This is a genomic window from Bradyrhizobium cosmicum, assembly GCF_007290395.2.
In the GTDB taxonomy this organism is placed as follows: domain Bacteria; phylum Pseudomonadota; class Alphaproteobacteria; order Rhizobiales; family Xanthobacteraceae; genus Bradyrhizobium; species Bradyrhizobium cosmicum.
This window is the reverse complement of record NZ_CP041656.2, coordinates 3,107,083-3,163,227: the sequence shown is the minus strand read 5'-3', so window position 1 is coordinate 3,163,227 and position 56,145 is coordinate 3,107,083. Positions and strand designations below refer to the sequence as shown.

Annotated in this window: 55 protein-coding genes (2 of these 55 cut by a window edge); 31 read left to right on the top strand and 24 right to left on the bottom strand. The window is 65.0% G+C overall.

Annotated features, from left to right (window positions below):
* On the top strand, nt 1–620 hold the 3' end of the coding sequence (locus tag FNV92_RS15170) for a PAS domain-containing sensor histidine kinase (RefSeq protein WP_143845833.1). Its footprint begins 901 nt before the window's first position; 620 of the gene's 1,521 nt are visible here — the last part of the coding sequence; the start codon falls outside the window, past its left edge; its stop codon occupies nt 618–620.
* A 95-nt stretch (nt 621–715) separates the two neighbouring features.
* On the opposite strand, the gene FNV92_RS15165 is transcribed toward FNV92_RS15170, so the two are convergent.
* From FNV92_RS15165 to FNV92_RS15150, 4 genes are all read right to left on the bottom strand, one after another.
* A complete protein-coding gene (locus FNV92_RS15165) occupies nt 716–1,015 on the bottom strand; it encodes an acylphosphatase (RefSeq protein WP_015685532.1) in 300 nt (99 codons plus the stop codon).
* The gene (locus tag FNV92_RS15160; protein ID WP_015685531.1) at nt 1,012–1,878 is read right to left on the bottom strand and encodes an isocitrate lyase/PEP mutase family protein; all 867 of its coding nucleotides are present in this window, start codon (nt 1,876–1,878) and stop codon (nt 1,012–1,014) included. Before FNV92_RS15160 ends, FNV92_RS15165 begins: the two co-directional genes overlap by 4 nt.
* Before the next feature lie 154 nt (nt 1,879–2,032).
* Nucleotides 2,033–4,048, bottom strand: a complete 2,016-nt coding sequence (locus tag FNV92_RS15155) for an acetyl-CoA carboxylase biotin carboxylase subunit (protein WP_143845834.1) — start codon at nt 4,046–4,048, stop codon at nt 2,033–2,035.
* Nucleotides 4,049–4,221: 173 nt separating this feature from the next.
* Nucleotides 4,222–5,340 carry a zinc-binding metallopeptidase family protein gene (locus tag FNV92_RS15150; RefSeq protein WP_015685529.1) on the bottom strand — a complete coding sequence of 373 codons (1,119 nt, stop codon included), beginning with the start codon at nt 5,338–5,340 and terminating at the stop codon, nt 4,222–4,224.
* Nucleotides 5,341–5,563: 223 nt separating this feature from the next.
* On the opposite strand from FNV92_RS15150, the gene FNV92_RS15145 reads away from it, so the two are divergent.
* The 9 genes from FNV92_RS15145 to FNV92_RS15105 all read left to right on the top strand — a co-directional run bounded on the left by FNV92_RS15145 (nt 5,564) and on the right by FNV92_RS15105 (nt 15,925).
* Nucleotides 5,564–8,041, top strand: coding sequence for a PAS domain-containing hybrid sensor histidine kinase/response regulator (locus FNV92_RS15145; RefSeq protein ID WP_143845835.1), 2,478 nt, complete (start codon nt 5,564–5,566; stop codon nt 8,039–8,041).
* A 206-nt stretch (nt 8,042–8,247) separates the two neighbouring features.
* Nucleotides 8,248–8,688, top strand: a complete 441-nt coding sequence (locus FNV92_RS15140) for an EamA family transporter (protein WP_143845836.1) — start codon at nt 8,248–8,250, stop codon at nt 8,686–8,688.
* Nucleotides 8,689–8,721: 33 nt separating this feature from the next.
* Nucleotides 8,722–10,176, top strand: coding sequence for a sensor histidine kinase (locus FNV92_RS15135; RefSeq protein ID WP_143845837.1), 1,455 nt, complete (start codon nt 8,722–8,724; stop codon nt 10,174–10,176).
* On the top strand, nt 10,161–11,522 hold the full coding sequence (locus tag FNV92_RS15130) for a sigma-54-dependent transcriptional regulator (protein WP_143845838.1): 1,362 nt from the start codon (nt 10,161–10,163) through the stop codon (nt 11,520–11,522). The genes FNV92_RS15135 and FNV92_RS15130 overlap by 16 nt, the downstream gene beginning before the upstream one ends.
* 111 nt (nt 11,523–11,633) lie before the next feature.
* On the top strand, nt 11,634–12,374 hold the full coding sequence (locus tag FNV92_RS15125; protein WP_143845839.1) for a hypothetical protein: 741 nt from the start codon (nt 11,634–11,636) through the stop codon (nt 12,372–12,374).
* Between the two features lie 35 nt (nt 12,375–12,409).
* Nucleotides 12,410–13,015: a hypothetical protein gene (locus tag FNV92_RS15120; protein ID WP_143845840.1), complete on the top strand. Its 606-nt coding sequence runs from the start codon at nt 12,410–12,412 to the stop codon at nt 13,013–13,015.
* A gap of 31 nt (nt 13,016–13,046) precedes the next feature.
* Nucleotides 13,047–14,318, top strand: a complete 1,272-nt coding sequence (locus tag FNV92_RS15115; RefSeq protein ID WP_143845841.1) for an MFS transporter — start codon at nt 13,047–13,049, stop codon at nt 14,316–14,318.
* Between the two features lie 22 nt (nt 14,319–14,340).
* Nucleotides 14,341–15,591 (top strand): arsenic transporter, encoded by a 1,251-nt coding sequence (locus FNV92_RS15110; protein ID WP_143845842.1) that lies wholly within the window; start codon nt 14,341–14,343, stop codon nt 15,589–15,591.
* A 97-nt stretch (nt 15,592–15,688) separates the two neighbouring features.
* Nucleotides 15,689–15,925: a hypothetical protein gene (locus FNV92_RS15105; RefSeq protein ID WP_143845843.1), complete on the top strand. Its 237-nt coding sequence runs from the start codon at nt 15,689–15,691 to the stop codon at nt 15,923–15,925.
* Between the two features lie 52 nt (nt 15,926–15,977).
* Here FNV92_RS15105 and FNV92_RS15100 read toward each other — a convergent pair whose 3' ends face one another.
* Both FNV92_RS15100 and FNV92_RS15095 read right to left on the bottom strand, forming a co-directional pair.
* Nucleotides 15,978–17,342 carry an MFS transporter gene (locus FNV92_RS15100; protein ID WP_015685519.1) on the bottom strand — a complete coding sequence of 455 codons (1,365 nt, stop codon included), beginning with the start codon at nt 17,340–17,342 and terminating at the stop codon, nt 15,978–15,980.
* Between the two features lie 43 nt (nt 17,343–17,385).
* Nucleotides 17,386–18,153 carry a GntR family transcriptional regulator gene (locus FNV92_RS15095; RefSeq protein ID WP_015685518.1) on the bottom strand — a complete coding sequence of 256 codons (768 nt, stop codon included), beginning with the start codon at nt 18,151–18,153 and terminating at the stop codon, nt 17,386–17,388.
* A 177-nt stretch (nt 18,154–18,330) separates the two neighbouring features.
* On the opposite strand from FNV92_RS15095, the gene FNV92_RS15090 reads away from it, so the two are divergent.
* The 3 genes from FNV92_RS15090 to FNV92_RS15080 are packed head-to-tail and all read left to right on the top strand — an operon-like array spanning nt 18,331 to nt 21,362.
* Entirely contained in the window at nt 18,331–19,530 is a 1,200-nt protein-coding gene (locus FNV92_RS15090) for a mandelate racemase/muconate lactonizing enzyme family protein (protein ID WP_168213706.1), read from the top strand.
* Between the two features lie 12 nt (nt 19,531–19,542).
* Nucleotides 19,543–20,310, top strand: coding sequence for an SDR family oxidoreductase (locus FNV92_RS15085; protein WP_143845845.1), 768 nt, complete (start codon nt 19,543–19,545; stop codon nt 20,308–20,310).
* 20 nt (nt 20,311–20,330) lie between these two features.
* Nucleotides 20,331–21,362, top strand: a complete 1,032-nt coding sequence (locus tag FNV92_RS15080) for an L-idonate 5-dehydrogenase (protein WP_143845846.1) — start codon at nt 20,331–20,333, stop codon at nt 21,360–21,362.
* 12 nt (nt 21,363–21,374) lie between these two features.
* On the opposite strand, the gene FNV92_RS15075 is transcribed toward FNV92_RS15080, so the two are convergent.
* Entirely contained in the window at nt 21,375–22,241 is an 867-nt protein-coding gene (locus FNV92_RS15075; protein WP_143845847.1) for a DUF3280 domain-containing protein, read from the bottom strand.
* A 192-nt stretch (nt 22,242–22,433) separates the two neighbouring features.
* Here FNV92_RS15075 and FNV92_RS15070 point away from each other — a divergent pair, with 192 nt between their 5' ends.
* Both FNV92_RS15070 and FNV92_RS15065 read left to right on the top strand, forming a co-directional pair.
* Nucleotides 22,434–23,819 carry a sensor histidine kinase gene (locus tag FNV92_RS15070; protein WP_143845848.1) on the top strand — a complete coding sequence of 462 codons (1,386 nt, stop codon included), beginning with the start codon at nt 22,434–22,436 and terminating at the stop codon, nt 23,817–23,819.
* Nucleotides 23,816–24,478 (top strand): response regulator, encoded by a 663-nt coding sequence (locus tag FNV92_RS15065; RefSeq protein ID WP_143845849.1) that lies wholly within the window; start codon nt 23,816–23,818, stop codon nt 24,476–24,478. The genes FNV92_RS15070 and FNV92_RS15065 overlap by 4 nt, the downstream gene beginning before the upstream one ends.
* Nucleotides 24,479–24,490: 12 nt before the next feature.
* Here the strand turns inward: FNV92_RS15065 and FNV92_RS15060 are convergent, their stop codons facing one another.
* Nucleotides 24,491–25,453: an MBL fold metallo-hydrolase gene (locus tag FNV92_RS15060; RefSeq protein ID WP_143845850.1), complete on the bottom strand. Its 963-nt coding sequence runs from the start codon at nt 25,451–25,453 to the stop codon at nt 24,491–24,493.
* A 43-nt stretch (nt 25,454–25,496) separates the two neighbouring features.
* Entirely contained in the window at nt 25,497–26,480 is a 984-nt protein-coding gene (locus FNV92_RS15055) for a VOC family protein (RefSeq protein ID WP_168213707.1), read from the bottom strand.
* A 158-nt stretch (nt 26,481–26,638) separates the two neighbouring features.
* Between FNV92_RS15055 and FNV92_RS15050 the strand changes: the two genes are divergently transcribed.
* Nucleotides 26,639–27,430 (top strand): DNA-binding transcriptional regulator, encoded by a 792-nt coding sequence (locus FNV92_RS15050; protein ID WP_143845851.1) that lies wholly within the window; start codon nt 26,639–26,641, stop codon nt 27,428–27,430.
* Here FNV92_RS15050 and FNV92_RS15045 read toward each other — a convergent pair.
* Entirely contained in the window at nt 27,427–28,602 is a 1,176-nt protein-coding gene (locus tag FNV92_RS15045) for a cytochrome P450 (RefSeq protein ID WP_143845852.1), read from the bottom strand. The two genes, FNV92_RS15050 and FNV92_RS15045, sit on opposite strands and share 4 nt — an antisense overlap.
* Nucleotides 28,603–28,624: 22 nt before the next feature.
* Nucleotides 28,625–29,773, bottom strand: coding sequence for an ABC transporter substrate-binding protein (locus FNV92_RS15040; RefSeq protein ID WP_143845853.1), 1,149 nt, complete (start codon nt 29,771–29,773; stop codon nt 28,625–28,627).
* Nucleotides 29,774–29,984: 211 nt separating this feature from the next.
* Here FNV92_RS15040 and mhpA point away from each other — a divergent pair, with 211 nt between their 5' ends.
* Genes mhpA through FNV92_RS15025 form a run of 3 tightly spaced genes read left to right on the top strand, consistent with a single transcriptional unit; the run spans nt 29,985 to nt 33,625 of the window.
* Nucleotides 29,985–31,496 carry a bifunctional 3-(3-hydroxy-phenyl)propionate/3-hydroxycinnamic acid hydroxylase MhpA gene (gene mhpA / locus FNV92_RS15035; protein WP_143845854.1) on the top strand — a complete coding sequence of 504 codons (1,512 nt, stop codon included), beginning with the start codon at nt 29,985–29,987 and terminating at the stop codon, nt 31,494–31,496.
* A gap of 19 nt (nt 31,497–31,515) precedes the next feature.
* Nucleotides 31,516–32,367 (top strand): fumarylacetoacetate hydrolase family protein, encoded by an 852-nt coding sequence (locus FNV92_RS15030; RefSeq protein WP_143845855.1) that lies wholly within the window; start codon nt 31,516–31,518, stop codon nt 32,365–32,367.
* Nucleotides 32,368–32,413: 46 nt separating this feature from the next.
* Entirely contained in the window at nt 32,414–33,625 is a 1,212-nt protein-coding gene (locus tag FNV92_RS15025; protein WP_143845856.1) for an ABC transporter substrate-binding protein, read from the top strand.
* Between the two features lie 60 nt (nt 33,626–33,685).
* On the opposite strand, the gene FNV92_RS15020 is transcribed toward FNV92_RS15025, so the two are convergent.
* Nucleotides 33,686–34,528 (bottom strand): hypothetical protein, encoded by an 843-nt coding sequence (locus FNV92_RS15020; RefSeq protein WP_143845857.1) that lies wholly within the window; start codon nt 34,526–34,528, stop codon nt 33,686–33,688.
* 210 nt (nt 34,529–34,738) lie between these two features.
* Between FNV92_RS15020 and FNV92_RS15015 the strand changes: the two genes are divergently transcribed.
* The 4 genes from FNV92_RS15015 to FNV92_RS15000 are packed head-to-tail and all read left to right on the top strand — an operon-like array spanning nt 34,739 to nt 39,094.
* Nucleotides 34,739–35,611, top strand: a complete 873-nt coding sequence (locus FNV92_RS15015) for an IclR family transcriptional regulator (RefSeq protein WP_143845858.1) — start codon at nt 34,739–34,741, stop codon at nt 35,609–35,611.
* A 17-nt stretch (nt 35,612–35,628) separates the two neighbouring features.
* Nucleotides 35,629–36,825, top strand: coding sequence for a CaiB/BaiF CoA transferase family protein (locus tag FNV92_RS15010; RefSeq protein ID WP_143845859.1), 1,197 nt, complete (start codon nt 35,629–35,631; stop codon nt 36,823–36,825).
* A gap of 39 nt (nt 36,826–36,864) precedes the next feature.
* Complete coding sequence (locus FNV92_RS15005) at nt 36,865–37,851, top strand: Bug family tripartite tricarboxylate transporter substrate binding protein (RefSeq protein ID WP_143845860.1); 987 nt, start codon at nt 36,865–36,867, stop codon at nt 37,849–37,851.
* 22 nt (nt 37,852–37,873) lie between these two features.
* Nucleotides 37,874–39,094, top strand: a complete 1,221-nt coding sequence (locus FNV92_RS15000; RefSeq protein WP_168213708.1) for an ABC transporter substrate-binding protein — start codon at nt 37,874–37,876, stop codon at nt 39,092–39,094.
* A gap of 70 nt (nt 39,095–39,164) precedes the next feature.
* On the opposite strand, the gene FNV92_RS14995 is transcribed toward FNV92_RS15000, so the two are convergent.
* The 4 genes from FNV92_RS14995 to FNV92_RS14980 form a co-directional block, all read right to left on the bottom strand.
* Complete coding sequence (locus tag FNV92_RS14995; RefSeq protein WP_168213709.1) at nt 39,165–39,656, bottom strand: SRPBCC family protein; 492 nt, start codon at nt 39,654–39,656, stop codon at nt 39,165–39,167.
* On the bottom strand, nt 39,656–40,039 hold the full coding sequence (locus FNV92_RS14990) for an ArsR/SmtB family transcription factor (RefSeq protein WP_143845863.1): 384 nt from the start codon (nt 40,037–40,039) through the stop codon (nt 39,656–39,658). Before FNV92_RS14990 ends, FNV92_RS14995 begins: the two co-directional genes overlap by 1 nt.
* A gap of 248 nt (nt 40,040–40,287) precedes the next feature.
* Nucleotides 40,288–41,112, bottom strand: coding sequence for an outer membrane protein (locus tag FNV92_RS14985; RefSeq protein ID WP_143845864.1), 825 nt, complete (start codon nt 41,110–41,112; stop codon nt 40,288–40,290).
* 342 nt (nt 41,113–41,454) lie between these two features.
* Nucleotides 41,455–42,159, bottom strand: a complete 705-nt coding sequence (locus FNV92_RS14980; RefSeq protein ID WP_143845865.1) for an SDR family oxidoreductase — start codon at nt 42,157–42,159, stop codon at nt 41,455–41,457.
* Nucleotides 42,160–42,273: 114 nt separating this feature from the next.
* Here FNV92_RS14980 and FNV92_RS14975 point away from each other — a divergent pair, with 114 nt between their 5' ends.
* Complete coding sequence (locus FNV92_RS14975) at nt 42,274–43,116, top strand: GNAT family N-acetyltransferase (protein WP_143845866.1); 843 nt, start codon at nt 42,274–42,276, stop codon at nt 43,114–43,116.
* 6 nt (nt 43,117–43,122) lie between these two features.
* Here FNV92_RS14975 and FNV92_RS14970 read toward each other — a convergent pair whose 3' ends face one another.
* The 7 genes from FNV92_RS14970 to FNV92_RS14940 all read right to left on the bottom strand — a co-directional run bounded on the left by FNV92_RS14970 (nt 43,123) and on the right by FNV92_RS14940 (nt 46,729).
* Nucleotides 43,123–43,575, bottom strand: a complete 453-nt coding sequence (locus FNV92_RS14970) for a hypothetical protein (protein WP_015685493.1) — start codon at nt 43,573–43,575, stop codon at nt 43,123–43,125.
* Between the two features lie 145 nt (nt 43,576–43,720).
* On the bottom strand, nt 43,721–44,011 hold the full coding sequence (locus FNV92_RS14965) for a hypothetical protein (protein ID WP_015685492.1): 291 nt from the start codon (nt 44,009–44,011) through the stop codon (nt 43,721–43,723).
* 20 nt (nt 44,012–44,031) lie between these two features.
* Nucleotides 44,032–44,460, bottom strand: a complete 429-nt coding sequence (locus FNV92_RS14960; protein ID WP_283812514.1) for a curlin — start codon at nt 44,458–44,460, stop codon at nt 44,032–44,034.
* A gap of 65 nt (nt 44,461–44,525) precedes the next feature.
* Nucleotides 44,526–44,885, bottom strand: coding sequence for a curlin (locus tag FNV92_RS14955; protein ID WP_015685490.1), 360 nt, complete (start codon nt 44,883–44,885; stop codon nt 44,526–44,528).
* A 99-nt stretch (nt 44,886–44,984) separates the two neighbouring features.
* Nucleotides 44,985–45,383: a curlin gene (locus FNV92_RS14950; protein ID WP_015685489.1), complete on the bottom strand. Its 399-nt coding sequence runs from the start codon at nt 45,381–45,383 to the stop codon at nt 44,985–44,987.
* Between the two features lie 121 nt (nt 45,384–45,504).
* Nucleotides 45,505–45,903, bottom strand: a complete 399-nt coding sequence (locus FNV92_RS14945) for a hypothetical protein (RefSeq protein ID WP_015685488.1) — start codon at nt 45,901–45,903, stop codon at nt 45,505–45,507.
* 166 nt (nt 45,904–46,069) lie between these two features.
* Nucleotides 46,070–46,729: a response regulator transcription factor gene (locus FNV92_RS14940; RefSeq protein ID WP_041748852.1), complete on the bottom strand. Its 660-nt coding sequence runs from the start codon at nt 46,727–46,729 to the stop codon at nt 46,070–46,072.
* A gap of 600 nt (nt 46,730–47,329) precedes the next feature.
* Between FNV92_RS14940 and FNV92_RS14935 the strand changes: the two genes are divergently transcribed.
* From FNV92_RS14935 to FNV92_RS14915, 5 genes are all read left to right on the top strand, one after another.
* Nucleotides 47,330–48,760 (top strand): efflux RND transporter periplasmic adaptor subunit, encoded by a 1,431-nt coding sequence (locus tag FNV92_RS14935; protein WP_143845869.1) that lies wholly within the window; start codon nt 47,330–47,332, stop codon nt 48,758–48,760.
* A complete protein-coding gene (locus FNV92_RS14930) occupies nt 48,757–49,482 on the top strand; it encodes an ABC transporter ATP-binding protein (protein WP_015685485.1) in 726 nt (241 codons plus the stop codon). The genes FNV92_RS14935 and FNV92_RS14930 overlap by 4 nt, the downstream gene beginning before the upstream one ends.
* Nucleotides 49,479–50,702 carry an ABC transporter permease gene (locus FNV92_RS14925; protein WP_143845870.1) on the top strand — a complete coding sequence of 408 codons (1,224 nt, stop codon included), beginning with the start codon at nt 49,479–49,481 and terminating at the stop codon, nt 50,700–50,702. The genes FNV92_RS14930 and FNV92_RS14925 overlap by 4 nt, the downstream gene beginning before the upstream one ends.
* 50 nt (nt 50,703–50,752) lie before the next feature.
* Nucleotides 50,753–51,070, top strand: coding sequence for a response regulator transcription factor (locus tag FNV92_RS14920; protein ID WP_041748238.1), 318 nt, complete (start codon nt 50,753–50,755; stop codon nt 51,068–51,070).
* A 781-nt stretch (nt 51,071–51,851) separates the two neighbouring features.
* On the top strand, nt 51,852–53,711 hold the full coding sequence (locus tag FNV92_RS14915) for an alkaline phosphatase family protein (RefSeq protein ID WP_143845871.1): 1,860 nt from the start codon (nt 51,852–51,854) through the stop codon (nt 53,709–53,711).
* A gap of 42 nt (nt 53,712–53,753) precedes the next feature.
* On the opposite strand, the gene FNV92_RS14910 is transcribed toward FNV92_RS14915, so the two are convergent.
* A complete protein-coding gene (locus tag FNV92_RS14910) occupies nt 53,754–54,326 on the bottom strand; it encodes a hypothetical protein (RefSeq protein ID WP_015685481.1) in 573 nt (190 codons plus the stop codon).
* Between the two features lie 393 nt (nt 54,327–54,719).
* Between FNV92_RS14910 and FNV92_RS14905 the strand changes: the two genes are divergently transcribed.
* Both FNV92_RS14905 and FNV92_RS14900 read left to right on the top strand, forming a co-directional pair.
* Entirely contained in the window at nt 54,720–55,379 is a 660-nt protein-coding gene (locus FNV92_RS14905; protein WP_143845872.1) for a peroxiredoxin, read from the top strand.
* Between the two features lie 128 nt (nt 55,380–55,507).
* Nucleotides 55,508–56,145: the 5' portion of a cryptochrome/photolyase family protein gene (locus tag FNV92_RS14900; RefSeq protein WP_143845873.1), read on the top strand. Its footprint extends 802 nt past the window's final position; the window shows 638 of its 1,440 coding nt (coding positions 1–638); its start codon is at nt 55,508–55,510; the stop codon falls past the right edge of the window.

The window sequence follows — 56,145 nt, the reverse complement described above, 5'->3', positions numbered from 1 at the left end:
CCGGCCAGTTCGTCGCCATCGACATCGCCGACACCGGGCTCGGCATTCCCTCCGACGTCGTCGACAAGATCTTCGAGCCGTTCTTCACGACCAAGCCGATCGGCAAGGGCACGGGCCTCGGCCTGTCGCAGGTGCACGGCTTCGCGCATCAGGCTGGTGGCACCGTGAAGGTCGCAAGCGAGCTCGGCAAGGGCACGACCTTCACCGTCCTGTTGCCGCGTGGCACGGATGCGCCGACGAGGGAGATACCGGAAGCCACGCCGTTCCGCGGCAGTGGCACGGTGCTGCTGGTGGAAGACAATCCGGACGTCGCGGTCGTCAGCATCGGGCTGCTCGAGCAGCTCGGCTACCGCGTCCGCCGCGTTCCCGACGCCGAGTCGGCCTTGCGCGAGCTCGAGCAGAACGGCGTCGACTTCGTGTTCTCCGACATTGTGATGCCCGGCAAGATGGACGGTCTCAGCCTCGCCCATCATCTGCGCCAGATCCACCCCGGCCTGCCGATCCTGCTCGCCACCGGCTACAGCGAGGCCGCCGCCGACGCGCGCGGCGACTTCCCGATCCTGCGCAAGCCGTACGAGATCCACGAGCTGAGCGAGGCGATCGCGAAGTTGCCTCGGTGATTGTTGGACGCACCAACCCTCAACCCTCCACGGCGTCATGGCCGGGCTTGTCCCGGCCATGACGAACTCTTACGGCCCATCGCTCCCGTAATATCCTACACCGTCGGCAACACCGAAAACGTCTCCCCTGCTCGGCGCAGGTTCAACTCGTCCACGCTCGCCGTCTCGCTGGTGACGCTGTCCACGCGCGAGGACGGCGGCCCGTGGCGGCACAGAGCGACCATTTCGGCGACATGGTTCGGCGGACCTGCGAACAGCGCTTCCACGCCACCGTCACGGCGGTTGCGAACCCAGCCTTCGAGGCCGCAGGTGACCGCCTGGGACTCGACCCAGGCCCGATAGCCGACCCCCTGCACGCGCCCGCGGATCATGACCTGGAGGATCGCCTGGCTCATTTTTTCAGCCCGAGCACATCGGCGCTGCGTGCCTTGACGTCGGCCTCGCGCGTGACGCGGTTGGTCAGTTCCGCCGAGGGCAATCCCTTGAGCGCCTTCGGCGGCGTGCCTTCGCGTAGTGCCTTCTGCGTCTCGTAGACGGCCTGCATGGCCGCCGCGATCGGCGCGTGGCCCTGGAGCGCGATGCGTACGCGCTGGCCGGCGAGATAATCGAGCGCGTTCATGTCCTCCGGCGCTCCGCCCAGCACGATCGGAAGATGCGTCGCAGCCGCAACCGCCTCGAGCTCGGCGCGCGACTTGATGCCGGTGAAGAACAGCGCATCGACGCCGACGGCCTCGTAGGCCTTGGCGCGGCGGATCGCATCCTCGACCGAGGTGATGGAGGCAGCTCCAGTACGACCCATGATGACCAGCGAGGGGTCGCCACGACCGTCGAGCGCCGCCTTCATCTTGCCGACGCCCTCCTCAAGCGAGATCAGTTGCGCCTTCGCTTCGCCAAAGCCGGCCGGCAGCAGCGTGTCCTCGATGGTGAGGCCGGCGGCACCCGCGGTCTCCAGCTCCTGCACGGTACGGCGCACATTGAGCGCGTTGCCATAGCCGTGATCGGCATCGACCAGCACGGGCAGGCTTGCGGCGCGCGACATTCGCCGCATCTGCTCTGCCAGCTCCGTAAGCGTGATCAGCGTGATGTCGGGATCGCCGAGCACCGCGAGCGAGGCCACCGAGCCGCCGAACATGCCGAGGGGAAAACCGAGATCCTCGGCGATGCGGATCGAGATCGCATCGTAGACCGAGCCGGGATGGACGCAGGCCGAGCCTGATAGGATGATACGCAGTTTTTCGCGACGGGAACGGAAGGCCATGGTGCTGTCTCGGCTGACGCGACGCCCCCACAACATACTCCGTCATTGCGAGCGCAGCGAAGCAATCCAGAATCTTTCCGCCGAGGCAGTCTGGATTGCTTCGCTGCGCTCGCAATGACGAGATTGGCGGGCCGATAAGGGCCCCACTCACCCTCTACGCAAACTCCAAAATCAGCGCGTCCACCGCGAGCGTCGCGCCCGCGCTGGCGTGGATTTTCTTCACGGTGCCGTCCTGCTCGGCGCGGAGCACGTTCTGCATCTTCATGGCCTCGACCACCGCGAGCGTCTCGCCGGCCTTGACCTCCTGCCCCTCGGTCACCGCGATCGAGACGATGAGCCCGGGCATCGGGCACAGCAGCTTCTTGCCGGTGTCGGAGGCCGTCGTCACCGGCATCAGCCGGGCCGACGCGGCTTCCGCTTCGGTCCAGACATAGACCGGAACCTCGACGCCCTGATGCGCGAGGCGAATGCCATTGGCGATCGGGCGTGTCTGCACCGCGACGACGTGACCGTCGATGGTGCCCTGCCAGACCGGATCGCCCGGCTTCCACGCGGACTGCAACAGATGTGCATTGCCGGTTTTGCCATCATGGTCAACGAAGCGGATCGCGATCGCCTCGCCCTCACGGGCGACCTCGAGCAAGATCTCCTGTCGGTCGAGCCAGACCGCTCGGCGCCGCTCGCGCTGCACGACGCGGCCGCCCATCTGTCCCGAGATCTGCCGCTTGCGCTCGCCGAGCACGTGATCGATGGCGGCGCCGACCGCAGCGATCCGACGTGCGACCTCGCCTTCCGGCACGCGGACGGCAAAGCCTTTGGGAAACTCCTCGGCGATGAAGCCGGTCGACAGATTGCCCTCGCGCCAGCGCGGATGATGCATCAGCGCGGACAGGAACGGGATATTGTGCCTGATGCCGTCGACATAGAACGAGTCCAGCGCGGTCGCCTGCGCTTCGATCGCCGCGGCGCGCGACGGCGCATGGGTGACGAGCTTGGCGATCATCGGATCGTAGTGGATCGAGATCTCGCCGCCCTCCTGCACGCCGGTGTCGTTGCGGACGGTGATGCCGTCCTTGCTGACTTCCGCCGGCGGGCGGTATTTCACCAAGCGCCCGATCGAGGGCAGGAAGTTGCGGAAGGGATCCTCGGCGTAGAGGCGCGATTCCACGGCCCAGCCCTTCAGCGAGACGTCCTTCTGCGCGATCGCGAGCTTCTCGCCGGCGGCAACGCGGATCATCTGCTCGACGAGATCGACGCCGGTGACGAGCTCGGTGACGGGATGCTCGACCTGGAGGCGCGTGTTCATCTCCAGGAAGTAGAAGCTCTTGTCCTGCCCCGCGACGAACTCGACGGTGCCGGCAGAGTCGTAGTTCACGGCCTTGGCCAATGCGACCGCTTGCTCACCCATCTTGCGGCGGGTGGCCTCATCGAGCAGCGGCGACGGCGCCTCTTCGATGACCTTCTGGTTGCGGCGCTGGATCGAGCATTCGCGTTCGCCGAGATAGATCACGTTGCCGTGCTTGTCGCCCAGCACCTGGATCTCGATGTGGCGGGGATCGACGATGAACTTTTCGACGAAGACGCGGTCGTCGCCGAACGAGGCTTTCGCTTCCGCCTTGGCGAGATTGAACCCCTCGGCGACCTCGGCTGTCGAATGCGCGATGCGCATGCCCTTGCCGCCACCGCCGGCGGAGGCCTTGATCATGACGGGATAGCCGATCTCTTCGGCGATCTTGACCGCGTGCTTGTCGTCCTCGATGACGCCGAGATAGCCCGGCACGGTCGAGACCTTGGCCTTGGCGGCGGCCTTCTTGGATTCGATCTTGTCGCCCATCGCGGCGATCGCACCCGGGTTCGGTCCGATGAAGACGATGCCGGCCGCTTCAAGGGCGCGCGGAAATGCCTCGCGCTCGGACAGGAAGCCGTAGCCGGGATGCACCGCCTCGGCGCCCGTCTTGCGGCAGGCCTCGACGATCTTCTCGATCACCAGATAGCTCTCGGCCGCGGCGGGCGGCCCGATCAGCACGGCCTCATCGGCCATCTCGACATGGAGCGCATCGCGGTCGGCCTCGGAATAGACCGCAACCGTCTGAATTCCCATGCGGCGCGCGGTCTTGATGACCCGGCAGGCGATTTCGCCGCGATTGGCGATCAGGATCTTCTTGAACATGCTTTTCTTGAATCTCGACCTTGGGCGGGACCCTTCCCTGGCCGTTGGGGCCGTTCGGACGGGCCGTGTGCCCCCCGTGGTACATCAAAATAGGCCGGAGGCAACGGTCTAAATCCGGCCCCTCTGGCGTACCAGCGCAAGACCGAAGCCTGCCCGGCAAGCCCTTGGGCGGCTTACGGCTTCCCGGGCTTGGGCAGGTCCGTTGACGCGGCCTTGGACGCATCCTTGGGCGTGCCCTTGGCCACGTCCCGGACCAGGCCATGGATGAAGCCCAGTTTGGCGACGACGGCCGGCGACAGGATGAAGGGATAAAGATCGCGCATACCCATGGCGCGGTTGACGCTGTTCATGGCGAAGGTGAAGGGCAGCCATGCGTTGACGAGCGCCTCGACGTCCCTGGCTTCGTAGGGATTGAAACGAATGCGCGCCGTCAACTCCCCGTCGCGGTCGACCTTGGGGCGAACCTCCATGCCGAACTCCGAGGCCATCTCCAAGGTATCGACGATGTGGAGGTAGTGCGCCCAGGTTTCGGCGAAGTCTTCCCAGGGGTGGGTCGTGGCATAGGCCGAGACGTAGTTCTGCTGCCAGTCCGCCGGCGCGCCTTCGGCATAATGGCGTTGCAAGGCCTGGCCGTAATCGAGCGAATCGTCGCCGAACACGGCACGACAGTCGTCCAGCTTGCCGCCGTCGCGCACCAGCACGTCCCAGAAATAATGTCCGACCTCGTGGCGGAAATGCCCGAGCAGCGTCCGGTACGGCTCCCCCATCTCCAGCCGGCGCCGCTCGCGCTCAATGGCGTCCGTCTCGGTGAGCGCGATCGTGATCAGGCCGTTGTCATGCCCGGTCAGGATTTTTTGACCGCTGTTTGGATCGTCGGCGAGGAAGTTGAAGATGAGGCCGTGCTCGGCGTCCTCCTGCCGGGTCCGGAGCGGCAGCTTCCAGCGGATCAGGGAGTAGAACAGGCGGTGCTTGGCCACCTCCAGCTCGCGCCAGCCGGCGAGCTGCGCGGGGTCGGAGAGGTCAGGCACGATGCCGTTGTGGCGGCAGGCGCGGCAATAGCCGGTGCTGTCGTCCGCGTCGGTCAACCAGTTGCAGGAATCATACTCCGCGTTCCGGCACAGCATCCGCCCCCGGCCCTTGTCGGCAAGCGTGGCCCAGCCCTCCCCGTCGGGCTCGAGCGCCGACATCGTCTCCCGCTCCGGCAGGAAGGCGACACGGTGGCCGCAGCGTTCGCAGGCGCGGTTCTCGAAATAGAGGACGTTGCCGCAGGACTGGCAGACAAAGAGCTTCAAGGTTTAGCCTCTTCGGAAACAGAGTTTTATCAATAGGAGTTGTGACGCCTCGCAAAGACGCGTCCGCGGACGCATCGTTCCAATGTTTGGAACAAATATCCAGACCCGGCGTTGGCTGATCGGACTTTACCGCGTTCAGACTGGCTGCGGACCTTTTCCGACAATTCATTCCCCTTTGAGCAATGGCTATCACGCTGCGTCTGTGTGAATATCGGTCCGGCACGTGCGCACCCGCATCACAACGGCCGACGCCTTGAACGATTCTTCGCCCGACACCACCGCCGCCGAAAGGCTGCGCCAACACCTCGACGACATCGCGCGCCAGCGCGACGACGCCTATCGCGCGCTCCAGGAGCGTGAGGCGGAGCTGGCGCGGATCCAGCGTATCGGCAAGGTCGGCGGGCTCGAGGTCGACTTCCGCGAGGGCTTCAAGAACCGCCGCTCGCCCGAATATCTGATGCTCCATGGGCTGCCTCCGGAGGCCGCCGACGAGTCCCACGAGAACTGGGTCAACCGCATTCACCCCGATGACCGCGACGCGACGGTCAAGCATTTCCTCGACGCGCTGGCCGGGATCAGCGAGGATTACACAGCCGAATACCGCATCATCCGCCCGAGCGACGGCGAGACCCGCTGGATCCGCGTCGTCGCCAAGATCGAGCGTGGCGGCGACCGGCGCGCCATCCGACTCGTCGGCGCCCATATCGATATCACCGACCAGATGCTGGTGCGCGAAACGCTGCGCGAGAGCGAGGAGCGCTTCCGGCTGATCGCCGACAGCGCGCCGGTGCCGATCTGGGTGACAAAACTCGACCGCACGCGCTCCTTCGCCAACCGGGCCTATGTCGACTTCGTCGGCCTGCCCTACGACGAGGCCATCGCCTTCGACTGGCGCAAGGTGCTGCATCCCGACGATCTGCCGCATGTGCTGCAGCAGTCCGTCCAGGGCGAAGCCTCGCTGAAACCGTTCGTGCTGGAAGCGCGCTACAAGGACGCCCATGGCGAGTGGCGCTGGCTGCGCTCGGAATCGCAGCCGCGCTGGGACCCGACCGGCAAGCATATCGGCTTCATCGGCGTCGCCCACGACATCACCGTCGCCAAGCAGGCCGAGATCGAGCTGCGCCGGCTCAACGAGACGCTGGAGGAGCGCATTGCCGAACGCACCGCCGAGCTCGAATCCAACGAGGCACGGCTGCGCGCGATCCTGGGTACCAGCAACCAGTATCAGGGCCTGGTCAATCTCAAGGGCGAATTGCTCTACGCCAACAAGACCGCGCTCGACGGCATCAAGGCCAGCTCTGCCGACGTGATCGGCAAGCCGTTCTGGGACACGCCCTGGTTCACCGGGACGCCAGGCATGAGCGCAACCGTGCGCGGGGCCTTCGACACCGTGCTGAAAGGCGAAGCGGTGCGGATGGAGATGCGGCTGCGCCTTCCCGTCGGCGAGCGCGATTTCGAGTTCGGCATGCGCCCGGTGCTCGACCGCCACGGCAACATCACCGGCGCCGTGCCCGAGGCCGTCGACATCACCGAGCGCCGCCGCGGCGAGGAAGCGCTGCGCCAGTCGCAGAAGATGGAGGCGATCGGCCAGCTCACCGGCGGCGTCGCACACGATTTCAACAACCTCCTCACCATCATCCGTTCGGCGACCGACTTCCTGCGCCGGCGCGAGCTGCCGGAGGAGCGCCGCCGCCGCTATGTCGATGCCATCTCCGACACCGTCGAACGCGCCTCCAAGCTGACCGCGCAGCTACTGGCTTTCGCACGCCGGCAGCCTCTGAAGCCGCAGATCTTCAACGTCGGCGCCCAGGTCGAGGGCGTGGCGCAGCTGGTCCGTCCCCTGGTCGGCGGCCGCATCGAGATCGTCGTCGAGATCGACGATGCCGATTGCTTCACCGTCGCCGACATCGCGCAATTCGAGACCGCACTGATCAACCTCGCCATCAACGCCCGCGACGCCATGGACGGCGAAGGCTGCCTCACCATCGCCGTGCGCAAGGTCGCTGGCATACCGGGGCTTCGCGCACAGTCGGCGCGCGGCGGCGACTATGTCGCGATCTCCGTTGCGGATACCGGCAGCGGCATCGCGCCTGAAAATATCGACGCCATCTTCGAGCCGTTCTTCACCACCAAGGAAGTCGGCAAAGGCACCGGCCTCGGCCTCAGCCAGGCGTTCGGTTTCGCAAAGCAGTCCGAGGGCGACATCGCGGTGACGAGCACGCAGGGCAAGGGCGCGACCTTCACCATCTACCTGCCGCAGGCGCAGAGCCCTGCCGCCGAGAAGGAAGCCGCGGCGCTGATCAGCGAGGCCGCCACGACGGGGCGCGGCTATCGCGTGCTGGTGGTCGAGGACAATGACGATGTCGGCCAGTTCTCGACCGAACTATTGGAAGATCTCGGCTATGTCGTCCGCCGCGTTGCCAATGCCAACGCCGCGCTTGCCATCCTCGGCGAGAATGAATTTGCCGTCGACCTCGTTTTCTCCGACGTCATCATGCCCGGCATGAACGGCGTCGAGCTCGCTGGCATCATCCGCGAGCGCTATCCGGGTCTCCCGGTCGTGCTCACCTCCGGCTACAGCAACGTGCTCGCCGAAAACGCCCATCGCGGCTTCGAGCTGATCCAGAAGCCTTATTCGGTGGAGTCGCTGTCGCGCATCCTGCGCAAGGCGATCAGCGAAAAACTGTCAGTGGCAAGGTGAGTGTAAGTCACGCGCACCGCTGTCGTCCCGGACAAGCGCCGCGAAGCGGCGCGCCGATCCGGGATCCATAACCACAGGATGGTGTTTGGCGAAGAACGACGACGTATGTGCCCCAAGATAGCTTCCGCATTATGGGTCCCGGATCTGCGCTTAGCTTGTCCGGGACGACGGCGGAGTGCGAGCGACCAGACGAAAGCAACACATCTATGAAACCCGCCCTATTCTCCGCCTGGCAGAGCTGGGCGCTGCTCTCGGCCTGCTTTGCGGCGCTGACCGCGATCTTCGCCAAGGTCGGCGTCGAGAACATCAATCCGGATCTGGCCACCTTCATCCGCACCATCGTGGTGCTGCTCGCCTTCGCGGTGCTGCTGTTCTTCACCGGCCAGTTCGCGACACCCTCGGCGGTCCCGTCGAAGACCTGGCTGTTCCTGGTGCTGTCGGGGCTTGCGACGGGCGCGTCCTGGCTGTGCTATTTTCGCGCCCTGAAGCTCGGTCCCGCCACGCTGGTGGCGCCGATCGACAAGCTCAGTGTCGTCCTGGTCGCTCTCTTCGCCTTCGCCTTTCTCGGCGAGCGGCCGACGGCGCAGGGCTGGATCGGGATCGCCATGATCGGTGCCGGCGCGGTGCTGCTGGCGGTGAGGTTTTGAGGCACCTGATCCGAAACCGTGAGTTCTAGGTGCATGCGTTCACTCCGCACTCGATTGCTGGCCCTCTGGATCATGCTGGTCGTATCCGGTGCCGCCACCGGCTATCTGCTGTTTGAATCCTTCCAGCAGACGGCGAACGCCCGGCTGGCCCGGTCCGAAGAGCTGGTGGCACGCGCCTGCCGCGACCTTGCCGACCGCTATCAGTTCTTCGTGGTGGGTTGGACCGGCGAACCGATCGACGATCAATTGAAGCAGCAACTGACAACCGTCACCCGGACTGCGCTTGCAGGCGCCCCCGGCGTCGAAGGCGGCGTCTGGCAGGCCGATCAGGGCTCCCTCGCCTACGCATTCCCGACCTATGAAGGCACCGGACCGAAAACCGACCTTCCCTCGGCCGAGCTCAGCACCATCCGCGATGTCAATGCCGAGGCGCTGCGGTCGGGACGCACGGCATCGATCAGGCAATACGGCCGCTCTCAGGTGCTGATCGTGCATGCCTGCCCCTTGCGAGGCCCGCTGACGGGGGTCACCGGGTGGACCATGACCCGCGCCATCACGTCGGAAGGTCCCGCCTACAATCAGTTGCTGTCGGGCCTCATTCTGCTCGCTCTGACCATTTTCGGTTCGGCCGCGTGGCTTGCACGCATGCTTTATGTCTGGTCGGGCAAGATCAGTCAGATCGAAACCGCCCTGGACGAGCGCCGCGAGGGCACGATCGATCTGCCGAAGCTGGCGCGGACAGGAGCGCCCGAGCTCGACCGGCTGGTCGATGCGCTCAACAGCACTGGCGAGCGCCTGTCCGTGGAGCGCCGGCGTGCCGCTGCCGCCGAGCGGCTCGCAGCGCTTGGCCGTATGTCGGCCGGCCTCGCCCACGAAATCCGCAACCCCATCGCCGCAATGCGGCTTAAGGCGGAGAACGCGCTGGCCGTTGCAGACGGCTCGCGTAGCGAAGCGGCGCTGAACGCCATTCTCCAGCAGGTTGACCGGCTCGACACCCTGTTGCGCGACCTCCTGGAGATGACGCAGGCCCGCGAGCCCAGGATGGCGGAGGTCGATCTCGAGACTTTCCTGGCGCGAACGGTGGAAAGCCATCGCGACCTCGCCGCGGCCCGGGGCATAACCTTGACTGCGGGAACCGGGCCCGCATCCTCGCCGTTACCGCAACTGGATCCGTCCCAGATGCAGCGTGCGCTCGACAATTTGATCATCAACGCCATCCAGAACACCCCGGCCGGCGGGACGATCGCCGTGGACGCAGGCCGGCGGGACGGCAGCCTGCTGCTGCGGGTGGCAGACACCGGCCCCGGCATTGCCGACGAGGTGCGGGAGCGCCTGTTCGAACCGTTCGTCACGGGACGCGCCGACGGCACTGGCCTCGGACTTGCCATCGTTCGCGAAATCGCACGGCATCATCATGGCAATGTTCGCCTGCTCCGGGACGTCGGCGGGGCGATTTTCGAGATTGAAGTGCCATGGCGACAGTCCTGATCGTCGACGACGATGCGGCGCTGCGCGAGGGTCTCGCCGAAGCGCTCGCCGATCTCGGCCATTCGCCCCGCCTCGCTGCGTCTGGCCGCGAGGGTCTCGCCGCGCTCGATGGCGAGGTCGATGTCGTTTTGCTCGACTTGCGCATGCCCGGCGGCATGGATGGAATTGAGGTGCTTCGCCGGATACGCGCGCGCACGGACGCGCCGCCCGTCGTGGTGTTGACGGCCTTCGCCAGCGCCGCCAACACGATCGAGGCCATGCGCCTCGGGGCCTTCGATCACCTCAGCAAACCGATCGGACGCGCGGAGCTGAAGGACCTGCTGTGCCGGCTTCCTGAGCGCATGCCCATGGTCAGCGGCCCGGATGCCGACACCGAGGACGGCCTGATCGGGTCGAGCGCGCCCATGCGCAGCGTCCAGAAGGCAATCGGTCTTGCCGCCGACAGCAACGCCATCGTGCTGATTCTCGGCGAGACCGGGACCGGCAAGGAGTTGGTGGCGCGCGCTCTCCACGTCCACGGCAAGCGGAAGGACGGCCCTTTCGTCGCGGTCAATTGTGCAGCGATCCCCGAAGACCTGCTCGAGAGCGAGCTGTTCGGCCATGTGAAGGGATCCTTCACGGGCGCGACCGCGGACCGTGCCGGCGCGTTTCGCGACGCGGCCAACGGCACGCTGTTCCTGGACGAGATTGGCGACATGCCGCTTGCCATGCAGGCAAAGATCCTGCGCGCCCTGCAGGAGCAGGTGATCACGCCCGTCGGCGGAAAGCCCGTGCGCACCAATGCGCGCGTCGTTGCCGCCACCCACCGCGATCTCGCCAGGCTCGCCGCGGCGGGGGAATTCCGTGAGGATCTCTATTACCGGCTCAATGTGGTGCAGATCGCGATTCCCCCGCTGCGCGACCGCACGGGGGATATCCTGCCACTCACCCAGCACTTCCTGGCCCGCGGGGCCGCGAGCGGCAGCCGGTACAAGCATCTCAGCAAAGCCGCCGTCGACAAATTGCAGCGCCATTCCTGGCCCGGCAACGTCCGCGAACTGCGCAACGTCATCGAACGCGCCTGCATCATGACGCGCGCTGACGTCATCGGACCCGACGACATCGATACAAGCGCGAACGAGATACCGACTGACATCGCCGCATCCGACGCGGATCTGCCCGCGGCCGTCGCGCAGCTCGAGAAGACAATGATTATTCGCGCGCTGGATGCCTGCGCCGGCAATCGGACCGAAGCCGCACGCCGCCTCAACATCAACCGCCAGCTCCTCTACACGAAGATGCAGCGCTACGGCCTCGTCGAGGTGTCAGAAAAGCTGACGGACGGCGTCGGGAAAGACGACGACTGACATCTCCACCTCCCGGATTTTCTCTTTCCTTTCAATGATTTCGCCGCTGGCATGTCGCTTGCTGAAGTTACCGCAAGCGACCGACGTCGCGAAATTGAAAGGATTCGTTCCATGAAGAAGATGACACGCATGCGCGCGCTGTTCTGCGTGCTGCTCGCCACCACGGCGATCGGCGGCGGTGCGGCCGCTTACTCGCAGTCAAGGGATCCGATGTGGGATTCCTCGCAGCTTCCGGAGACCCGCGGAACCGTCCGGCAATACACGCTGACGCCGCGCGGCGACGTCGACGGCGTCATTCTCACCGACGGCACCGAGGTGAAGCTGCCCCCGCATCTCACCGCCCAGATCGTGTTTGCGATCCGCCCCGGCGACAACGTCTCGATCCGGGGATTGCGCGCCCGCGCCATGCCGCTGCTCGACGCAGCCTCGATCACCAACATCGCGACCGGCAAGAGCGTCGTTGACAACGGCCCGCCGGACCGGCGTGCGAACAATGATGATCAGGTCGTCAGCGGCAGGATCGCGGCGCTGTTGCACGGCAAGCGCGGTGAAGTGAACGGTGCACTGCTCGACGACGGGACCACGCTGCGCCTGCCGCCGCCGGAGGCCGAGCGCCTGCAAGACCAGCTGCGCCAGGGTCAAACCGTCTCCGCGCGCGGCGACATTCTCGATACCGCGCTTGGCAAGGTCGTCGGCGTGCGCGCCATCGGCGCGTCCCCGGAGCAGATGACCGAGCTACGCGGCCCGCGCCCGCCCGGACCCAAGGATGGACCAAAGGATGGACCGGACCGTCGCGCACCGCCACCGCCTCCCGGCTTCGGCCCACCGCCGCCCCCGCCGCCGCGCGGCTGATGCTCATTCAAAGCTGAAACAGACAGGACGCCAACATGCACTGGATCGATCCCGAAAGCCTGCCGGAAGTCGCAGGCACCCTCGAGCGCTTCGTTATGAATCCCCACGGTGAGGTCGACGGCTTCGTCATGAAAGACAAGCAGGCCGCCACCCTGGTTCACACGCCGCCGCATATGGAGGGCGAGCTCACCCGGCATCTCTCGCCGGGGGACAAGGTCCGCGTGCGCGGGGTACGGCCGCGCGGCGCAAACCTGCTCACAGCAGTCGCCGTGATCACGGCGGGTGGACGCGAGATCGTCGACGAGGGTCCAGACCACGACCGCAAACATCCGAAGGTGAAGCACGAGCCGATGTCCGTCCAGGATAGCGTCGAGCTTTCGCTGTTCGGTCCGAAGGGCGAGCTGCGCGGCGCGCTGCTGTCGGACGGCACCGTCCTGCGCGTCGGCCCGAAGGAAGCTGAGCACTTTGCGGCTCTGCTTGCACCGGGCGCCAGGCTTGCCGGCCGTGGCGACGGACTTCAGACCAGGCACGGGCGCGTGATCCACGCGCAAGCGATCGGCCCTGACTCCCAGCGGCTGAAGCCGGTGAAGAAGCCGAGGAAACCGAAAGACGGCCACGGCGAAGACGCTCACGCGGCCTGACAAGAGACGATGGCGAGGAAGGAAACCTTTCATGTCTGACAATGACGAAAAGGGACGCGCCGGCCGTGCGCTGGATGCGGCCAATTTCTTCCTCGCCGACGTCCGCGACGGGCTCGGCCCCTATCTCGCCGTCTATCTCCTCACCGAGCAGCACTGGAACGAGGCGCGCATCGGCCTCGTGATGTCGATTGCGACCATCGCCGGCATCGTGGCGCAGACACCCGCGGGTGCGCTGGTCGATGCGACGCGGGCAAAGCGCCTGGTGATGGTGATCGCCGCAATCATGGTGACGCTTGCCTCGCTATCCCTGCCCCTGTTTCCGGGCTTCGTGCCGGTCGCGATCTCGCAAGGCATCGCGCAGGCTGCTGCCGTGGTCTTCCCGCCTGCAATCGCCGCCGTCTCGCTCGGCATTTTCGGCCATGCCGCCTTCACCCGGCGGATCGGCCGCAACGAGACGTTCAATCACGCCGGCAATGCGGTCGCGGCCGGGCTTGCGGGACTGAGCGCCTATTGGTTTGGCCCGACCGTCGTGTTCTACCTTCTCGGCGCGATGGCGATCGCAAGCCTTGTCAGCATCCTCGCCATTCCCGAAGGCGCGATCGATCACGACCTTGCTCGCGGGTTGGACGGCGCCGAGACACAGACCGAGCAGCCGTCGGGCCTCGCTGTCCTGCTGACCTGCCGCCCCCTGCTCGTGTTCGCGATCTGCGCCCTGCTCTTCCATCTCTCCAATGCGGCGATGCTGCCGCTGGTCGGGCAGAAGCTCGCGCTTCAGGACAAGAACACCGGCACCAGCCTGATGTCGGCCTGCATCGTTGCCGCCCAGTTGGTGATGGTGCCGTTCGCGATGCTGGTCGGCGCCAGGGCCGACAGCTGGGGCCACAAGCGCTTCTTCCTTGCCGCCCTCCTGATCCTGCCGCTGAGGGCGGCGCTCTATACGCTTTCGGACAATCCGTTCTGGCTGGTCGGCGTGCAGATGCTCGACGGCGTCGGCGCCGGCATTTTTGGCGCGATCTTCCCCGTCATCGTCGCCGACCTCATGCGCAACACCGGCCGCTTCAACGTCGCGCAAGGCGCGGTGATCACCGCCCAAAGCATTGGCGCGGCCCTATCGACGACACTGGCCGGCTTCGTCGTGGTCGGCGCCGGCTACAGCGCGGCGTTCATCACGCTCGGCGCGGTGGCTGCCTTCGGCGCCGTCGTCTGCTTCCTCGCATTGCCCGAGACGCGGCAAATCGCAGATGGCGGTCCGCGCCCGCGGGGGAAGACAGCGGCGTCCGCATCCGCTATCGCTGCCGAATGAATCCGTATCCTGAGGACTGAACGTGCCGTCTGACGCCATCTGGGCCTGGAGCATCATCGTCGCCGCGACCGCAGGCGTCATCATCCGCCCTTTTCGGCTCCCGGAAGCGATCTGGGCCATGCTCGGCGCCGTGGCGCTCGTGCTGCTCGGATTCCTGTCGTGGCAGGATGCGCTCGTCGGCATCGAGAAAGGCGTCGACGTCTATCTCTTCCTGATCGGCATGATGTTGATCGCCGAGCTGGCGCGGCTCGAAGGCCTGTTCGATTATCTCGCCGCCCTCGCGGTCGAATATGCGGCCGGCTCGCCGCAGCGGCTGTTCCTGCTGATCTATATCGTCGGCACGGTCGTGACGGTTCTGCTCTCGAACGATGCCACCGCGATCGTGCTGACGCCCGCCGTCTACGCCGCGACGCGCGCCGCCGGCGCCAAGCCGCTGCCTTATCTGTTCGTCTGCGCCTTCATCGCCAACGCCGCGAGCTTCGTGCTGCCTATCTCCAATCCGGCCAATCTCGTCGTGTTCGGCGCGCGCATGCCGCAGCTGACGGAATGGCTGCGCCTGTTCGCACTGCCGTCGGCGGCCTCGGTTTTGCTGACCTACATCGTGCTGCGCCTGACCCAGCACCGCGCGCTGAAGGAAGAAACGATCGCGCGCAGCGTGCCGCACCCGAAACTCGGCCGCGGCGGCAAGTTGACCGCGCTCGGTATCGTCGCCATCGGCGTCGTGCTGGTCACGGCCTCCGCGCTCGACAAGCAGCTCGGCCTGCCGACCTTCATTTGCGGCGTAGCGACGGCAGCGATCGTGCTGCTCGTCAGCCGGCAATCGCCGCTGCCCGTGCTGCGCGGCGTGTCCTGGAGCGTGCTGCCGCTGGTCGGCGGGCTCTTCGTCATGGTGGAGACGCTGGTGAAGACCGGCGTGATCGGGCAGCTGAGCGCGCTGCTCAACGAGGCCGTCGCCCAATCGATCCCGAAGGCGGCCTGGAGCGTGGGCATCACGACAGGTGTCGCCACCAACATCGCCAACAATCTTCCCGTCGGCCTCGTCGCCGGCTCCGTCGCCGCCAGCGATCATCTGCCAGCGCCCGTCGTCAGCGCCATCCTGATCGGTGTCGATCTCGGACCCAATCTTTCGGTGACGGGTTCGCTCGCCACCATCCTGTGGCTGGTCGCACTGCGGCGGGAAAAGATCGAGGTCGGCGCCTGGCCGTTCCTCAAGCTCGGCATGCTGGTGACGCCGCCTGCTTTGATCGCCGCGCTGGCCGCCGCCATCCGGTAATCGCGCGCAATTTGCGGCGCATCAATGTCGCTGGCCGCGGCGGACCTATACTTCGAATTGTCGCGCAGACCGATATCGCGTGGCAAGGAGGTCCATCATGCAGATCCAGTCAAAGGCATTGCCGCAGAGCTTCTCCCTGCGCCGCTCGTTTCGGAGCTTCACCGCGCCGGACCAGGGCCGCGCGGAGACGTCCCATCCCCTGCTGATCGTCTCGGTCGTGGTGCTGCTGACCCTGTTCGCGATCGTGCAAATCGACCTGCACAGCGCCCAGCTTCAGGCCATCGGCCTGCTCAGCCATGGCACAGGGATCGATCCCGTCTTCCTAAGCCCGTAGCGGAAAGAACCGATCGCGGCCGTGACGGCCGCGACCGGGGTATCTCGCATCGTCAGTCGTTCTCGTAGCCGTAGACTTCCGGCAGGATGAAGATTGCGGCGAGCAATCCGATCAGCGGGAAGATAGCGACCATCAGCGTGGCATTGGCCTGCCCGATCGCGGCGAACACCGTCGGGAACAGGAAGATCGCCAGGAACGACGGCAGCTTCACGAACATGTACGCGAAGCCGCTGGCGGTGCCGCGGTACTTCGGCTTGGCGACCATGGTCGGGATCGTCATGCAGTTCGACGCGTCCCAATAATGGCCCCACAACATCGCGGCCGCCGCGAACGGCAGCAGGACCTTGTTGTCGGTGTAGAGTGCAAACGCCGCGACGAGCAGCGAGGCCAGCACGATGCCGAAGCCTGCGATCGAAATGCCGCGGTGGCCGATCTTCGGCGTCAGCAGCGGGCCAACCCAGCCCGACAGCGCAGCGAAGGAGAACAGCGCCATCGTCACCAGATTGATGCCCAGAATGCTCGACACGCCGACCATGACAAAGAGCACCGGCAGATAGAACGCGAAGGTCGAGAACTCGCTGGCTTGCATGAAGCAGGCGATCCAGCCGTAGATCGTGGCGCGCCAGCGGATCGGATCCTTCCTGAGGTCGGCGATGAAGGCGCTGGTAGAGACCTTCGGCATCACCACGTCCTGATCCGGCAGCATGGCGAGATCGTCGTTGAACATTTCGCGCGCGACCTTCTTGGCCTCGCGGTAGCGTCCCTTCTGCACCAGCCACACCGCCGTCTCCGGCACGTCGTGACGCATGATCAGGATGATCAGCGCCGGCAGCGCGCCGAGGCCGAGCGTCACGCGCCACAGCGTCTCGTGGTTGATGTCGAGCAGCAGGAAGATCACGATGACGCCAATGGTCAGCACCTCGCCGACGGCGAACATGAATTGCCAGCGGTTGCCCATGACCTCGCGCTCACCCTTGGCCATGGATTCCATGATGTAGGTGTAGCCGGTCGAGATGTCCGAGCCGAGCGGGATGCCGAGCAGGAAGCGGATCACGATCAGCCAGGTCACGTTCGGCACGAAGGCCTGCGCCAGCGCCAGCACGATGAACATCACCATCGTCACCAGGAACATCACGCGGCGGCCGATCTTGTCGGAGAGCCAGCCGCCGAGCAGCGCGCCGATCAGGGCGCCGCCCTGCGTACCAGCGGCGGCAAGGCCCAACATCAAGGGATCGGGATTGAACTGCTCCTTGATGAAGATCAGCACGAAGGCGATCGAATAGAGATCCCAGGCCTCGACCAGGATCGAGGCCATCATCAGCCAGCCGACCTTGTTGCCCTTTGGACTGTAGTTCGTGATGAGGTAGCGGACCGCGGCTTCGCTCGCGGTCGGTTGTGGCATGGCCATCGTCGACATTTTCTTGGGTCCTCTCTTCGAAACTCTCTACGCCAGGTACTTTTCAAGTGCCGAGCAGCGGCTCGATGCTGCAATCGAGCAGGCGCGGATCGATTCCCGCCTCCATGCCCGTGAACATCTGGTCCATGTAGTCGATCAGCGCATCGCTCGCCTTCACGGCGTCCTCGACGTGGCGGCCGGCGACCGCACTGAGGATGGCGAGGTGGCGATCGATCGTGCCTGACAGCTCGGCCTGTCCCGGCATGAAGCGGTGGTGGATGTAGCCGATGCGGCGGTACAGCGTGTGCAGCGGTCGCAGCGTGTGCACGAGGAAGGGTTCGCCGGCTGCTTCCAGCACCAGTGCGTCGATGCGGCGATCGATGCTGTTGAATTCGTCGAGGGTCAGGCTGCCGCGGCGCTCGCGCAAGACACGCTCGATGTGCAGCGCCTGATTGCGATGCGAGAGGCTGGCGCGATCCGCCGCAAGCCGGACGACGAAGCGCTCCATGTCGCGGCGCAAGGCCAGCAGCATGCGTTCGCGGGCGAGATCGATCGGCGCGATGTGCAGGCCGTGACGCGGACGGATGATGATGAGCGTGTCGGCGGAGAGACGATTGACGGCGTGATGCACCGGCGTGCGCCCGAAGCCGGTGATGTGCTGCAATTCCAGCATCGTCATGAATTGTCCGGGCTTGAGCTCGCAGTGAACAAGGAGCTCTTCGATCTTCTGATAGGCCAGCTCGAAGAAATTGAGCCGGTTGCGCCGCGAGGGCTTGCCCTCGCCGTCGTCGTCGTTTCTCACCACCTCGAGCGCGCGCTTGCGCTTTGCCATGTCGTTCTCTCCCGTCAGCCCGCGCTCTCGTTGCTGGATGGCGCCCTATTTGTCGCAGCCTTAAAACATGTTGTGATATATTACAAGCAGAGGTAAGACTTCCGCGCCATCTGCAACATGTTGCAGTGCAAAACGAGACGACGGGCGCGAGGCGCCTGTGACGGGAGGAACATTGCCGTGAAGATCACGTCGATCGAGACGCTGCGTACCGAGGAATTCTCCAACGTCATCTGGGTTCGCGTTCACACCGACACGAGCATGATCGGTCTCGGCGAAACCTTCTACGGCGCAGGCGCGGTCGAAGCGCAGATCCACGACACCTTTGCCGGCCGCCTGCTCGGCCGCAATCCCCTGCATATCGAAGCCATCCATCGCGACATGCTGAACCTGCCGATGGCGCAGTCATCGACCGGCGTCGAATATCGCGCGGCCTCCGCGATCGACATCGCGCTGTGGGACCTGTTCGGCAAGGTCTGCAATCAACCGGTGCACCAGATGCTCGGCGGCCTCTGCCGCGACAAGCAGCGCATCTACAACACCTGCGCCGGCACGCAATATGTCCGCTCGACCAATATCAGTCCGGTCGCCAACTGGAATCTCGGCGCCTCCAAGGGGCCGTACGAAGACCTCGACGGCTTTATGAACCACGCTGATGCACTGGCCGAAAGCCTGCTGGAAAGCGGCATCTCCGCGATGAAGATCTGGCCGTTCGATCCGGCGGCCCAGGAGAACAAGGGACTCTACATCACCGCCGCGCAGATGAAGCAGGCGCTCGAGCCGTTCGAAAAAATCCGCAAGGCCGTCGGCGACAAGATGGAGATCATGGTCGAGCTCCATTCGCTCTGGAACCTGCCGACCGCCAAGCAGATCGCGCGCGCGATCGAGCCCTACAAGCCGACCTGGTACGAAGACCCGATCCGCATGAACTCGCCGCAGGCGCTGGCCGAATATGCGCGGTCGACCGACGTCTGGGTCTGCGCCAGCGAGACGCTTGGCTCGCGCTTCCCCTACAAGGACATGCTCGACCGCGACGCCATGCATGTGGTGATGGCCGATTTGTGCTGGACCGGCGGCCTCACCGAGGGCCGAAAGATCGCGGCGATGGCCGAGACCTATCACCGGCCCTTCGCACCGCACGATTGCATCGGCCCGATCGGCTTCATCGCGGCCATCCACATGTCGTTCAGCCAGCCCAACACGCTGATCCAGGAATCGGTGCGCGCCTTCTACAGGGGCTGGTACAATGAGCTCGTGACCACGATGCCGACGATCAAGGACGGTTTCGTCTATCCGATGGAAGGACCCGGCCTCGGCGTCGACCTCCTGCCCGCGGTGTTCGATCGCAGCGATCTCACCGTGCGCCGCTCCAACGTCTGAGGATCATTTGAGATGAGCACCGCCTTGTTCGACCTCTCCGGCCGCACCGCACTCGTCACCGGCTCCTCCCGCGGCCTCGGCCGCGCCATTGCCGAGGGCATGGCGAAAGCCGGCGCAAAGATCATCATCAACGGCGTCGATCCCAAGCGCGTCGAGCAGGCCGTCGCCGATTTTCGTGCCGCCGGTCATCAGGCCGAAGGCGCCGCGTTCAACGTCACCGACGAGCCAGCGATCGTCGCCGCCTTCGACGACTTCGACAAGAAGGGCATTGCCGTCGACATTCTCGTCAACAATGCCGGCATCCAGCATCGCAAGCCGCTGGTGGAGTTCACCACAGACGAATGGCGCAAGGTGATCGAAACCAACCTCACTAGCGCCTTCGTGATCGGCCGCGAGGCGGCCAAGCGCATGATCCCGCGCAAGCACGGCAAGATCATCAATATCGGCTCGCTCGGCAGCGAGCTCGCGCGCCCCACCATTGCGCCCTACACCGCCGCCAAGGGCGGCATCAAGAACCTGACCCGCTCGATGGCGGTGGAATGGGCCCAGCACGGCATCACGGCCAACGCGATCGGCCCCGGCTACATGCTCACCGACATGAACGAGGCGCTGGTCAACAACACCGAGTTCAACAGCTGGCTGATGGGCCGCATCCCCAGCAAGCGCTGGGGCAAGCCGGACGAGCTGGTCGGCGCGGCGATCTTCCTCGCGTCGGAGGCCTCGACCTATGTCAACGGCCAGATCATCTATGTCGATGGCGGCATGATCGCCGCGATGTAATCGCGAACAAGGAGCGAACCATGCGCGCCGTCGTCATCCACGCCCCGAAGGATTTGCGGATCGATAGCTACCCCGATCCGGCACCGGGCCCGGGCGAGGTCCGCGTTAGAATCGCCAATGGCGGCATCTGCGGCTCGGACCTGCACTACTACCATCACGGCGGCTTCGGCGTCGTCCGCATCCAGCAGCCGATGGCGCTGGGGCACGAGATCGCCGGCGTGGTTGCAGCCGTCGGTGACGGCGTCACCAATGTAAGTGCGGGCACGCGCGTCGCGGTCAATCCGAGCAAGCCGTGCGGCCAGTGCCTGCATTGCCAGGAGGGCATGCGCAACCAGTGCCTCGACATGCGCTTCCTCGGCAGCGCGATGCGCTTTCCCCATGTGCAAGGCGGCTTTCGCGAATTCATCACGGTCGATGCGACGCAGGCCGTGCCTATCGCGGACAAGCTCTCGCTGGCGGAGGCCGCGGTCGCCGAGCCGCTCGCGGTGTGCCTGCATGCCGGCAAGCAGGCCGGCCCCCTGCTCGGCAAGCGCGTGCTGATCACCGGCTGCGGCCCGATCGGCGCGCTGATGATCCTGGTCTCGCGCTTCGGCGGCGCCTCGGAAATCGTCGTCACCGACGTCGCCGATGCGCCGCTGGCGGTCGCAAGGAAACTCGGCGCCACCCACGCCATCAATGTCGCGACCGACGCCGCTGCGCTCGATCCCTGGCGCGCCGGCAAGGGCGTGTTCGACACGCTGTTCGAAGCCTCCGGCAACCAGACCGCGCTGCGCGCCGCGCTCGACGTGCTCCGGCCCGGCGCGACGCTGGTGCAGCTCGGCCTCGGCGGCGAGATGACGCTGCCGATCAATTCCATCGTCGCCAAGGAATTGCAGCTGCGCGGCACCTTCCGGTTCGATCCCGAGTTCGAGCTCGCGGTGCGGCTGATGGGCGAAGGCCTGATCGACGTGAAGCCGCTGATCACGGCCACCATGCCGTTCGAGAACGCGGTCGCCGCGTTCGAGCTTGCCAGCGACCGCTCGCAGTCGATGAAGGTGCAACTCACGTTCTGAGCCAAGTCGGCGCTACCTGGTCTCGACCAGCCGTTCGCTGACCAGCCGCACGGCGCCGCGCTTCCACGAATAGTCCGCGCCGAGGCGCAGGCCGCTGTCGCCGCGCGCCAGCACCGCACCGGTCCTGGCATCGCGCACCTGGAAGCCGAGCGTGTATTCGGTACGGCTGACCCGCCGCACTACGCCGATCAGCGACTGATCCGCGCCGAGCTTCTGCGCGATCGCAGCCTCGCAGCCGTCGCAGTCGCGCAAGGCGCGCGCCTTGGTCGCCTCGCCGCTGACATCGACGATGCGATAGCGGCCCGACTGGCCCAGCGCTTCGCGGACGCTGGCGGTGACTTCGGCCAGATAGGACGCATCCGAGGCTACAAGGCCGGCGGCAGGCGCCGCGGTGTTGTCCTCAAGCTCGAACTCAAACACCGCCAGCGCGACCGGAGCGGGTGTGGCGAACGCAGCCATGACTTCGCGCGACACGAACATCTCGGCGCGCTGCCATGATTCATCATTGTCGCCGCGGAAGGTGTAGAGCTTGTCCATCACCAGCTTCCTGGCACCGACGTCGATCACGGCGACCTTGGCCCATTGCACCAGGGTGCTCGTCTTCTGGATGCCGCCGATGACCTTGAACGCAGCGCCATCCTGGGCCGACGCCACGGGCCGGTACCGGCCGTCCGCGCCGATATCCCGCCTGAGCGCGGCCATGAACGCGGACAGCCGCCGCTCGTGGGCGGCGGTCTGGTTGGCCGGCTCGGCCGACGTATCGGTATAGCTGAAGTCGTCCATGGCAACGCCGATGGCGGCCTCGGCCCCCGCCGGGGAATGAGCCGCCGGGAAGGCGATGAGGAGAAGCGCAGAGAGGATCGAGCGGGAAAGATGCATGAACAGGCCTCGCATGAGGGAGCGGCCCCGCATATCTGGACCAAGGATTGGCGTCATGCAGCCGGGCCCGTCCCGGCGAGCGCCGGGAAAATTTCACGACGCTGCACCGCGGTATGGCGTCGCGCTTTCCGCCGCTTCCGTTCTGCCGTTTAATGCGGGGGCGACAAACCCGCTCGCACCAGGTGCCCGCCGATGTGGAACCGCCCGAGATTCGATCTCAAGGTCCGTCTGACGTTGCGCGTGGCTGCCATATCGGCTGCCTGCTTCGCCGCGATCTCCGCCTACTTCCTTGTCACGGCTGACCGCGCGGCGCATGCGCGGATCGACGGGATAGCCGCCATCGTGGCCAAGACGCTGGAGCTGCAACAGGGCAAGATCCAGTGGGTGGCGAGCCCGCGCTCGGACTTTCCGAACCTCGACCCGGTTTCGGCCTACGTGATGACGCCCGGCCTGTGTCTGGCATTTCGCGGCACGAGCGGCGACATGCTCCAGCGGTTCTGCAGCGGCGCGCCCAGTCCTGCGGACCTGCCACCGCAGGCTTTCGCGGCCTTCTATCGCGGCATGTTCGACCCCGGCCGCGAGGCGGCAAGGCCCGTGGTCGTGCGCGGTGCGAAGCTCGGCGAGGTCGTGGTCTCGGTCGATCCGGCCGTGCAGACGGCGGAGGCCTGGCACGAGGCCGGCCGCCTGATGATCGCACTGGCAATCGCGTTGCCGCTGTTATGCGCGCTGGTCTATGCCGTGCTCGCCCGCGCGCTGCGCCCGACCCGCATGATCCGCAATGGCCTCGAACGGATCGCCGCCAACGATCTCAGCGCGCGGCTGCCGCCGTTCGATCTCGCCGAGCTGTCCGCCATCCGCGACGTCTTCAACCATCTCGCTGAAAGCCTCGACACCGCACTGGCCGAGCGCGCCGAACTGACGCGAAAGCTGATCGCGCTTCAGGACGAGGAGCGCCGCCATCTGGCGCGCGAGCTGCACGACGAGTTCGGCCAGTCGCTGGCGGCCATCCGCGCGCTCGCCTCATCCGCCCGTACGACTGCGGCGCAGGAGTGCCCTTCCCTGCTCTCTGAATGCGACGGCATCGCGCGGACCGCGACCGGGATGATGGAGATGCTGCGTGGCACGCTGTTCCGGCTGCGCCCGCCCGACGTCGAGGAACTCGGACTTGTCGCCAGCCTCGAAGGCCTCGTTGCGGGCTGGAACGGGCGCAGCCGCGGCGAGACGCGTTTTTCGATCCGGTTCGACGGCGCGTTCGAGACCCTGCCGGCCGCGATCAGCGACAACCTGTACCGCATCGTGCAGGAAGCACTCACCAACGCCGCCAAGCATGCCGGCGCCACGCGGGTCAGCCTCGAACTGGCGATGCGGGCCGGCGAGATCGCGCTTGCGATCGACGACGACGGACGATCGAACGACCCCGCCGCGAAATCCGGAATGGGCCTGCTCGGCATGCGCGAGCGCGTCGCAGCCTTGCGCGGCCAGTTGAGCTTTGAGACCGGCTCCAACGGAGGCTCCGCGCTGCGCGTCGTCATTCCGGTCTCCACCGCCGATCCGCCGGTGCTGGAGCGCGCGGCATGAGCGCGGCCGACGCGACGATTCTGCTGGTCGACGACCACTCCGTCGTCCGCGAGGGTTATCGCTCGGTGCTCCAGAAGCAGCCGGGACTTCGCGTCATCGCCGAGGCCGCCGACGGCGCCGAGGCCTATCGCCTGTTCAAGTCCGAGGCACCCGACCTCGTCATCATGGATCTGAGCATGCCCGGGATCGGCGGCATCGAGGCCATCAGGCGCATCCGGCAATGGGACAAGGCGGCAAGGATCCTGGTCTTCACCATGCACCAGAATGCCGGATTCGCAGTGCAGGCGATCCGCGCCGGCGCGAGAGGTTATGTCACCAAGATGAGCCCGCCGGAGACGTTGGTGCGCGCGGTGATGGACGTGCTCGCCGGCAAGATCGCCATCAGCCCCGACATCGACCACGAGCTTGCGCTCAGCCGCCTTGCTGGCGAAAGCTCGGCCGCCGACGTGCTCACGCCGCGCGAATTCGAGGTGCTGCGGCTGCTGCTGGCCGAAAAGACGACCGACGAGATCGCCGAGACGCTGCACGTCAGCCCGAAGACGGTGGCGAATCTGCATTCGCTGATCAAGGACAAGCTCGGCGTCGGCTCCGACATCGAGCTGGTCCGGCTGGCGCTGCGGCAGGGACTGTTGACGCAGGTCGATCTCGGCGAGGCCTGATTGCCGGCTGCGTTACGGCTCGAGCCTGGCACCGCCGGGCGCGAACGCCTCCACCGTGTCGCCGATCCTGAACGACATCATGTCCCGGCCGACGAGAAGCGGCCCCTTGTACTCCGTTCGCGTGCGCAGGATCAGCGGCTCCTCCGGAATGTCGGGCGCCGGTTTCACCGTGCCGAACACGATGTGGGAGTAGATAGCCAGCTTCGGCCTGGCGGACGCAAAGATGCGGCCGGCTTCCTCCGGCGAAGTATGGTGGGCACCGATGTCCTTGTAGACGGGATTCCTGACCAGCAGTTCCGGCTCGATGACAGCCACTTCGTGGATGAGCAGATCGGCGCCTTCGGCCGCCCTGGCGATGCGCTCGTCATATTTGGTGTCGCCCGACAGCACGACCTTGTGGCCGTCATATTCAATGACGTAGCCGAACGACGGCTTGATTTTGTCGCCGTGATTGACCTCGATTGCGGTGACCTTCACACCGTTGCTGTCATAGACGCGCCCGGGCTCGATATCCTTCGCCGCAAAGGCGATCGCCGCGGGCTCGAGGTGCTCGTCGTCGATGCGAATCCGGATGTCGTCGGCGAATGCCCTGGTCAGGTTCTCCGTCATCGCCACGGTGCCCTTGGGGCCGTAGAGCTTCATCGGCCCCTTGCGCGAGGCCCAGGGCGTGGCGAGCCAGCCGGTCAGCCACATGTCGGGAAGCCCGACGAGGTGGTCGGAATGCATATGGGTGATGAAGTTCGCCGTGATCGCACCGAGCGGAATCTTCAGCTTGTAGAGCTGCATGGTCGAACCGCGGCCGAGATCGAACAGCAGCTTTTCGCTTCCTGCCTCGACCAGCGTCGAGGCGCTGAAGCTGGACGGCCGCGGCGTCGGCACGCCGGTGCCGAGCAGCGTCACCTTGATCGGTTCGGCCAAGGCAGATGTTGTGAACGCGAGCAGCAGGAGGCCGGCCCGCAAGAGAGCCTTGAGCATATCGTTCCTTCCAGATGTCAGATCATTGCCGCCCCACGGCGGATCATTCGCGTGCGACCACCTGGTCGAGCCACGCACAGTTCAGCGGCGGCACGCGCGGATCGGCGACGCGGACACCGCGCGCGGCCGCATCCAGCCGCATGTCGCGCAGGCGCTTGCGCTGCTCTTCCGGCATGTACAGCCGCTCGTGGCCCCACAGCGACGGTCCGTCAAAAGTCTCGTGCGGCTGCCACGTTTCGGGATCGATCACGCGCGCACCCCAGCCATACTCTATGAAGAAACCCGACGGCGTGTTCACGTAGAACGACGTCATGTGATCGTTGGTGTGCCGGCCCAGCGTATAGGCAACGCGGCCATCGTCCATCTGCGCGAGGTCGTAGCCCTGCCCGACATCGTCGAGGCTGCCGAGCTCGACCATGAAATGGTGCAGCGCCTTTCGTCCCGAGCCGACCATCGCAAAGCTGTGGTGCCGGCCGTTCACGTGGAAGAAATACAGCCCATAGGGCTTCAGGCCAAAGTCGGAGACGTGGAAGCCGAGCACATCGCGGTAGAACGGCAGCAGCGGCTCGACGTCCTCGACGTTGAGCACGACATGGCCCATGCCGAGCGCGCCCGTGCGAAAACCCGAGATCGGCCGTCCCGGCTTGAAGGGTTCGCTCGCGAGCTCCGGCTTGCAGAAGGCCTCGAGCCAGTTGCCGGCGGGGTCCTCGAACCCGATCAGTTCGGCGACATGGCGCTCGTCGGCGAGCGCGCGCGAGCCGCGCGTCACCTTCACGCCGTGGCGTTCCAGGCGGCCGGCGAGACGGTCGAGCTCGGCGGTCGAGGGCACTTCCCATCCCATCACCGCGAGCCCGGCATCGCTGCTGCCGTCGACGATCAACCGCTGCTTGCGATCGTCCATGCGGAACGCACGCATCTTGCCGCCGCGATCAACCTGCTGCATGCCGAGCAGTCCGGTCGCCATCCGGCCCCACTGATCGAGCTGGGTCGAGTTGATCCCGACATAGCCGAGTGCGGTGATTTCCATCGAATTCCTCCCAAGGAATCGCATTGAGGCATCGCATCCGCTGCAGTGCGGCGAACTTGATACCGGCCGCGCACGCTCTTACGGTGGCCTCCGCAATCGCTTCGCGTTTGCAACGACGATAGTCGCGAGGCGACGCGGCACAAGGGAGGAAATGCGAAGTGTCCAAGGAGCGGACGCGTGCCGATCGGCCGCGGCAGTCGGAGGGCGTCCGCGCCTTCAAGCGCGGGCTGGACGTGCTGCAGGAGGTCAACCGCTCCGGCGGCATCCGCGCCGGCGACGTCGCCCGCGCGCTCGACCTGCCTCGCCCGACCGTCTATCGCCTGCTCGAGACGCTGGAGGAACTCGGCTATGTCGCGCGCAGCGCCAGCGACGACCGCTTTCGCGTCACGCGGCTCGCGCTCAGTCTCGGCGACGGTTACGATCCTGGCGTGGTGATCTGCCAGGCGGCTGCGCCTTTTCTCGCCGAACTCAGCAAGACCCTGGTCTGGCCGGTCGATCTGTCGACTTACGAGAACGCCGCGATGGTGGTGCAGGAGACCACCCATTCGCGCAGCCCGCTTTCGATCGACCGCGGCATGATCGGCAAGCGCCTGCCGATGCTGCGGACGTCCGCGGGCCGCGCCTATCTCGCCGCCTGCCCGGCGCGCGAGCGCGACCTGATCGTCGGTCATCTGCGCCGGATCGACGAGGCCGACGACCGCCCCTTCCTCGACGATACCCGCCTCGACCGCATGATCGCGGAAACCGCAGCGCGCGGCTACGCTATCCGCAGCGAGGGCGAGTACAATCCCAAGACGGCCTCGATCGCGGTCCCCATCATGCGCAACGGCGCCGTGTTCGGCTGCATCTCCATCATCTGGATCCGCTCGGCCCTGGGGATCGAGGAAGCGGTGGCACAGTTCGTCGGCCCGATGCGCGATGCGTCCGAAGCGATCCCGGTCAGTCCCTAGCTCACCCGCACGGGCAAGGATGCGAGGCCCCGCAGCACGTTGTTGAGCGCCAGCATGGGCTCGCCGATATCGAAGTGCCGCACCTTCTCGACCAGAACTTCGAGAAGCGCGGTCATCTCCAACCGGGCCAGATGCAGGCCCACGCACATATGCGTGCCATTGCCGAACCCGAGATGATCGCTGGCACGACGGCGCACATCGAAGCGTTCCGGGTCCTCCCACTTCCGCTCGTCGCGATTGGCTGATGCATAGAGTAGCAGCACGCGGCTTGCGTTTGGGACGGTTACGTCCCCGATCGTCGCGTTGTCGGTCAGATGTCGCGTAAATCCTCGAATCGGCGATTCCAGGCGCAGTGCCTCGTTGATCGCGCCCGGGATCAGCGCCGGGTCCTTCCGCACCAGATCCCATTGATCGGGATATGTCCCGAACAAAAGGATCAGGTTGGCCGTCGCAAAGATCGTGGTGTCGAGACTCGGCCCCAGATAATCACGCATCAGGACCGGGCAGCGCTCCGCCTCGACTTCTCCGCGGTCTGCAGCCTCGAAAATCCGCTCGCCCCAACTGCCCGGCCGCAAGCGCTCGCGGATCCCGGAGCCGCCGAGATAGTGACGCATCTCCTGCACGTCGGTCATCGCCGCGCAGCCGCGGTCATTCATCGCACCGAGCACATTGAACGTCGCCGAGGCCCATCGCAGCATGCTGCCGCGCCCATAGTCCTCCAGACCCACGAGCTTGGAGACGATGGTCAGCGGCAGATGCTGTGCCAGGTCTGTCACGGCGTCGAACCGCCCCCGGCTGACGAGATCCTCAACGAGCCGCCGCGCCTCGGCCCTGATCTCCGGGCCGATCTGCTCCAGCGCTCTCGGCAGCAAGGGCGCCGCGATGATCGCACGCAACCGGTCGTGCAGCGGCGCATCGCTCGCGAGCGTCGTGCCTTTCGACATCTCGTTGACGTGGTCGTTGGCGGCAACGCCTTGCGCGGAGGAGAACAGGACGGGGCTGCGTAAAGCTGCCCGGACGTCCTCGAAACGGCCGACCGCGTAGAGTCCGTTGCGCGGAAGCCAGACCGCCGCGCCCAGATCGCGCAGCGCGCGATAGTGCTGATAGGGTTGGCGCAGGACCTCGTCGCTGTAGAGATCGACGTCGTAGACCGGACACTCCGTTACGGGCATGATCCCTGCTCCGTTCTGCTGCTCAGCGCACTGCGATCCATTCGCCCTTGTCGAGCTTGCCGAGCGTCAGCGCACTCTGGTCCAGTCCGGTGTGGTCGTTCGGCCCGTAATTGTAGACACCGCGCGATCCAGCAACGCCCTTGAGCCCCTCGATCGCGCTCCGCAAACCTTCCCGAAATTCCGCCGTTCCGGGCTCTCCCGCCTTCAACGCCGCAGGCACCGCACGCTCGATCAGAAGCAGTGCGTCATAGGCCGAGCCCGCAAAGATGTTGCGGCTGCCGGGCCCGAATTTGGCCTCGTAGCGCTGGATGAACTCGAGCGCCGCCTTCTTGGCCGGATAGTCGTCCGGGAAAGACGCCGCGCCCACTGCCGGGCTCAGCGGCACGAAAATGCCGTCGCCCTGCACGCCGGTCAGTTTGCGGAAATCACCGAATGTGGCGCCGAGCGTGCCGTAGATCTGCCCTTCATATCCTTTCTCCCGCAATTGCAGCAGCGGAAGGGCCGCCGGTGCGCCCGAGGCCGCAATCAGAACTGCATCGGGCCGCGCCGCGATGACCTTGAGGATCTGCCCAACGACCGTGGTATCTGTCCGTGCATATTTCTCGTCGGCGACGAGCTCGATGCCGGCGGCCGCGCACATGTCGGCGCTGACCTTGCTCCAGGCATCGCCGTAGGAGTCGCCAAAGCCGATCAGCGCGAGCTTCTTGACGCCGGTCTTCCTCATGTTCGCAAACAGAGGCGTGGCTTCGTGATCGTCATTGGTCGTGGTCTTGAAAATCCAGCGCCGCCTGGCATCGACCGGGGCGACCAGTGCGTTGACGGGCGCCAGCGTGATCATCGGCAGCCTGTATTCGACCGCCGGATCGATCGCGGCAAAGGAGCCCGGCGTCGAGGTCGGTCCGACAAGGATGTCTATCTTGCTCTCCTGGTAGAGCTTCCGCAGCGCGGCGACCGCCGCGGTACTGTCGGACGCCTCGTCAAGGAAGAGATAGTTGACCTTCTTGCCGGCAATCTCGGTCGGGCCGAAAAGCGTACCGTTCCGCTCGGCATTGCCGATCGCTGCGGCAGGTCCGGTAGCCGACAGGATGATCCCGACATTGATATCGGCAGCGAGCGCCGGCGCCGCACACAGTTGCACCGCAAGGCACACGCCCAGCATAGATCGCAGCATCGCTGTCTCCTCCCGTCGGCCGCCTCGCGGGCGGCCTGCACTTTATTGCTTGTTGTTCTCTTCCTTAGCCACACGAGCCTGCAGCGCTTAGCGCTATCATCGAGTTGTCCGGCTGGTGGACAACTGGCCGAAAGACGACTGGTGTCCGCTGGGCGGACACTTGATGCGGCGGGATTGATGCTGCGGCGCGGCTTGGCGAAGAGATAGCCCCATGCAAGATAAATCCGCCCCCGAAGAGTTTGATGTCGTGATCGTCGGCCGTGGTCCGGTCGGCGCGACCCTTGCCAATCTGCTCGGCCTGTGCGGCGTGCGAACGCTGGTGCTGGAGCGCGAGGCGCGGACGTATCATTTGCCGCGCGCGGTGCATTTCGACGACGAATGCATGCGCGTGTTCCAGACCATTGGTCTTGCGGACGACATCCTGCCGCATGTCATCCTCAGTCCCGGCATGCTCTTCCTCGACGCGGACGGCCGGATGCTGCTGGACTGGTCGCGGCCGCAGACACTGACGCCGATGGGCTGGAATCTCAGCTATCGCTTCCACCAGCCCGACCTGGAGGACGCGTTGATCGCCGGCCTTTCGCGCTGGCCGCACGTCGCCTTGCGCAACCGCTGCGACGTGTTCGCGCTGGACCAGGACGAGACCGGGGTGCGCGTGCGCTACGAGGACCTCACGAGTGGAAAGCTCAGCGAGGTCCGCGCGGCCTATGTCGTCGGCTGCGATGGCGCCCGCTCGCTGGTCCGCCGCTTCATCGGCTCCGGCATGGACGATCTCGGCTTTCACGAGCGCTGGCTGGTGATCGACGTCCTGCTGAAGCGCGCGCGCGACGATCTCGGCGATTACAGCCTCCAGCATTGCGATCCGCGCCGGCCGGCAACCTATGTCCGCGGCACCGGCACACGGCGGCGCTGGGAGATCACGGTCCTCCCCAATGAGGACTCTCAGGAGGTGGCGCAGCCGGCACAGGTGTGGGAGCTGCTGTCGCGCTGGATCACCCCCGACGATGCCGAGATCGAGCGCGCCGCGGTCTACACGTTTCATTCCGTCATCGCGCAGCAGTGGCGAAATGAACGGCTGTTACTGGCGGGCGATTCCGCGCACCAGACCCCGCCTTTCCTCGGCCAGGGCATGTGCGCCGGCATCCGCGATGCCGCCAACCTTGCCTGGAAGCTGGCCGCGATCATCCGCGTCGGCGCCTCGCCCGACCTGCTCGACACCTATCAAAGCGAGCGCCAGCCGCACGTGCGCGAGTTCATCGAGCTCGCCATCCGCCTCGGCGGCGTCATCAACACCAAGGCGATCGAGGCCGGCCTTGCCGCCGGGCAAGCCCGGGAGAATGCGCCGGTCAAGCTCGAGGTGAAGAAGCCCCTGCTCGGCCCCGGGCTCGCGCTCGGCGACCTTCGATTGGCCGGCCATCTCGCGCCGCAATTCGACATGAAGGACGGCCGCCGCGGCGACGACGCGATCGGCTACGACCACGTGCTGCTCATCGACAGCGCCGCGCGTCACGCTGTTCCGCAGTCAGGAATCAAGATCCTGGCCGCCGACGATGCCGATGGCGTCGGACCCTGGCTCCGCTCGCACGGCATCATCGCCGCGCTGGTTCGCCCCGACCGCTATGTCCGCGGCACCGCGCGCGACGTCAGCGACCTCGACCGGCTCATCGCCGCCATCACGCCTCCAACCCAAATCTCTTCAAACCAAGCGCCGTCAGCGGCCTGACCGAACACCAGGACATCTCATGAAGCTGCTCTCTTTCATCGCCGGCGGACGCGCCTCCTTCGGAGCCGTCAAGGACGACGGCATCGTCGATCTCGGCACGCGCATGGCGCCCTGCACGACGCTGCGGCAATTGCTCGAATCCGGCCGTGTTGCCGAGGCGGCCAAGCTGGTCGCGTCGACGGCCCCGGATCATTCGCTCGACAAGATCGCCTTCGCGCCCGTGATCCCAGATCCCGGCAAGATCATATGCGTCGGCCTCAACTATCGCGACCACGTCGCCGAAACCGGACGCACCGTCACCGAGAAGCCGGCGCTGTTCGTCCGCTTTCCCTGCAGCCAGGTCGGCCATCTTCAGCCGATCGTGAAGCCGAACGTGAGTAACGATTTCGATTATGAGGGCGAGCTGGCGCTCGTGATCGGCAAGGAAGGCCGGCATATCCCCGCGAGCCGCGCGTTCGAGCACATCGCCGGCTATTCCTGCTACAATGAAGGCAGCATCCGCGACTGGCAGCGCCACACCAGCCAGTTCCTCTCCGGCAAGACTTTTGCGGAGAGCGGCAGCTTCGGTCCGTGGCTGGTGACGGCGGACGAGATCCCCGATCCGTCAAAGCTCACCTTGCAGACGCGCCTGAACGGCACCGTAGTGCAGGACACCACCACCGATCTCCTGATCACCGCCATCCCTGATTTGATCGCCTACATCTCGACGATCTGCCCGCTCGTCCCCGGCGACGTCATCGTGACTGGGACGCCCGGCGGTGTCGGCGCCAAGCGCACGCCGCCGCTGTGGATGCGCCCCGGCGACACCGTCGAGGTCGAAATCTCCGGCATCGGAATCCTGCGCAACAAGGTCGTCGCCGAGACGGCCTGACCTTCGACGCCGATCAATCGCAACGACAACAAAATCGGGAAACGCCATGGCCACACTCCGCACGGCATCGACCGCCATTCTGCTGGTCACGCTGGCGCTCGCAGGCACCACCGCGCGCGCCGAGATCAAGGGCGATGCTATCCGCATCGGCGTCCTCACCGACATGAACGGCATTTTCGCGACCGCCATGGGCCCGGGCTCGTTCGAGGCGGCGCGGATGGCGGCGGAGGAGTTCGGCGGCAAGATCAACGGCAAGCCGATCGAGATCCTGCAGGCCGATCACCAGAACAAGCCGGACCTCGCCGCCTCGCTCGCCCGCAAATGGTTCAGCGACGGCGTGCAGGCAATCGCGGACGGCGGCAGCTCCGGCGCGGCGCTCGCGGTGCAGGAGCTGGTGCGCGGCAACGGCAAGATCTTCCTCGTCTCCGGTGCCGGCGCCAATCAGCTCACCGACGAAGCCTGCGCGCCGACCAGCGTGCAATGGACCCAGGACGCCTACTCCACCGCGACCGCGGTCGTCTCCGGCATCATGCAGACCAGCAAGGAACCGTGGTTCTTCATCACCGGCGACTATGCCTTCGGCCATTCGATCGAGGCAACCGCGCGCGCCCGTATCATTGAACTTGGCGGCAAGGTCGCGGGCGGCGTCAAGGCGCAGCTTGGCACGCCCGACTACAGCTCGTTCCTGCTCCAGGCGCAGTCCTCGGGCGCCAAGATCCTCGCGATCAACGTCGCGGGCGACAACGCCACCGCGATCAAGCAGGCTGAGGAATTCGGTCTTGCCGCGCAGGGCATGAAGATCGTGCCGATGTCGTTCCAGAACGTCGATATCGAGGCGGTCGGGCTGAAAGCCACGCGCGGCGATCTCATCGTCACCTCGTTCTTCGAGGACGTCTCGCCGGCGGCGCGGAAATTCTCCGACGCATTCTATGCCCGACGCAAGGCGATGCCGTCGCAGATCCAGGCCGGCGTCTATTCCGCCGTGCGCCACTACCTGCAGGCCGTCAAGGACACTGACTCGGACGACAGCGCGGCCGTGATGGCGAAGATGAAGGCGACGCCGGTCTCGGACGCCTACACCACCAACGGCCGCATCCGCGAGGACCAGCGCATGGTGCACGATCTCTATCTCGTGCAGGTCAAGACGCCGGAAGAGTCCAGAGGTCCCTGGGATTTCGTCAAGCTGGTCGCGACCATCCCGCCCGACCAGGCCTTCCGCCCGCTCGAGCGCAGCAAGTGCAGCCTGGTCGGCAAATAGAGCGTTTTCAAGCGAAGTGGATACCGGTTCGCGTCAGGAAAACGCGTCAAAAAAGAAATCTCAGGCCAGATAGCGCGTGAGATAGCCTTCCATGGCGTAGAGCGCGCAAAGCGCAAGGCTGGACCACACAGCAGCGCTGAAATACAGGAACATCCAGGTCAACTCACCCTTCCAGTGCGCGATGTCGTGGGTCACCACCCAGCGCGTCGAGACGTCATGCAGGCCTTCGAGCAAGCCCAAAAATCGACCGCCCTCGGCATGCCCTGCCCGCCAGCGGCTGAGATACATCGGCACATCGACGGTGACGAGGAAGGCGAGGAAGCAGGCGATGCCGAAGATGCCTGACATCAGCGCCCAACGCACCACGCCCTGGAATTCCGGCATCAGGCGGCACAGCGCGATCCCGACGAGGAAGAAGGTTACCGCCCACAACGAATTCTCGATCGCGTTGTAGAGATAGTTGGTGGTCACGACCGCGTACCAGGAGAAGCATTCCGCGATGATGATCACGGGCACGATCACGAGCGCGATGTTCAGCGTGGTCTCGGCACCGGCCATGCCGCCGAGCTGATGCAGGATGATGGCCCACTGCGCGGCGAAGCACACTTCGGCGACGGTCGCCACGGTGCGGCCGACGAACACGCTGGAGAGCCAGGTGTCGAACAGGCAGATGCGCTGCACGTCAGCGCGCGGCAGGAACGAACGGAAGGCGCAGCCGAAGACATAACCTGCGCAGAGCACCAGCATCACGCCCATCCCCGACGGCACGGCGAAGTTGCCGCCGACCGGCTGGTAGAACTCCCGGTAAAGCATGAACCAGACCAGGATGTTGACGTTGCTGACAAGCGTCAGGGACCCCCACCACCATGCGAGAGGATTGGACCGCGCCTGCCACTGCAACATGAATCGCTCCGCTGTAATCGATGTGACACGTCTTCGTAATAATCCTGTCACAACGGGCCATGCAATCACGACAAAATTCTGTGTGCGGGGCGCTCTGCGCGCATCTTTTGTCTGCGCCAGAGATACGCGATATTGTCCACATATTGGACGATACAAGCGCATCTCTGGAATCTATTGGACAGACGGTGCCTGCCGGTCCATTAATCGTGGATGGCTCAGACCGCGTCCAAACCGCCCCACGCGTCCTCCTCCGCCGCCACGGTGCTGGCGTCGAGCGCCGATGACGCCGCTTTTGCATCGACACTCGCAAAAGGCCTCGTGGTGCTCGAAGCCTTCAAGGCCGGGACGACGCTGCTCGGCAACATGGAGCTGTCGACGCTCACGGGGATTCCGCGGCCGACGGTGGCGCGGCTGACGCATACGCTGGCCGAGCTCGGCTACCTCACTTACGAATCCGAGCGCGCGAAATATCGCGTCGGTGCCCATGCGCTACGCATGGCCCATCCGCTGCTCGCCGACATGCCCTTCCGGCAGGTCGCGCGCCCGATGATGCAGGAACTGGCGCAGAGCGTGCGCGGCACGGTCTCGATCGGCCTGCTCGACGGCACATCGATGATCTATGTCGAGACCGCGCGCTCCGGCGACGTCGGCCCGCACGTCCCCGATATCGGCATGCCCATCCCCGTGGTGATGACCGCGATGGGCCGCGCCGCGGCGGCAACCCTGCCGCCGGCTGATTCCGCCTTGCTCGAAAGGCGCATCGAGGCCGACGACGCCGAGCTATGGTCGGCATTCCGCGACAGATTCCGCGCAGGGATCGCGCAATGCACGAGCCGCGGCTTCTGCACCTGCTGGGGCGAGTACATGGCCTCGATCCACGCAGTCGCCGCGCCGCTGTTTCACACCAGCGAGACGAAGCGGTCGTTCTCCATCAATTGCGGCATCCCCGCGTTCCGGCTCCAGCCTGGCCAGCTGGAGAGCGAGATCGGCCCGCGCATCGTAGCGCTGGCAGACAGCATCCGCGCCGTCGTCAAGCAAGCGGCACCCGCGATGCCGCTGCGTAAACAACAAAGAAAATCATAGGGATCCAAGGAAATGTCATGGCTGGTCCGCTCGACGGATTGAAGGTTCTCGACATCGCGACGATCATCGCCGCGCCGTTTGCCGCAACATTGCTGGCCGACTACGGCGCCGAGGTGCTGAAGATCGAAATGCCCGGACATGGCGACGGCGTGCGATCGTTTCCGCCGTTCAAGGACGGCAAGCCGCTGTGGTGGAAAGCCGCCAACCGCAACAAGAAGTTTGCCACCCTCGATCTGCGCACACCGGACGGACTCGCGCTGTTCAAGCAGTTGCTTCCGCGCTTCGACGTGCTGATCGAGAATTTCCGTCCGGGAACGCTCGATCGCTGGGGCCTTTCCAAAGAGGTGCTGTGGTCGATCCAGCCGCGCCTCGTGATTCTGCGCGCCACCGCCTTCGGGCAGGATGGGCCCTACCGCGAGCGACCGGGCTTCGCCCGGATCTTCGAGGCGATGGGCGGGCTCACCTACATCACCGGTGAGAGCGACGGCGAACCGACCCACCCCGGCTACCCGATCGGGGATTCGATCGGCGGCCTGTTCGGCGCCGTCGGCGTGCTCGCGGCGCTGTGGAAGCGGGCGCGCGACCCGAATGCGCCCGGCGAGGAGATCGACCTCGCGCTCACCGAAGCCGTCTTTCGGCTGCTCGACGTCCTCGCCATCGAGCACGACCAGCTCGGCTCCATTCGCGGCCGCATCGGCAACGCCAACGGCTATTCGGCGCCGGCCGCCGTATTTCGGACCAGCGACAATCACTGGGTGACGCTCGCAGGATCGACCAACGCACTCTATGCAGCGAACTGCCGGGCGATCGGACGGCCCGATCTCATCGACGATCCGCGCTTCGCCACCAACGACCAGCGCGTCGCGCACGCCGGCGAGCTCAACGACGTCTTCGCCGCCTGGTGCGCGGCGCATCCCCTCGACGAGGTCCTCGCCAAATTCAATGCCGCGCAGGGCACGCTCGCACCGATCTACGCGATCGACCAGATCGCGAGCGATCCGCAAGTGGTGGCGCGCGAGGTCATCACGCGCGTCGCGGACAAGGATTTCGGCACCGTCGCCATGACCAACGTCGTTCCGCGCTTCACCGTCGACCCCGCGCGACTACGTCACGCCGCCGGCGACGTCGGCAAGGACAATCGCGAGGTCTACCGGGATTGGCTGGGCCTCTCGGACCGGGAGATCGAACAGCTCACCGAGCGAAAGGTGATCTGACGTCGAAACAAGACAAAAACAAAAGGGAGGAAGAGAACAGTGGCATCATTCAAGGTCACACGCCGAACCCTGCTGGGCACACTCGCAGGCGGGCTTGCCGCCGGCTCGGGCCTGACGGCGCACGCCGAGGACGCCTGGCCGTCGCGCATGGTGCGGCTGATCTCGCCCTACGGGCCCGGCGGCTCCAATGACATCTCGCTTCGCCTGCTCGCTGAAGAGTTCGGCCGCAGCCTCCACCAGCAGTTCATCGTCGAAAACAAGCCGGGCGCGGGCACGCGCATTGCGAACGATCTCGTCGCGCATGCGCCTGGCGACGGTTATACGATCCTCTACGTCGCCGCGCCCTATGCCACTGCGGAAGCTCTGTTCGGCAAGCTGACCTACGACCGCAAGGATCTCCAGCCGGTCGCGATGGCCGTGATCGCGCCCCTGTTCCTGATCATCAGCGCCGATGCGCCGTTCAAGACGTTGCCGGAGCTGATCGCCTACGGCAAATCGAAACCGGACGGCCTCACCTTCGCCTCGCCCGGCGCCGGCTCGCAGCCGCATCTCGCCGGCGAGCTCCTGTTCCGGGATGCCGGCGTCAAGGGCCTCAACATCCCCTTCCGCGGCGACGCGGCCTCCTACACCGAGCTGCTCGCCGGACGCGTCGACGCCACGCTGACGGCGCTGCCGACCGCGCTGCCCTATATCCAGAGCGGCAAGTTCATCGTGCTTGGCGTCGCCTCACCCGAGCGCAGCGCGCTCTACCCGCAAGCGCCAACCCTGCGCGAGCAGGGCTTCCCCAACGTGGCTGCCGCCGGCTGGTATGGCTTCATGGTGCCATCGACGACGCCGCGCGCGATCGTCGACAAGCTACAGGCCGAGATTCTGCGCGCGCTCGCCGTGCCCGCGATCAAGGACAGGCTGACCGCCCAGGGCCTCGAGGTCCGCGCCGGCAGCGCCGCCGAATTCGGCCAGTTCATCGACAGCGAGACGCAGAAATGGGCCGGGCTGATCCGCGCGGCCGGCCTCAAGGGCGAATGACCGTAACGAGCAGGAAATGGATATGAAAAAAGCACTTCTCAAATGCGCTGCGGCCTCCGCGCTGGTTCTCGCGCTGTCGATTCCGGCCGCCCAGGCCCAGAAGAAATACGATCCGGGCGCCTCCGACACCCAGATCAAGGTCGGCCAAACGGTGCCGCTCAGCGGTCCGGCCTCCGCCTATGCCGTGATCGGCAAGACCCAGGCCGCCTACATGAAGATGATCAACGACGAGGGCGGCGTGAACGGCCGCAAGGTCGAGCTGATCCAGTATGACGACGCCTATTCGCCGCCGAAGACCGTCGAGCAGACCCGCAGGCTGGTCGAGAGCGACGAGGTGCTGCTGACCTTCCAGATCATCGGCACGGCGCCAAACGTCGCCGTGCAGAAATATCTCAACGCCAAGAAGGTCCCGCAACTCTTCGCAGCGACGGGCGCAGCGCGCTTCACCGATCCGAAGAACTTTCCCTGGACCATGGGCTTCAACCCGTCCTACCTCGTCGAAGGCCGGATCTACGCGCAATATCTCCTGAAGAACCATCCGAACGCGAAAATCGGCGTGCTTTACCAGAACGACGATCTCGGCAAGGACTACCTCGCTGGCCTCAAAGCCGGTCTCGGCGACAAGGCGAAGATGGTCGTGGCCGAGACCTCTTACGAGATCACCGAGCCGACGATCGACTCCCAGATCCTGCGCCTGAAGGACGCCGGTGCGGACGTGCTGTTCAGCGCCACGACGCCGAAACAGGCGGCGCAGGCGATCAAGAAGGTCGCCGAGATCGGCTGGAAGCCGCTGCACATCATCGACATCAACGCCTCCTCGGTCAGCGCGGTGCTGAAGCCCGCCGGACTCGACAACGCCAAGGGGGTCGTCAGCGTCGGCTATGTCAAGGATTCCGCCGATCCCGAGTGGAAGGACGATCCCGGCATGAAGCGCTATCTCGCCTTCATGTCGAAATACTACCCGGATGGCGACAAGGATTCGAACCTGAACGTGTACGGCTACATCACCGCACAGCTTCTGGCGCAGGTGCTGAAGCAATGCGGCGACGACCTTACCCGCGAGAACGTGATGCGTCAGGCCGCCAACCTCAAGAACATCGAGCTCGACCTGACGCTCCCGGGCATCTCGGTGACGACGACGCCGACCGACTACCGCGTCAACAAGCAGTTCCAGATGGTGCAGTTCGACGGCCAGCGCTGGCAGAAGCTCGGCGGCATCGTCGCGGATGAGGCGAAGGAGTGAAGGCTGCGAGTGAAGCGCGCTCCTGCCGTCTCATCCGTCATGGCCGGGCTTGACGACTGAGACGGCGGGTCTACCTCTTCATCCCACCGACATACGCCGCTAGCTTGTCCAGCGTCTGGTAGCCGTATTCGACAGCACCGAAGCCGATCATGCCGTCGCGCTGCTCGGCGCTCGAGGCCAGCTGCCGCATCATCAGCACGGTCTTGCCGTTGCTCTGCTCGGCGAACGTGACGGTGAAGCGGAACATGCCGGGATCCTCGTCCTGGTCGACACCATGGTCCATCTCCATCAGGGACGGCCGCTCGATGCGGCGAAAGCGCATCCGGTTCGGATAGACCGTGCCGTCCGGGCCGATCATGTTGAAGCGCCAGACACCGCCGACGCGCACGTCGATCTCGAAGGTCTCGACCTTGAAGCCCTTCGGGCCGAACCATTGCGGCAGATGCTTCGGGTCGGACCACGCCTCGAACACGAGATCGCGCGGCGCGTCGACCACGCGCGACATCACGATCTCGCGGTCGAGCGACCATTGCGACAGGGCGGGATTGGGAGAGTTCGTCATCACTTGGCACCTTTCCGTTTGCGTGTTCGGGACGGCTTTCCGGCCGGCTCCCGCTCCTTCTTGAGCTTCATTACGTAAGCCTCGAACCGGTCGAGCCGGGCCTCCCAGATCGCGCGCTGCTGCTGGAACCAGTCTTCCGCACCAAGGAGCGCGTCGGGACTGAGGCGGCAGGTGCGCACGCGGCCGGATTTCTCCGACTGCACGAGCCCGCTCGTCTCCAGCACATGGATGTGTTTCATCAGGCTTGGCAGCGCCATGTCGAAGGGATCGGCAAGCTCGCCGACCGACGCCTCGCCGGCGCAGAGCCGCATCACGATCGCCCGCCTTGTGGGATCGGCAAGGGCGGCGAAAACCTGGTCGAGGCGGGATAATTGGTTAGCCATGAAGCTAACTATACAAGCCGGGGGCCTGAGCGTCAATAATTGTTAGCCGGTTAGCTAAGTTAAATTCGCGAGCCGATGGCGGAACCCGTAACGCGCAAGCGTGAATCGGGACCTCGTCTTCTTTCGCCCGCCACAAGATCCTGCTTGCGCCGGCGCAGCTGGCGGCTGCGCACTGAACAGTGCCATCAAGCAGAAAGCCCCGGCTTCACGCCGGGGCTTTCGCCGCCAGAATAGGAACGGGATGAAGTTCAGTACCTGGCGGCACCCGGTTCACCGAACTTGTAGTTCACGCCGACCCGCACGATGTTCGCCTTGAGGTCGAGCAAGTGCGTGTAGACGTTGCCCGGGAATTGCAGCCCATCGATAGAGCGAACCAGATTGGTGCTGGTCGCCGAGGCACGGCCGAGATCGACATAGAGATATTCCGCCTTCAGAGACCAGCCCCCGCCAAAGGCGTATTCGGTGCCGACGCCCGCGGTCCAGCCGAGGCGGGTGTCGCGGATCACGGCGGACTCCCTCATTGCCGCCGACGACGTGTCGCTGAAGTTGAAACTGCCCTTGACCTCCGCAATTGCTGCGCCGCCCGTGCCGTAGATCAACCAGGCCGGAGCCACCAGGAAACCAAGGCGGCCGCGGATGGTGGCGAGCCAGTCCGCCGAGACCGACGAATTGACGGTGAAGGTGTCCGGTGCGCAGCAGGGGTACAAGGCCGTGCCCGCCGCACTCCCCCTGAAGCCGAAGTAGTTGATGTCGCCTTCGAGACCCAGCACGGCGTGGTTGACCTGCCAGTTATAACCTGCCGAGAATCCGCCGGTGACGCTGGAGCTATTGATGCTCTGGGCGCCGACCGCGTTGACGGCGGGAATGCTGGTAGGATCGAAATAGCCCCCCGGGATCGCGATGGTCGAGGTGCTCGGGTCCCCACTGCCCCACTGCCCACCGACATTGGCGCCAACGTAGAAACCGGTCCAGTTGGCGGCTGGCGCCTTGGTGTAGTGCGCCGCAAGGTCGGCCGCCTGCACGGATGCGGTGGCCGTAACAACCATGGCCACTGCCAGCGAAAAAGTCTTCATTCCAGTCCCCTTGCCTCACGCGATCGAACATCGCGTTACCGAATCTGCGGATGGACGACATCCGGCTCGGATCGGGTATGGAGTGGCCGACTGCTTCGCGTCTTGGACTGCAGCGAACCCTCCCGGACTATGGCGAACTGAATGATCCCGCGCGCACGAAACGTGAGGGGTGTGACTGAACCGACACGCAATGACCTGCCGAAGCTCGCGCGTGGCACTCAACAACAGATAGCCCCGGCAAGGCCGGAGCCAGCCACGCATCACCCGTCAGCAGCGACGCGCAACGCACGTCCGCGTCGCGTCACGACAAGGCCGCGCCAGCGCGGCTCGAATCTCCCCGGTTCAGACCGAGCGCGTCAGTCCGCCGTCGACGCGGATGTTCTGGCCGGTGATGTAGGCGGCGCCGTCAGACGCCAAAAACGCGATCGTCGCCGCGATCTCCTCGACCTTGCCGTAGCGCTTCATCGGCACGCTGTCGCGGCGCGCATCCAGCTGCGGCAGGCTGTCGATCCAGCCCGGCAGCACGTTGTTCATGCGGATGTTGTCGGCGGCGTGGGTGTCGGTGAAGATCTTCGTGAAGGCGGCAAGGCCCGCCCGGAACACCGCGGAGGTCGGAAACATCGCGCTCGGCTCGAACGCCCAGGCGGTCGAGATGTTGATGATGGCGCCGGCCTTCTGCGCCTGCATCACCGGCGTCACCAGCCGGGTCGGACGGATCACGTTGAGCAGATAGGTATCGAGGCCGGTGTGCCACTGCTCGTCGGTAATCTCGGTGATCGCCGCGCGCGGACCGTGACCCGCGCTGTTGACGAGCACGTCGATGCGTCCCCACTTCGCCATCGCGCCGTCGACGAGGCGTTTCAGATCGTCATTCGACTTGTTGGAGCCTGTGATGCCAAGCCCGCCGAGCTCGGCCGCCAGCGCCTCGCCCTTGCCGGAGGACGACAGGATCGCGACACGAAAACCATCGGCCGCGAGCCGACGCGCGGCTCCTGCTCCCATGCCGCTGCCGCCGGCGGTGACGAGTGCGACCTTCTCTGCTGCCATGACCGATCATCCCCATGTTGAGGCGAGCCCGGTTTCAGTCTGCTATGGCCCGGCCTATCATCAGGCCTTCTACCGCCGGACCTGCCGGCAGGTCCACAGCCGAGGGCATGCGTCATGAGCGATTTGCAAATCCGCAATTTGCGTCCCGAGGAGATCGCCCTCGCCGTCGACTGGGCGGCGGCCGAGGGCTGGAATCCGGGCCGCTCCGACGCCGCCTGTTTCGCGATTCCCGACCCGGCGGGCTTCTTCGTCGGAGAGATCGACGGCGAGCCGGTCGCCACCGTCTCCTGCGTCAACTACGACGATCGCTTCGCCTTCCTCGGTTTCTACATCGTGCGCTCAGGCTTGCGCGGCGCGGGCCACGGCCTGCGGATCTGGAACGCGGCGGTCGCGCATGCGGGCGCGCGGGTGATCGGGCTCGACGGTGTCGCGGCACAGCAGGACAATTACAGAAAATCCGGTTTCCGGCTCTCTTATGCCAACATCCGCTACGGCGGCATCGTCACCGCCTCGACGAAACTGCCCGCCGACCTCGTCGCGCTGGACACGATCCCGTTCGCGCTTGTGGAAGCCGATGATTCCACGGTCTTCCCGGCTCCGCGCAGCGCGTTCCTGCGCGCCTGGATCACGACATCGGGTCATGTCGGCCGCGCGCTGATGCGCGATGGCAAGCTTGCTGCGTGGGGCGTGATCCGGCCGTGCCGGAGCGGCCACAAGATCGGCCCGCTCGTCGCCGACGACCGCGCGTCGGCAGAGGCCGTCGTGCAGGCCTTGCTCGCGAGCACAGGCGGCGGCGACGTTTTCCTCGACGTCCCCGCCGTCAATCGCGAGGCCATCGCGCTCGCCGAAACGCTCGGCCTCAAGCCGGTGTTCGAGACGGCGCGGATGTACACAGGGCCGATCGCGCCGCTGCGGATCGACCGCGTCTTCGGCGTGACCAGCTTCGAGCTCGGCTAGCGCCGCTCAGTAACAGCGCATGATGTTGACGGTGTGCTCGCCGCCGCCGCGGCCAGGCACCGTCACCTGCTCCGTCGGGCAACTCGGCACATAGGGCCGGTCGGACGGCACCACGTTAGGTGGGAAGCGATGGGTCCAGTCCCAAGGAACGTCATAGGTGTAGGTGTAGCGGATATCGGTCGAGGCCGGCTGCCCGGCATCGACGAAGGGCTGGTTATAGCCGGCATTGTCGTAGAAGAACCCGCCACCGCCCGGCCAGTAGACCCAGGGCGTGTTGCGGCCGCGGAAACGGGCGCCCGGCGAAATCGACGGACGCGCCCCCGGGCCGGACGGCGCAGCGCCAATTGCAACACCATGCGGCGCGGCGCCGCCAGGTCTTGCAAAACTGTCGCTGGAGGCAAGGAGCAGCGCGGCGGCGCTGAACGAGGCGACGAGCGCCCCAAATGATCTGGACATCATGATACGCACCAACTCGTTTGGCTTCGCGGCTCCCCATTGCACGCTAGGCCGGGCCGTCGCCCAGCCGCAAACCTATAATTAATTATTGGTTAAGGCACGAGATTAACGGGGAACCCGGTGCGGCAGAATCGCAGCCTCTGCTCGCTCAGCGGCCCTGCTGTTTGCGCAGCCAGTCGAGCATGTCCTGCGCATTTCCATTGCCTTGCGAGACGATGGCGGTATTGCCGCCGCTGCGGCGGGTGATCGTCGTGCGGCCGGGCTCCTTGTCGACCCTGACCTCGGCGTGCGCAGGATCGCCGCTTTGCGTGATCACCGCTGTCCCGTTCTCGTCCTGGACAGCGGTGGTGTGGCCATCGCCGGATTCGCCGGCCCCGGCCGAAGCGATCCCGATCATGGCCATGAGGCTCATCCCGGATGCGAGCAGCAGAAACTTCATGTCACACCTCTTTGTTTCGGTCATCGGCCAAATTGAAATATCGCGAGCCAGTTGAAGCGTCCGAACTGCCTTACCGCGCCCGAGTTCATGTCCCCGATCTGCAGCAGGAGAGCATTGGTCGAATTACCGATCTGGGTGATGTCGGCGGTATTGCTCGCACCAGATTGACCGATCGCCGCATTGGTAGTGCCGCCCACCTGGATCACGTTAGCATAGTTGCGGGTACCGTTCTGGATGATCGTCGCATCCACGGTACCAGTGCCGCCGATCTGGATCACCCGCGCGATATTGATGCGGCTGTTCTCCTCGATCGTGACCGGCTGAACATTGTCGCCGAATTGCACGATCGTTTCGATGCTCACGTTCCGGTTCGTCACGCTGCGCTGGACGGATCCCGCGGATGCTTCGGTCACCGCGCACATGACTGCGAACGCTGCGGTCGTCGCCAAGATCTGCCTGCCGCATCTCATTGCGCTTCCCCCATTCATCTTCACATCGCAACGATGCGCGCGTCTTATGGGCTTTTCTGGATCACCGTCGACGAGTTGATCGTTCCGAACTGCGCGATCGCCCCCGCGTTCATGGTGCCGAGCTGGGACAGCAAGCTGGTGGCCGACTGGCCGGTCTGGCCAACCGATGCGGAATTGAAAATCCCGGTCTGACTGATCGATGCCGACGTCGTTCCGCCGAACTGCAGGATTCCGACGGCGTTCGTGGTCCCGGTTTGCACGACGGTCCCGCTTGTGTTGCCGCCGACCATGAACAGGCCGGTCATGTTGAACTGGCTGCTCTGGTTCACAACGACGGGAGGACCGTTGACCGACACGACGTTCTTGAAGTCGAAGGTTTGCGCCTGCGCCAGGCTACCTTGCATGCAACAGACAATCAGAACTGCGATACTGGCGGCGGGGGGAAGGCGGTATTTCATGGCAGGCCTCTGCACAGTTGCGGAAATCAGGGACGAACCACCCGGTCACGGTGTCTGCTGGAGAATCGTCGATCCGTTCAAAAGCCCGAACTGAGACAGCAAGGCTGCATTGTTGGTGCCGATCTGGCCGATCAGGCTCGTGTTCGAGCCGCCGCCCTGACCGGCCAGGATCGTATTGTTGATCGCAGGGCCGGTCGACGAGCCGCCTTGCCCGATCGTCAGCGAGTTTACCGAGAACGGCGATCCCGTTTGTAGGGTCGTCGCCCAGTTCGTGGTGCCGAATTGCAGGGTGGTGGCCGTGTTGCTGGTGCCCCCGCTCTGGGAGATGAAGGAGCTGTTCGTTCCACCGAACTGCAGCACGCTCGCCGAATTTCCGGCATGAGCCTCGACAGCTGTCAACGCGCCGAGGGCGCCGACCGTCGCAATGATGAATTTGATGCGCATGTGATTCCTCCGCGAATATCAGCCGTCGATCCGTCATCGGGCGGGCCGCTCGGGTGCGGTACTTTCAGAGACGGCCCGGACGCACCGCGCTGGGAGGCGCCCGGGACCGTTCGGGGCTGGACTAGTGCTGGTTGATGACGCTGGTGTTCCCGAAGAGCAGGATCGAGTTCTGCCCGACGGTTGCGCTGTTGCTCGGCGGCAGCAATGGGAACGAGCTCTGAGAGATCGAGCTGCTGTTGCCGCCGAAGGCGTTCTGCATGGTGGTGGCCGTATTGACGATACCGCCGACCTGGGTCACCGTGCTGGCATTGTTGAGTGACGGAGTGGCGAGACCCTGCGAAGTGGTCGCGGAATTGAAGAAGCCGAGCTGGGTCGTGTTGGAGGTGTCATTCGTCACACCGTTCTGCGTCACGGAGGAGCTGTTGGCGCCACCGATCTGAACTGTATTGGCGGTGTTGGCCGCTTGAGCGGCGGAAGACAGAGCGAACACGGCAACGGAGGCAAAAAACAATTTGCGCATGGAATATCCCTTTCTAGCCAAGTTGTCTGACTGGGTTCGGATGCCGTCTTGGAGGATGCCGACATCGCAGGGACGACTGTGAACCGATGGTGCTCGGTGCGATAGACTGCAGTTCATGCTAATCAGTAAGGACTAAACGTTGTGCTGCATCTCGCCGCCGGCAGCTCTAGGTCAGCGAATGGCTCGCGCCGATCCGCATCGTAGCGGCTTCTCGCCCCATGCAATCGATCAATCTCACCACTTCGATCGGCGAACGCAGCGCCAGCTTCCGCATCATCCTGGCGCGATGAACCTTGGCGGTCACCTCGCTGACGCCGAGTCTTGCCGCAATCTGCTTGGCCACGAGCCCCTCAGCCATCAGCAGCATGATCTCCCGCTCGCGGGCCGTCAGCGTTTCAACGCGCCGGCGCGCCTCGCGCACCGCGTTCTCGCGCTCGATGCGCCTGCGATCGCGCTCGATGCCGTGCCGGATCGCATCGAGAATCTCCTGTTCGCGGAAGGGTTTTGGCAAGAATTCGACCGCGCCGTACTTCATGGCCTCGACCGAGACCCGGATGTCCAAATGGCCGCTGATGAAAACGATCGGTATGAGCACGCCCGTTTCGGCGAGCCTGTGCTGAAGCTCGAGCCCGGTCGGCGACGTTCCGGGAAAGCGAACGTCGAGCACGAGACATGACGGGCCTTCAGACAGGTTCTCGCTCAGGAATTCATCCGTCGAGGCAAACAGCCTCACCTGATGTCCCGTCTCCTCGCAAAGGCGCCCGATCGCGTTTCGTATCTGGATTTCGTCGTCAACGACATAAACTGTAGCTTGATTTGAATTCATTGCGACAGACTCCCGGACTTTGCGCTCGATAGCCCAGCGCGAGCCATCCATTGTTCTTGCAAGCGACAACAAGGTGCTTGAATGCGTCGGCACGGAACGGACGAGCTTCGTCGGCTCCCCAACTTGACGTCTTTAAGGCCAACACTCCGTCGGCAAGAGTGAAGGCGTTCACAAATCAGGCTTCGTGATGGGAGAGCTTTGACGCCGACAGGTGCGGTCTGCCGGCGAAATGCCGTCACCGAAATGCGGAAATCAGGCGTCTCCGGCCGTGATCTCGCCACTTGCATCATGACGCCGCCACTCTGCGCCAACTTGAACACCATCAGCTCGCCGATTGGACCAGCCGGGACGTAAAGTCAGCTATCGAGTTCGATACCGCGCGCTACGTTTTGAATACGCCCGGTATGCGATCCGCGCAAGTCGCGAAAGCTCACAGCTTCGTAGTTTACTTCTGGATCATGGAGCGCACCCGTCCGTCGCACTAAGAACGACGACATATTGCCGAGGCGCCACCATCGCCTCGATCGAAATACAACCATAGCGCGATATTCGACTTTTCCGCTCTCAACGTCATTTCAAGAGGCGGGGCTTGATATGCATATGCGATTTGTACCAATCATGGTGTTGCTCGGCACTGGATGCGGCCTCGCCCTGCCCTACGTCGCGCCACCAGCCATCATCGCGGGCGCGACCGGAAATGCGGCGGACGGGATGGCCCGCGCCTACGAAGCGACGAAGCGGTTCCTTGCACCGGACGGGCGTACCTCTCCTACTCTCGGCTCGGATGCACCGATGTTCCGCTACGCCGCGATCCAGCGCGGCAGCATCGAGCAGACCGTGACGGTGACGGGAGCGCTCCAACCGGTCAAGACGATCGAGGTGGGTTCCCAGCTATCGGGGCAACTCGCTCGGGTCTATGTCGACTTCAACGATACCGTCAGCAAGGACGAGCCGCTCGCCCTGATCGATCCGCGCAGCTTCGCAGCCAAGGTCGATGAAGCCAGGGCTTCGATGGCCGTTGCCAACTCGCTGGTCGATATCGCGCGGGCCAAGCTCGATCGGGCCCGGATCGACCTGCAGAACGCCAGGGGCAGCCGCGACGTGCTTGCCGCCAAACTCGAGAGCGCCCAAGCGGTCAAGACGTCGGCGCAGAAGACTTTGCAGCGCAAACTCGCCCTGCAGTCGCAGAATGTGGTGGCGACCTCGACGGTCGACGACGCCCAGACGGAATTCACCGCCCGGCTCGCCCAGGAGCGCGAGGCCGAGATCATGATGTCCCTCAATGCCTATTCCGTGGATGGCGCGCAGGCCGACGTTCGCCGGATCGAGGCCGAGTTGCAGCAGGCGCGAATGGCCGTGCCGGAAAAGGGGGCCGTGCTTGCTGCGGCCCAGGCCGATCTCGACCGCACCGTGATCCGTTCGCCGATCGACGGTGTCATTGTCGGCAGGTTCGTCAACGAGGGCCAGACTCTTGCGGTGGGCCTGGAGTCGCGCACCACCTTCGTGGTTGCCCACCGCCTGGAAGACATGGAGATCCATGCCCAGGTCGACGAAGCCGATATCGGGCGCATCGTCCCCGGCCAGCGCGCTCATTTCACCGTAGATGCCTATCCCGACCGCCGCTTCGAGGCCGTGGTCCGGCAGGTGCGCAAGGCACCGCAAAATCAGCAGCACGTCGTCACCTACACCGTGGTGCTGTCGACCTCCAATCTCGACGGCGCGTTGCTGCCCGGCATGACCGCTCTGGTGAAGATCGTGATCGAGCGGCAGGACGACGTGCTGAAAGTGCCGCTCGCCGCGTTGCGTTTCCAGCCATCCGGCATGCGGCCGGATGCAATCACTGCGAACAGCGGCGTTTGGGTCCGCACTTCCAGCGGCTCGCTGCAGCGCATTGCGGTGACGGTCGGCGCGGCCGGCACAGAACAGGTTGCGCTCAAGAGCGGAAACCTTGTCGAGGGCAGTCAGGTCGCCGTCGGCCAGGCCATCAGGCCCGCAGGCATGGAGTTCCTCGGAATCAGGTTCGGATCATGAGCACTCCCCTGCCCCTGATCAGTCTTCGGTCCGTATCCAGGACCTATCGCACCGACGGAGTCTCGGTGCCTGCGGTGCGCAACGTCAGCTTCGACATCGCGCAAGGTGAGATCGTGGCTGTGATGGGCCCGTCGGGCTCGGGAAAGTCCACACTGATGAACATGATCGGGCTGCTCGACCTGCCGAGCGAAGGAGCGGTTCATCTCGAGGGTGCCAATGTTGCCGAGCTCTCGGAAGATCGCCGGTCGTCTTTGCGGGCGCGCAGCATCGGCTTCGTGTTCCAGTCCTACAATTTGCTGGCGCGCCACAATGCGATCGAGAACGTCGCGCTGCCACTGGTCTATGGCGGTGTCGGTCGCAAGGCGCGCCTGGCGCGCGCCGAAGAGAGCCTTCAGGCCGTCGGCATGCTGCACCGGGCCCATCACTTTCCGCGACAGCTCTCGGGTGGTGAGCAGCAGCGCGTCGCGATCGCGCGGGCGCTGATCGCCTCTCCGCTGATCGTGCTCGCCGACGAGCCGACCGGTGCGCTCGACAGCCGCACCGGTGCCGAAATCCTGGGACTGTTCGCGGCGCTTAACCGGACCGGCCAGACCATCGTGATGATCACGCACGATCCCGGCATCGCGACGCAGTGCCGGCGCACGATTCGCCTGCACGATGGCGAGCTCGTCAGCGACGAGACGTCGGCGCAACTCCTGCCGAAACGGGGCCTTACGCCATGACGATGCTCCAGGGCTTCCAGATTGCTCTGCACGCCTTGCGCCTCAACCCGCTGCGCAGCTTCCTCACCATGCTCGGAATCGTGATCGGCGTCGCCTCCATCGTGACGGTGTTTGCGATCGGGTCCGGCGCGCAGCTTCGCCTTCAGGAACAGATCCGCTCGATCGGCGCCAATGTGCTGATGATCACGCCGGGGGCGGTCTATCAGGGCGGCGTACGTCTCAAGGACGGCAGCAAGCTGACGATGACCGAGAGCGATGTGCATGCCATTCTCGAGCAGATTCCGGAAATTCAGGCCGCGGCCGGCTCGATCGCCGGAACGGCGCAGGTCATCCACGAGAGCAAGAACTGGAACACGACCATCAACGGCACGACGACCAGCCACTTCATGGTCCGTGACTGGCAGCTCGAGGCCGGACGCTATTTTTCCGCCGCCGAGGAGGCCGGTGCCGGCAAGGTCGTGATCCTCGGAAGCACCGTCGCACGCGAGTTGTTCGCGCCGGGCGACGATCCTGTCGGCGCGCAGATCAGGATCATGAAGGTGCCACTCGAAGTGGTCGGCGTGCTCGATCGCAAGGGCCCGGCACAGGACGACGTTGCCTTCGTGCCGCTCAGCACGGCCAAGCTGCGCTTCCTCGGCAGCGCGAGCAACATCAACCGGGATTCGGTCGCCTACATCATCGCCAAGGTGGCTGCGGATGGCCAGATGGCGGGCGCGCGATCGGAGATCGAAAGCCTGCTGCGACAGCGCCACCGTATCCCTGCCGGCCAGGAGGACGACTTCAAGGTCCAGGATCCGGCTGCTGCCATGGAAGCGCAGCAGGGCGCGATCCGCACCGTGGCGCTGCTGCTCGTCGCCATCGCCTCGGTCTCGCTGCTCGTCGGCGGCATCAGCATCATGAATGTCATGATCGTGTCGGTCACCGAGCGCACCCGGGAGATCGGCATTCGCCGCGCGCTCGGCGGCCGGATGCGGGACATCCGCCTCCAGTTTCTCTGCGAAGCGCTCGTACTCTGCCTTCTCGGCGGCGCCATCGGCGTTGTCGGTGGAATCACGCTGTCGATGACGGTCGCGCGCATGGCGGGCTGGATCACATCGATCGACAGCGAAGCAATTGCCCTGGCCCTTGTCTTCTCGATCGCAACCGGCCTCATCTTCGGTTTTTATCCTGCGCATAAGGCGTCCAGGCTCAGTCCGATAGAAGCGCTCAAGACGGAGTGAGAACGTGCTGGGACGGCGACAACAACTCAACGGCCAGGGAGGAGCCAGTCATGAGCCCGGATCCGAAAGACTCGATTACGCCGACGCCGCGTGAACGCGAACTGATGATGCTGATCGCACGCGGAATGCAGAACAAGAACATCGCCTACGAGCTGAAAATCTCGGAGAACACGGTGCGGGCGCATATCGGCAACATCATGCGCAAATACCGCATCCAGAACAGGACTCAGATCGCGATCATCTACGCACTCAGGGCGGCCCCGCTTGCGCTGCGGCGCGATCTGACCAGGAGCGGAGCTACCCCGGCGACAGTCAAGCCAGCCCCGGCCCTCGCGCAGAATCCGCGAGTGCCGATTGCGCCGGAATGACCGTTCCCGCAACAACCCCTTGTGCAACTCGTCGGGCAAAACACCCAAGCACGGGTCAAGAGACAGGCTGAAAAATATTTCTCTTTATTAGAATTCGGATTTTTGTTAGACATTTCGCACTCCGGCCCTAGGAAGAGGGGCGTATCGCGATCGTCACGAACGCGGGCCGGACGGCGGTGGACGTGGGTCACATCGGCGCGAAAAGCTTCGCAGGGCGGGCAACCGTGAGCGAAGGCGTCGCGCGCACGACCGGTGTGATCTGCGTACGGCAAAATCGTGTGGTCCTGGCGCCCGCAGGCTGGCGTCAAGCGTTGCGGTGATGCGGCGGCCCGACCGGGCGCGCGCATCGTCAGCCGCAAGGCGACGGGGGCAATAGTGCATCGCTCCCCGAGGAGAGCGCGACATAAGCCGTAAGACCACTGCGCAGGGAAGGCCGGATGTCTTGGCTTCACCTGTATGCCGCTGTGCAGCCTCTTGTAGCGCAACCTTCGCACAGTGGACCGTGGGTGCCCGGCCGGCACCCGGTCTTCCCTGCGCCCTCTTTCATTTTGGGGGTGACGCGACCAGCCAAGGCTCGGGCGAAATGCGCCGCGAGAAGGCGAAGCCGTGTCTGGAACCACAAACACGCTGTAGAGCGCAATGACGAGTCTGTGAGAACAATCCCCCTCCCCCAGCCCTCTTGCATTCGTCGCAGGCCTTGTAACAAAACTGTCATACAGCGAAACTAAACGATGCCGGGGGCCGCGACCGCGGCCATTCGCCTCATCGCAGGAGAGACTTGATGCGCCGCCGTTCACTGGTGTTGCTGTCCGTCGGACTGACAGCGCTGTCCACCGGATTTGCCTCCGCCCAGAACAACACGCCCCGCAACCTGATCCTGTTCATTCCCGACGGACTGCGCGCGCTGAAGGTCACTCCTGAAACCGCACCCGCAATGGCCGAGGTTCGCGACAAGGGCGTCAACTTCAAGAACTCGCACTCGCTGTTCCCGACCTTCACCATGGCCAACGGCTCGGCGATGTCGACCGGCCATTATCTCGGCGACACCGGCGTGTTCTCCAACACGATCTGGACCAACTACACCTCAGGTCCGGCCGGCGACACCGTGGTCCCCTTCATCGAGAACGACGCCGTGCTCGGCGACATCGACGAGCATTTCAAGGGCGACTATCTCAACGAAGAAACCATTTTGAAGATGGCCCGCGACAAGGGGCTGAGCACGGCGGCGATCGGCAAAGTCGGTCCGACCTACCAGTTCGACCATACCGACAAGCCCGAGAAACCCGGCCTGCATTCGGTCGTGTTCGACGACTCCACCGGCGGCAAGAACGGCGTAGCACTGTCGGACGAGGTGAAAGCGGCGCTGACCAAGGCCGGCCTGCCCCTCGCCACGCCGCCGCGCGGCGACAACAGCAAGGCGGGCGATGCCAAGACGCCCGGCACCATTGTCGCCAACGTGGCGCAGCAGGCCTATTTCGCCGACGTCGCCGCCAAGGTGGTGCTGCCGATGTTCAAGGCGCGCAACAAGCCGTTCGTGCTGGTATTCTGGTCGCGCGACCCCGACGGCAGCCAGCACAACACCGGCGACAGCCTCAACCAGATCCTGCCCGGCATCAACGGGCCGACCTCGATGGCCGGCATCAGGAACGCCGACAACAACCTCGGCCAGCTCCGCAAGGCGCTCGACGAGCTTGGCCTTGCGGCCACCACCAACATCATGGTGCAGGCCGACCACGGCTTCTCGACCATCTCCAAGGAAAGCAAGACCAGCCCCTCGGCCAAGGTCAGCTACGACGACACGCCGAAGGACTTCCTGCCGATGGGCTTTCTGGCGATCGACCTCGCCAAGGCACTCGACCTGCCGCTGTTCGACCCCAACGACAAGAACGCAAAGATCGAAGGCAACAAGCATCCCAAAGCCGGTAACGGCGTGCTCGGCAAGGATCCGGAGAAGCCCGATCTCGTCGTCGCCACCAATGGCGGCTCGGACCTGATCTACCTGCCGAACAAGGACAAGAAGCTGGCTGCGAAAACGATCAAGGCGCTGCTGGATCAGGACTACGTCTCCGGCCTGTTCGTCGAGGATTCGCTCGGCCGCTTCCCGGGCACGCTGCCTCTGTCGAGCGTCAATCTGCGCGGCAAGTCGGCGACGCCGACGCCGTCGATCGTGGTCAACTTCCGCTCCTATGCCAGCGAATGCGGCGAGGCGCCGACCAACTGCTCGGTGCAGGTCGCCGACACGGTGCTGCGCCAGGGCCAGGGCATGCATGGCAGCTTCAGCCGCGGCGACACCATGAACTTCATGGCCGCCATCGGTCCGGACTTCAAAGCCGGCTATGTCAGCGAGATCCCGGTCAGCAATGCCGACGTCGGCATGACCGCCGCCCAGCTCCTCGGCCTGCGGGGCTCGCAGAACGGCGGGCTCGTCGGCCGCGTGATGTCGGAGGCGCTGCCCAACGGCATCGTACCGAAGGCGTACAAGAGCGTGGAGAGGTCGAAGAAGAAGTCCGAGAACGGTCTGGAGACCGTGCTCAACGTGCAGCGCGTTGGCAGCCAGCGTTATTTCGACGCCGCCGGCTTCCCGGGCCGCACGCTCGGCCTCGAGCCGGACACCGCCAAACAAAAAACGGCGGGGAAATGACCCCGCCGCTTCTTTCGCATCCTCAAGAGAGGCGCGGAATTCTTACATGCCGATGTCGAACACGTTCGGCAACTGGCCCGCCAGAGGCAGCGCGGTGGCGCCCAGGAAGGTCGCCACCATCGCCATCAGGCGACGGTTGTTCTGGCGCTTGCCGCGCATCTGGCCGGCGATCCACTCCAGCATCTCGCTGTTGACCTTGGACGCATAGGACGGCGCCCAGCTCTCGATGTCGGACTCGGCCGACAGCGCGACGCTGCGCGGCGGCACCTTCAGGCCCGAGGCGCTGGCGGCATAGTGCGCCACGGCCTTGGCAAGCAGATCGTCGAACCGGCCACCGTCGGTGCGCTCGGTCGCGGCCTCGTTGATCTCGAACAGCGCTTCGGCTTCGGCGCGGCTGACCGGCTGGTCGTTGACGGCCGTAGCGGTCAGGATGCGGGTGCACCAGGCGGTGTCATCGGCATCGAGCGAGCGGGAAAAGTGGACCCGGCCCTTGGTGGTCGGGCCTTCGCCCGTGATCACGCCGTCGCGCACGATGGAGAGTGCATGAGCCGCGGTATCGCGGCAGGACGGTTCGAGGGACGGCGACTCAACAGACATATGCGCAGCGGCGGACATTAGTTCACTTCCAGATTTCTTCTGACCGACCAGCATTTTCATGCGGGCGTAAAGAGGTGGTTAATGATTCGATACGGGGATCGCGACTTTTCTCGATGGTTGCCAATTAGTCGCTATCAGGATCGTTTTGGTTCCATCAAACGTCGGGCCAGCGTGATGCGAGTCATAAAAGGCTTTCTCGGGGCAATCGAGACCGTGCATCCACGGTGGAGATGTTTCGTCGCAGGCGCGGCTGTAACAGAAAGGTGCTAGGAAATCGGCCCTTCAAGGAAGGAATTCACATTTTACTTGAAGCGGTTCACTTGACGTTCACTTAGCCTCGCCAAGCCCCTATACTGACGGCGACGGCCACAAATGAATTCCCAAGTAAATTCAATGCGATGAGGTAAAACCATGACACTTCCGATCGGCACTACCGCCCCTGACTTCGAAGCCGAGACCACCGAAGGCAAGATCAAGTTTCACGACTGGATCGGCAACAGCTGGGCGCTGCTGTTCTCGCATCCGAAGGACTTCACGCCAGTGTGTACGACGGAGCTCGGTGCGCTCGCCAGGCTGAAGCCGGAGTTCGACAAACGCGGCGTCAAGCTGATGGGTCTGTCGGTCGATCCGGTCGATCGCCACGCCAAATGGTCGGAAGACATCAAGGAGACCCAGGGTGCAGCGCCGAACTTCCCGATGATCGCCGATACCGACTACAACGTCTCCAAGCTCTACGGCATGCTGCCGGCCGCCATCTCGGGCGATCCCCTCGTCCGCACCGCCGCCGACAACCAGACCGTCCGCAACGTCTTCGTCATCGGCCCGGACAAGAAGATCAAGCTGGTGCTGGTCTATCCGATGACCACAGGCCGGAACTTCCAGGAGATCCTGCGCGTCATCGACTCGCTCCAGCTCACCGCTAAGCATCGCGTTGCCACCCCGGCCGACTGGTCGCAGGGCGAGGATGTGATCATCGCCGGCTCGGTCTCCAACGACGAGGCCAAGACGATCTACCCGCAGGGCTGGAAGGAACCGAAGCCCTACATCCGGATCGTGCCGCAGCCGAAGTAACGGCTGCGCTCGCACCGATAGATGAGCAGAAGCCCGGAGCACGCATGTCCTCCGGGTGACCTGCGCATGAAACTCTGCTCCTGTGTCTCGTATATAAAGGACCTGCTCCGCGAGACACACTCCCGATCATGCCAAGCGCGACTCCCATCATCGTCTGGTTCCGCGATGACCTCCGCCTGTCCGATCAGCCCGCCCTTCACGCTGCCGCGAAGACCGGTGCGCCGGTTATCTGCCTCCATGTGCTCGACGACGCGGCCGGGCGTGCGCCGGGCGGCGCGGCGCGCTGGTGGCTGGCGCAATCGCTGCGGGCGCTCGGGGCCGACATCGCCAGGCGTGGCGGATCGCTGATCCTGCGCAAGGGGCCGGCAGCCAGGGTGATCCCCGAGGTGGCGCGCGCGATCGGAGCCACTGCGGTCTACTGGAATGAGGTCGCGCAGGCGCCGCATCAGTCGGTCGAGAAAGCGCTCGAAGCGGCGCTGGCAAAGCTGGGCATCGACTCGCATATCTTCCCCGGCGACCTCCTGGTCGCGCCCTCGGCGATCCGCAACAAGGAAGGTCGGGGCCTGCGCGTCTTCACCCCGTTCTGGCGCCGCGTGCTGGCGCTCGGCGATCCGCCAAAGCCCCTGCCCGCACCGAAGGAGCTGCCTACGGGTCCGAAGATCGCCAGCGATGCGCGGGAGAGCTGGAAGCTCGAGCCGAGCAAGCCCGATTGGGCCGGCGGCCTGCGCGAGAGCTGGGAGCCCGGCGAGGCGTCCGCACGGACGCG

Bases quoted from the DNA above. Each gene is read 5' to 3' on its own strand.
- FNV92_RS14965 (WP_015685492.1), bottom strand. From the start codon at position 44,011: ATGAAGTTTCTGCTGCTCGCATCCGGGATGAGCCTCATGGCCATGATC.
- FNV92_RS15155 (WP_143845834.1), bottom strand. From the start codon at position 4,048: ATGTTCAAGAAGATCCTGATCGCCAATCGCGGCGAAATCGCCTGCCGG.
- FNV92_RS14935 (WP_143845869.1), top strand. From the start codon at position 47,330: ATGCGATTTGTACCAATCATGGTGTTGCTCGGCACTGGATGCGGCCTC.
- mhpA (WP_143845854.1), top strand. From the start codon at position 29,985: ATGCAAGATAAATCCGCCCCCGAAGAGTTTGATGTCGTGATCGTCGGC.
- FNV92_RS15135 (WP_143845837.1), top strand. From the start codon at position 8,722: ATGCGTTCACTCCGCACTCGATTGCTGGCCCTCTGGATCATGCTGGTC.
- FNV92_RS14955 (WP_015685490.1), bottom strand. From the start codon at position 44,885: ATGCAAGGTAGCCTGGCGCAGGCGCAAACCTTCGACTTCAAGAACGTC.
- FNV92_RS15105 (WP_143845843.1), top strand. From the start codon at position 15,689: ATGCAGATCCAGTCAAAGGCATTGCCGCAGAGCTTCTCCCTGCGCCGC.
- FNV92_RS15080 (WP_143845846.1), top strand. From the start codon at position 20,331: ATGCGCGCCGTCGTCATCCACGCCCCGAAGGATTTGCGGATCGATAGC.
- FNV92_RS15055 (WP_168213707.1), bottom strand. From the start codon at position 26,480: ATGGAAATCACCGCACTCGGCTATGTCGGGATCAACTCGACCCAGCTC.
- FNV92_RS15095 (WP_015685518.1), bottom strand. From the start codon at position 18,153: ATGGCAAAGCGCAAGCGCGCGCTCGAGGTGGTGAGAAACGACGACGAC.
- FNV92_RS14910 (WP_015685481.1), bottom strand. From the start codon at position 54,326: ATGTCCGCCGCTGCGCATATGTCTGTTGAGTCGCCGTCCCTCGAACCG.
- FNV92_RS15025 (WP_143845856.1), top strand. From the start codon at position 32,414: ATGGCCACACTCCGCACGGCATCGACCGCCATTCTGCTGGTCACGCTG.
- FNV92_RS14915 (WP_143845871.1), top strand. From the start codon at position 51,852: ATGCGCCGCCGTTCACTGGTGTTGCTGTCCGTCGGACTGACAGCGCTG.
- FNV92_RS14920 (WP_041748238.1), top strand. From the start codon at position 50,753: ATGAGCCCGGATCCGAAAGACTCGATTACGCCGACGCCGCGTGAACGC.
- FNV92_RS15040 (WP_143845853.1), bottom strand. From the start codon at position 29,773: ATGCTGCGATCTATGCTGGGCGTGTGCCTTGCGGTGCAACTGTGTGCG.
- FNV92_RS14940 (WP_041748852.1), bottom strand. From the start codon at position 46,729: ATGAATTCAAATCAAGCTACAGTTTATGTCGTTGACGACGAAATCCAG.
- FNV92_RS15065 (WP_143845849.1), top strand. From the start codon at position 23,816: ATGAGCGCGGCCGACGCGACGATTCTGCTGGTCGACGACCACTCCGTC.
- FNV92_RS14930 (WP_015685485.1), top strand. From the start codon at position 48,757: ATGAGCACTCCCCTGCCCCTGATCAGTCTTCGGTCCGTATCCAGGACC.
- FNV92_RS15125 (WP_143845839.1), top strand. From the start codon at position 11,634: ATGAAGAAGATGACACGCATGCGCGCGCTGTTCTGCGTGCTGCTCGCC.
- FNV92_RS15070 (WP_143845848.1), top strand. From the start codon at position 22,434: ATGTGGAACCGCCCGAGATTCGATCTCAAGGTCCGTCTGACGTTGCGC.
- FNV92_RS15030 (WP_143845855.1), top strand. From the start codon at position 31,516: ATGAAGCTGCTCTCTTTCATCGCCGGCGGACGCGCCTCCTTCGGAGCC.
- FNV92_RS14975 (WP_143845866.1), top strand. From the start codon at position 42,274: ATGAGCGATTTGCAAATCCGCAATTTGCGTCCCGAGGAGATCGCCCTC.
- FNV92_RS15010 (WP_143845859.1), top strand. From the start codon at position 35,629: ATGGCTGGTCCGCTCGACGGATTGAAGGTTCTCGACATCGCGACGATC.
- FNV92_RS15130 (WP_143845838.1), top strand. From the start codon at position 10,161: ATGGCGACAGTCCTGATCGTCGACGACGATGCGGCGCTGCGCGAGGGT.
- FNV92_RS14925 (WP_143845870.1), top strand. From the start codon at position 49,479: ATGACGATGCTCCAGGGCTTCCAGATTGCTCTGCACGCCTTGCGCCTC.
- FNV92_RS15075 (WP_143845847.1), bottom strand. From the start codon at position 22,241: ATGCATCTTTCCCGCTCGATCCTCTCTGCGCTTCTCCTCATCGCCTTC.
- FNV92_RS15045 (WP_143845852.1), bottom strand. From the start codon at position 28,602: ATGCCCGTAACGGAGTGTCCGGTCTACGACGTCGATCTCTACAGCGAC.
- FNV92_RS15100 (WP_015685519.1), bottom strand. From the start codon at position 17,342: ATGTCGACGATGGCCATGCCACAACCGACCGCGAGCGAAGCCGCGGTC.
- FNV92_RS14995 (WP_168213709.1), bottom strand. From the start codon at position 39,656: ATGACGAACTCTCCCAATCCCGCCCTGTCGCAATGGTCGCTCGACCGC.
- FNV92_RS14990 (WP_143845863.1), bottom strand. From the start codon at position 40,039: ATGGCTAACCAATTATCCCGCCTCGACCAGGTTTTCGCCGCCCTTGCC.
- FNV92_RS15165 (WP_015685532.1), bottom strand. From the start codon at position 1,015: ATGAGCCAGGCGATCCTCCAGGTCATGATCCGCGGGCGCGTGCAGGGG.
- FNV92_RS15115 (WP_143845841.1), top strand. From the start codon at position 13,047: ATGTCTGACAATGACGAAAAGGGACGCGCCGGCCGTGCGCTGGATGCG.
- FNV92_RS15160 (WP_015685531.1), bottom strand. From the start codon at position 1,878: ATGGCCTTCCGTTCCCGTCGCGAAAAACTGCGTATCATCCTATCAGGC.
- FNV92_RS14905 (WP_143845872.1), top strand. From the start codon at position 54,720: ATGACACTTCCGATCGGCACTACCGCCCCTGACTTCGAAGCCGAGACC.
- FNV92_RS14980 (WP_143845865.1), bottom strand. From the start codon at position 42,159: ATGGCAGCAGAGAAGGTCGCACTCGTCACCGCCGGCGGCAGCGGCATG.
- FNV92_RS14985 (WP_143845864.1), bottom strand. From the start codon at position 41,112: ATGAAGACTTTTTCGCTGGCAGTGGCCATGGTTGTTACGGCCACCGCA.
- FNV92_RS14970 (WP_015685493.1), bottom strand. From the start codon at position 43,575: ATGATGTCCAGATCATTTGGGGCGCTCGTCGCCTCGTTCAGCGCCGCC.
- FNV92_RS15000 (WP_168213708.1), top strand. From the start codon at position 37,874: ATGAAAAAAGCACTTCTCAAATGCGCTGCGGCCTCCGCGCTGGTTCTC.
- FNV92_RS15060 (WP_143845850.1), bottom strand. From the start codon at position 25,453: ATGCTCAAGGCTCTCTTGCGGGCCGGCCTCCTGCTGCTCGCGTTCACA.
- FNV92_RS15120 (WP_143845840.1), top strand. From the start codon at position 12,410: ATGCACTGGATCGATCCCGAAAGCCTGCCGGAAGTCGCAGGCACCCTC.
- FNV92_RS15140 (WP_143845836.1), top strand. From the start codon at position 8,248: ATGAAACCCGCCCTATTCTCCGCCTGGCAGAGCTGGGCGCTGCTCTCG.
- FNV92_RS14950 (WP_015685489.1), bottom strand. From the start codon at position 45,383: ATGCGCATCAAATTCATCATTGCGACGGTCGGCGCCCTCGGCGCGTTG.
- FNV92_RS15085 (WP_143845845.1), top strand. From the start codon at position 19,543: ATGAGCACCGCCTTGTTCGACCTCTCCGGCCGCACCGCACTCGTCACC.
- FNV92_RS14945 (WP_015685488.1), bottom strand. From the start codon at position 45,903: ATGCGCAAATTGTTTTTTGCCTCCGTTGCCGTGTTCGCTCTGTCTTCC.
- FNV92_RS15020 (WP_143845857.1), bottom strand. From the start codon at position 34,528: ATGTTGCAGTGGCAGGCGCGGTCCAATCCTCTCGCATGGTGGTGGGGG.
- FNV92_RS15015 (WP_143845858.1), top strand. From the start codon at position 34,739: ATGGCTCAGACCGCGTCCAAACCGCCCCACGCGTCCTCCTCCGCCGCC.